Source organism: Paenibacillus mellifer, assembly GCF_023195895.1.
GTDB lineage: Bacteria > Bacillota > Bacilli > Paenibacillales > Paenibacillaceae > Fontibacillus > Fontibacillus mellifer.
The window spans coordinates 1-50,269 of the sequence record NZ_JALPRK010000031.1 but is presented as its reverse complement, the minus strand read 5'-3'; the positions used below and the strand labels follow the sequence as shown (position 1 = coordinate 50,269).

Sequence of the window (50,269 nt, the reverse complement as noted above, 5' to 3'; positions counted from 1 at the left end):
CGCCCCTTTAGGGGCGTTTTTCTTTTTGCGATCCACCGCTTGTGATGATGGGGTGATGAAACCAACGGATTGGATTTGAGGTATTATTAAGTAAATGATGGATCTGAAGGAGGGACGAGAAGTGGGAATCTTAGCGAGGTTTCGGGACGTGATGCGGTCCAACCTCTCGGCATTATTGAAGAGTTCACCAGATCCGGCGGCGGCGGTGGATGCTTACATGCGCCAATTGAGACTGGATGCAGGGCAAGTGAAGGCGGAGGCGACGGCGGTGCAGGCGGAGGAAGACCGGGCGAAGCGCGCGCTGGATGAATGCGCCGAGGAGGTTCGGAAGCTGCAGCGGTATGCGGAGAAAGCGGTGGAATCGGGCGACGAGTCTTCCGCGCTGAAGTTTCTGGAGCGGAAGGCGAAGCAGGCGGAGCGGCTGAATGGACTGCAGACGGCCTACGAGCAGGCGGCGTATAATTCGTCCAAAGTGAAGCGGATGCAGGATAAGCTTGTCTCCGATCTGCAGGCGCTGGAGGCACGGCAAGCCGAACTGAAGAGCAAGCTCGTTGAGGCCGAAGCGCTGAGCCGGGCACAGGCATCCGGCGGATCGGAAGCGGCTCTTCGCGAGCTGGAAGCCAAGGCCGATCAAGCGCTGAACGAAGCGCTGGCTTTGGCCGAGCTGCGAGCCGGTTCGCAGGAAGACGATCTGGACGCCATTTTCGCAGAGCTGGAGAAGGGCTACAACGCCACCGTTGAGGAGAAGCTGGGTACACCTCCGGTTTCTAAACCTGAAGACGAACTCACGGCGCTGAAAGCGAAAATAAACAAGCAAAATTCCTGAACTCTGATTCGGATGGATGGAGGTGAACGATTTGCCGGTCATTGAATACAAATGTCCGAGCTGCGGCAGCGGCATGACGTTTGACAGTACGACGGGCATGCTGTCTTGCCCGAGCTGCGGCCGCAAAGACAATATCGAGCAAATTCCCGACCCGCTCAAGCAGCAGGTATTCGCGGAGGACGAGGTCCGGGAGTACCATTGCGAAAGCTGCGGCGCGGTCATCGTGACGGAGCCGGAGACCAGTGCGACGACCTGCAGCTTCTGCGGGTCCGCCGTGGTGCTGAGCGATCGTCTGACCGGGAAGCTGGCTCCGCAGCAGGTGATCCCTTTTGCGATCAGCAAGGAAGAGGCGGTGGCGGCCTTCAAGAAGTGGTGTCGGAAAGGGCTGCTCACGCCCCGCGGCTTCATGACCGCGGACCGCATCCAGAACATCACCGGGATGTACGTGCCGTTCTGGCTGTACGATTTGCTGAGTAATGTGGATGTCCGCGGACAAGGGACTCAGGTGAGAAGCTATCGGAGAGGCGATTACCAATACACAGAAACGGATTATTATGAGTTCTACCGGAAAATTCGGCTCCATTATGTACGGTTGCCGATCGATGCTTCGGCGAAGATGGACGATCAGCTGATGGATAAGCTGGAGCCTTTTCCTTACGAACAATTGAAGACGTTTAAGACGCCTTATCTCGCAGGATATATCGCCGAAAAGTACAACTATAACAGCGAGAAACTCACCCCGAGAGCCCGGGAGAAAACCATGCCTTATATCGAATCCTATATCTCTTCGACTGTTAATGAATATGCTACGGTAAGTTATGCCGAGAAACAGATCGATACGACCGTCAAGCAGGCCCATTATACGCTGCTGCCGGTGTGGATGGTTTATTACAACTACAAGGGGAAACAATACACGTTTGCTATGAACGGCCAGACGGGGAAAGTTGTTGGGAAACCACCGTTAAGCAAGGGGAAAATAACGGCCTGGTTCGCCGGCGTGTCGGCCCTATCTTTCCTGGGGCTCAAAATCGTGGCCTGGATGTTGGGAGGCGGCTTCATATGAACAAGCGCGGGGTAACCACGTATTTGTTGCTAACGCTGATCGCACTATGGATGCTGACTCCGTTGACGGCTTGGGCGGAACAAACACCTTCCGAGAAGAAGCTGATTTACGACGAAGCCGATATCCTGAATCCGGAATATATCGAGGACTTGAACGCATTAGCTAATGAATATGGGCCGAAGCGGGAGACGGACTTTATCGTTTTTACGACGGATAATCCCGAAGATGAGGACGTCGTCAAGTTGACGGAGGATTTCTACGACGAGCGGGCTCCGGGGTACGATAAAGCCCATGGCAATGCCGTGATTTTGACGTTGGAAATGCGTAATCGGGATTTATATTTGGCGGGTTTCTATAAAGGTGAGAAATACCTGGATGACAGCCGTTTGGACAAAATACGCAACAAGATCGCCCCGATGTTAACCGCAGGTGATTATCATGGCGCCTTCGCAGAGTACATACGGACTTCCTACCGGTATATGGGGTTCCGACCTGGGGTCAATCCGGATAATCTCCTGTTTGATACTACCATCCAGCTTGTGATCGCGCTGGTCATCGGGGCGCTGGTCGTCGTGGTGATGGCGTTCCGCAGCGGCGGCAGGGTCACGGTGAACAGCCGCACCTATGAGGACTCGGGGGACTCCGGCGTCATTAGTCGGCAAGACAAATATCTTCGAACGACCGTCACGAAAACGAAGATCGAGAGCAACAACAGCAGTGGAGGCGGTGGCAGCGGTGGAGGTGGCGGCGGCACGACCAGCGGCGGACACTCGCATAGCGGGAGCCGGGGATCATTTTAACGGAAGGGGCAGGGTAACCTATGAGTTTTTTTAAGAGCCAATTTGCCAATGTCGTGGAATGGGAAGAGTTCCGGGATGATATGATTTTCTGGAAATGGAGTAACCGGGAGATCAAAAAAGGGAGTAAGCTGATCATTCGCTCGGGGCAGGATGCCATCTTCATCAATAATGGGAAAATCGAGGGGATTTTCAAGGAGGAAGGCGAATATAACGTTGCTTCGGAGATCGTGCCGTTCCTGTCCACGCTGAAGAGGTTTAAGTTCGGCTTCAACAGCGGCATGCGGGTTGAGGTGTTGTTCGTAAACACGAAGGAGTTTACCGTCCGATGGGGCACGCAAAATCCCGTGTTGATTCCGACGCCCCAGCTCCCTGGCGGGATGCCGATTCGCGCGAACGGCACGTTTAATTTCAAGGTCAATGACTACGTGACGTTAATTGATAAGGTTGCGGGGGTCAAGCAAAGTTATTTGGTGGAGGACGTTAGACTTCGTATTACCTCCGTACTCGACCAATTGCTGATGAAGTGGATTAGCCGAGAAGGCAAAGACATGTTTAATCTGCAGGCCAACGCTGTGGATATCGCACGCGGCATTAAAGAAGATCTCGATATGCAGGTGATGGACGACGGTTTGGGGATTACGGGCTTCCAAGTGATGAGCTTCAGTTATCCGAAGGAAATCCAGGACATGATCACCAAGACCGCGTCGCATGAAATGATCGGCAATCTGTCGAAATACCAGCAAGTCAGCATGACCGACGGCCTCGCCTCGGGCAAGGTGCAAGGCGGCGGGGCCGCTTCAGACATGGCGGGCATGATGATGGGGATGAACCTGGCCAAGGAAATGATGAAGAATCTGAACCCGGAACCGGGCCAGGGGAAGGATCATTCGCATTCGCAACCGCAGTCACCGAGCTCGGGGACGAGTCAGCCGCCGCATCCTTCGGGGCCTTCGGCCGGCGAAACGGGCGCCAAGCGCCCTAACTTCTGCCCGAACTGCGGGGCGAAGAACGAAGGCGCGAACTTCTGCCCGAATTGCGGGCAGAAGTTGGCGTAAGAGCATTCTGTTCCATTCATTAAGTCATAAGGAAAACACCGTTCCCTACCACATCGGTAGAACGGTGTTTTTTGTTTAGAGTCAGGTGAACAGGGTTGATTAATTTGTTAATTAACATAACATAAATCCGAATTTGAAAGTGATTAATAGTTGAATAATGATAATAATGTCATTATATCTAACATTAAGACGAGAAAATTGACCATTATTTTAAAGAAATATCAAAAATAATTATTTCTCTGTAATATAAGTTGACACAAAGGTTGGACGGTGCTACTATTTTGAATAACAAATTAAATAGATAGTTAATTATTTTTAATCAACCAATTAAATGCATAGTGTGGTGATGAGGATTGACTTACATCAAGGTGAGCGAGGTCAGTAAATGGTTTAAGCGTCGAGGGCACATGACCGAAGCGCTTAGGGACATTCATCTGGAGTTGGCACAGGGCACGTTCGTCAGCCTGATCGGCCCAAGCGGATGCGGCAAGTCAACCCTGCTCCGCATCGTAGGCGGACTTGCCGACGTAGACCGGGGCGAGGTTACGATCGGGGGATTGAGCCCGCTCGAAGCGCAGAGCCGGAAGCAGTTCGGTTTCGTTCCTCAATCCCCGGCCTTGTTTCCTTGGCGGACCGTCCTAGAGAACATGAATCTTCCGTTTGAGGTGAACGTAAGGGGAAACTCCGCCGCTAAGCTGGTAGAAAGAGAGGACCCCGTGGAGCTGCTGAAATCCGTCGGGCTAGGGGATTTCGTGAACGCCTACGCGAAGGAATTGTCCGGGGGCATGCAACAAAGGGTAGGGATCGCCAGGGCGTTCGGCTCGGGAGCGCCTATTCTCCTCATGGATGAGCCTTTTTCCGCGTTGGATGAGATCACGCGGGAGAAAATTAGCTATCAATTGCTGGATATCTGGGAGTCGCATCAGAAAACGGTGTTGTTTGTGACGCACAGTTTGAGGGAAGCTGTTTTATTGTCCGACAAGGTGGTGGTGATGTCGGCCAGGCCGGGGCGCGTAGCGGCGGTCATTGATATTGGTTTGCCAAGGCCAAGGCGTGCCCAGATCGAGGACACCGATGAATTTCATCAGTATGTTGCCGAGATACGGGGTTACTTGCGGGATGAATGGAAATCGAGTTAATAGTTCAAGAAAGGAAGTGGTTCTGTCATGAGAAGTGCTGCTAGAGAAGGCGTAATCATGGTCGCTTCGAAGCCGGGGAAACGGAAAGAAGCATCCGTCCTAAACAGAGTAAAGTCCCGGGTGGTTTCCTCGCCGTATTTGCCGCCCCTTGCCGCGTTCCTTGCTTTGTTTCTGACTTGGGAACTGGCGGTTCGCCTGTTCAAGATCCAGCCGGTCACCTTGCCGGCCCCGTCATCGGTCTTCTATGAATTCGCAACTTCCATTGGATTTTATTTGCCTCACACTGGGGTGACGTTATTCGAAGCTTTGGCAGGATTCTTCCTGGGTACGGCGGTCGCGATTGTTGCCGGGATATTTATGGCCCATTCCCCATTGCTGGAGCGAACCCTGCTGCCGATCGCGGTTCTTGCCAACGTCACGCCAATTATAGCCATTGCTCCTTTGTTTATCCTCTGGTTCGGTTTCGATGCGCTGCCGAAAATACTCATCGCTGCGATTATCACGTTCTTCCCGATGTTGATTAATTCGATCACGGGTTTTCGCTCGATTGACGGAAATCACTTGGAATATATGCAATCTTTACATGCCAGCAAATGGGAAATATTCTTCAAGTTGCGTTTGCCGAATAGCTTGCCGTATCTGTTCTCGGCAGCGAGAACCTGCGTCAGCCTTAGCGTAATGGGGGCTGTAGTGGGGGAATGGAGCGGATCGACGGAAGGTCTCGGCAACGTCATCATGATGTCCAGCAACTATTTGCAGACCGAGCGGATGTTTTCGGCGATCTTTATGCTGGCGATCATGGGAATCCTGTTGACGAACATCGTGCGGTTTATCGAACGGAAGGTGTTGTTCTGGCACGCGATGGGCGGCGACCGAGACTAATTGAATGGGCCGGAACAGACACAGGCTGCCCGCATAGATGATGGATATTGGATAGGGAGATGGAGGAGCATGGAGATGGAGAAAAGCAAAAAAATGCCGTTGTTATTGGTGCTAATGATGTTGACTGTCATGATGTTGTCGGCCTGCGGTAGTTCAGGCAAGGCTCCAACTCCTGCGGCGAATGCCGCTGCGGAGCATGGAGCTGGGGAAGCGTCCAACTCGGATGAATCGGCAAACGGCTCTGCGGAGGACGGACCTGTCGATTGGGAAGCGAGAAAGAAGCTCAATGAAGCGGCCGGAGAAATTACGTACATCACAGGTTATTATTACGCGGCATCTCCGCCGGATATCGAGGTTGTGATGGCCCAGGAGCTGGGATATTTCAAGGAGCTAGGGCTAAACGTAAAGATCATGCCCGGGCTCGATTCGGAGGGCATGAAGTTCCTGGCGGCGGGTCAGGCGCAAATTGCCAGCGCGGGCACGCCGAGCCTCGTGATCCAATCCGTCTCGAACGGCGCGGACATCAAGGGGATCGCTACGTTCGGCTCCACGGGCACTAGCGCCATTATGGTCATGAGTGATTCCGGCCTGAAGGAGCCCAAGGACCTGGTTGGCAAAATGCTTGGCTACCACGGAGCCATGCCGGCGAACGTCGTCGCGATGTTCAAGAATTCGGGGGTGGACCCGACGGAAGTCAAAGGCGTTTCCGTAGGTTACGATCCAACGGTGTTGAGTTCGGGCCAAGTGGACGCATTAACGGTATACAAGTCCAACGAGCCTTATCTGATGCAGCAAATGGGTGTTGAGGTTTCGATTATCGACCCCGGCCAGTTCGGAGCGGAAACCTCCTTTGGCGTCTTGACTGTGAACAACAAGTTCGCCGAGGCGCATCCGACAGCGGTAGAGGATTTCCTGAGAGCCGTATCCCGGGCGCATAACTATGCGGTGTCTCATGGCGACGAAGCCTTGAAGGTGATGGCTTCCAAGTCCGATTCCGTATATGACCTGCCGACGGAGACGAACCGTTGGTCAGTCGAGAGCAACCTGGTAGGGCAATCCCGTATCCCGGGCCACGGCGTAGCTTGGATGGCGGAAGAGCAATGGTCGCGCGAAATCGAGATGCTTTCCACGGCCGGCGTCATCAAGAAGCGGCTTCCCGTTGAGCAGGTGATGAACAATGCCTATATCGATTCGATTTATGACGGCGAAATGTTGATTTGGCCGGAATAAGCCTACAGATTTCATAAGAAGAACAAGGAGTGAAGAACCAATGACGACGATCGATTATAACAAAGTGGATTTCGGGGTGTTTCTGCCGGTAACCAACGGAGGCTGGATCATCTCCGAAACCTCCCCGCGTTTGGACGGGGGTTATGCCATCAATAAGAAAGCGGCGGTCATCGCCGAGGATTTGGGTTTGGATTTCATCATGTCGATGGCGAAATGGAAAGGATACGGCGGTACGACGAACCATTGGGGTACATCCCTGGAGTCGATGACGATGATGGCCGGGCTGTCGGAAGCGACGACCCGGGTGAAAATCTATGCGACGGTGCATACGCTCCTGTTCAATCCGGCGGTAGCTGCCAAAATGTTTGCCACTTTGGATCAAATCAGCGGTGGACGGGTTGGCATGAACGTCGTTTCCGGTTCTTTCGCCGGGGAATTCCAGCAAATGGGCATGTGGCCGGAGGAGCTGAACCACGATCAGCGCTACGATTTGGCGAAGGAATGGATGCAGGTCGTGAAGCGGCTGTGGAGTGAGGAGAAGGTCACCCACCACGGACAATACTTCCACCTGGAAGAATGTGAGTCTTTGCCAAAGCCGCTGCAAAAGCCGAGACCGGAAATCATTTGTGCCGGCCAATCGGAGAAAGGCATGGGCTTTACGATTGACGAGGGGGATGCTTGCTTTATCGGCGGCCGGGATCTGGAAGAACTCGCCGCAGTAAGCAAACGCGCTAAGGAAATGGCAGCCGAACGCAACAAGACGATCAAAACCTACGCGATGTTTACCATTGTGCCCGGGGAAACGGATGAGCACGCGGAGGAGCGTATCAAATTGTACCAGGAGGGGGCGGATTTCGGCGCAATCAAAGGCATGCTCCGCAGCTATGGACTTGAGCCTGACGGCCGTGAGAATTCGATGGTGCACCGAGCCAAGAGCGCCTTCATGACGGAGACGATCGCGGGCAGCGTGGACACGATTCAGGGCAGAATCCAGGAAATCATCGAGACAACGAACATCGACGGAATGATGTTGACCTTCCCCGACTACGTGGAAGACCTGACGATCTTCGGCAAAGAGGTGCTGCCGAGACTGAGAGGAACCTTCGCTATCAAATAGGCAAGGCTTTAGGAAGGATGGATGCTCAATGGGGATGGGGCTGACTGATCATGCGGCTTTGTTGATTGTGGACGTACAGCGGGATTTCTGCGGGACGGACGGCAAGATGGCGGAATTCGGCGCTGATTTGTCATCGGTCGATCCCGCCGTCGATCGCATCGAGGAACTCATTCGGGGGGCGCATGACCATCGGGTTCCGGTCATCTTCATCCGTCTGATCACGGATGCGGAGACCGATTCCCGGGCCATGAAAGCTTGGTATGCGCTGCAGGAGTTCGATCCGGAGGAAGCGGTTGCGGTTTGCCGTCGGGGGACCCCTGGCAGCGGGGATTACCGGATCGCTCCCGGCCCCGGGGATTACGCGGTCGAGAAACAGCGTTACAGTGCGTTTGTGGGCACTCGCCTAGAGTTGTTGCTGCAGCAGCTGGGCATTCACAAGTTGATCGTTACGGGCGTCACGACCGAATGCTGCGTGGACTCCACGATTCGGGACGGATTCATGAAAGACTACGGGATCTTCGTCGTTGAGGACGCCTGCGCGGCGTATGATCAGGACATGCATGACATGTCCATCCGAATTCTGGGGATGAATTTCGCGACCGTGCTGTCCGCCGAGCAGGTTCTCTCCGATTGGAAGGGGGCGCAGCAGGAATGAGTCTATTGAAAGGGCAACCATTGACTGACCGTGATCGTGAGGTCATGCAGCTCATCCGAAGCCACATCGACGGAGAAGAACTAACTCGGCTCCTGCTGGAGCTTGGCAATATCCGCAGCCTTGCGGGTTATGAGAAAGAAGCGGGGGATTATGTATACGACTGGTTGAAGAAAGAAGGTTTCGATCCGCGTAAAGCGGGGATGGTCGAGAATCGCTTTAACGTGATTGGAACCTTCGGTGGGACGGTGCCGGGAGAAGGCAGAAACCTGCTGCTCACCAGCCATTTGGACACCGAGGCCCCGCAATATAACGAACGCGATCAGTGGCGTTACCGGCCGGAAACGGTAGAACGCTCGGAATGGCTGGAGGCGAAATTCGAAGACGGCGTGTTCTCGGGCAGGCCGATCGAGAACGATCGCGGGCCGATGACCTGCACGCTAATGGCTGCCAAAGCGTTGAAAAAAGCAGGGATCTCGCTCAAGGGACGCTTATACATTACGGCTTGTCCGGGGGAGATCGGGCCCGAGCAGGTGGAGGAATTCCGCGGCAGCGAGTTTCTGGGGAAAGAGGTCGGGGCTCAGTATTTGTTGTCTCATGGCGGCGTTGCCCCGGATTACACGATTGCGGCGGAAGGCACCGACTTCGGCATGACTTGGATGTCTTGCGGTCATGCGCTCTACCGGATCGATCTGTACGGCGAAGAAGTATTTACGCCGCTATTGGAGCATCCAGAAGAGCTAGCACAGCATCCGAATCCGCTGGTGAAGGCGGCGGTTCTTATCGATAGAATCCAGGAGTGGGCGATGGCTTACGAGAAGGAGAACACTTACAGCGCGAACGGAGGGACCTCGGTCCCGAAAGCGCAAATCTCCGCGATCCGCGGCGGCGACCCTCATATTATGGGGGCTGGCAGTGAGGTATGTTCAATCTATATCGAAGTAAACCTCACGGCAAAGCAATCGATCGCGCCGATTCAGCGAGGGCTGGAACGACTCCTTCATGAGGCAAACCTGCAGGGCCAAGTTCTACCGCTTGTGTATCGGCAGGGGTACGAGGCGAATGACGAGGCGATCACCCCATTGGCCGATGCCATCGAGGCGGGAACCCAAGCCGTCGGCCGGGGCCAGTTACCGATCGCGCATCCGGCTTACTCTAGTATGTGGCGGGATCACAATGTGTTCAACATGTACGGCATCCCGTCGGCCACCTTCGGTCCTGCTCGATTTAGACCGACGCTTGACGATATGGTGGACGCGGCGGCGATTTATGCCTTTACCGCATGGAAAATATGTAACGGGCAGAGTTAAAGCGGCCCGGCGAACGGAGGAAGCACGAATGGATCCGATAGTTTGGAGAAATACAATGGGGCAGTTTGCCACAGGGGTCACGATCATTACGACGTTGGATCAAGAGGGGAATCCGCTGGGCATGACGGCAAACGCGTTTACTTCGTTGTCGCTTGATCCGCCCATGGTGTTGATCTGCGTAGATCGCCAGAGCGCCACGCTAACGGAGTTGGCGGCGACGGGAAAGTACTGCGTGAATATCCTGGAGAAATCCCAGGAATCGGTTTCCCGGCAATTCGCCAAGAAAGGCGGTAACGAGAAGTTTTTGGGGATTGCTTATCATGCCGGAGAGACCGGCTTGCCGGTGCTGGAAGGCTGCTTGACGAGCGTGGAATGCGAGATTGAGGAGATACGGGAAGGCGGGGATCATTTGATCCTGCTGGGCCGGGGACTCCATATCCATTCCCCGGGAGAGGCGGCGGAACCGCTGCTATTTTATCGCGGGAAATATGCGGCATTGGATAAGGCAGGTGCGTAAACCATGCAAATTACGACGATTGTAGGCAATCCGAAGCCCCGCTCGAAGACCTTTGCCTTCGCCGAACAAACGGCCGATCAGCTTCATGATATACTTAAGCGGCATACTTCCGCAGAGGTAACGCATGAGGTGATCGATTTGGCGGATTATGCGTCTGACCTAGTACAATGGAAACAAGAGACGATCCAATCGCTGCAGGCCCAAGTGGAAGCGTCCACTTATTTTGTGGTCGCAAGCCCGACGTACAAAGCGACCTACACCGGGCTGCTTAAACTGTTCATGGATTTGCTTCCGATGAACGCCCTGGTGGGGAAACTGGCTTTCCCGCTGATGGTCGGGGCGGGTTATCAGCATCAATTGGCGGTCGAGATTCACTTGAAGCCTTTGCTCGCGGAATTGGGAGCGATTTGTCCGGGGCGAGGGCTGTATGTCCTGGATACCGAGGAGGATCGCGGCCGCGATGCGATCAAGGAATGGATAAGGAGTGCTGAGCCTGTCATGAAATCCCTGCTGTAAGCTTTCTTCGGAGGAGCATTCTTGACGGAAGCGCCCGGCAGCTCCGGTTCGAATATTCTCCAAGTTAGAAAGGTGGACATGATATGCCTCAAATGACGAAATCGGATGAGCAGAAGACCAACGTGCAGGAACGGATCCTAACCTGCGCGGAGGAGCTGTTTGCGAACAGCAGTTACTCCGCAACACGCATCAGCGATATCGCCGCGAAGGCCGGAGTTAACCAGGCGCTCGTACACTACTATTTCGACACCAAGGAGAAGCTGTACCAGGCCGTGCTGATGCGCCTATTTCGCCAATGGGAAAGTTATGTTGAAGGACAGTCGTGGGAGAACATTCATCCGGAGCTTGTCCTGAAACAATACATCAAGACGCATTTTGACATTAAGTGCAAAATTCCGAACTTGTACAAAATCTTTCATAAAGAAACCCTGGAGGGCGGAAAACTGTTCGACCGGTATGCTTCCTCCAAATGGTTCCAGGACTTTTTCGATAAGAACGAAATGTTCAAGGAGTGGAAGCGGGCCGGTATCCTGAATCCGCACGTTAACGTTCAGGTCGTTCTGTTCTGCCTCTGGGGGATGATGAATCAATTCTATTATCGAGATACGGACTCCCTTGCGATGATTACGGGGCATACGGGCACGAAGGAAGAACTGCAGGAAGTCATTGCCGATCAAATGATCGGAATCGCGCAGCACGGTCTGCTGATGCGCAATCCAGTCAAGGAGGAAAATGACGCCTCCGACGGGAAGGGCCGCAATATTCGCGTATTCTTCGATCCGGCCGCCGGCGAGGCGGAACGGGATGAAGAACTTTCCGCCATCCTTGAGGCGATGCAGGGATGGAACGGTTGTGCCGTAGACGTTTTCCGCAACCTGGAGGATTGGCGGGACCGGGATGGGGGCGAGGATTTCCTCTTTGTGGCGGTTTCCAGCAAGTACGGCGAACTGTCGGAGGATATCGTAGATTTGCTGCGCTATTGGGAGACCAACTCCGGGGCCATTGCCGACCGGTTCGTGGGCATCTGGACGAAGAGGGAAGGGGCGGCATCCGATGCCGTGCAGCGAGTGCTGGAGGAACAGATCAATCGTTATGGAGGTTTTGCGGTATCGCGAATTTCGGAGCATACCGTGCACGGTTATCTGAACCGTTGCGCGAAAATGGCCGGCATTTGACGAACCTAGCGTGATGAAGCGGGTGATAGCGGAATGGAAAGCAGATTTGGGGGGCTGACGGCCAGGCGGTTTCATTGGCTGTTCGCCGGTCTCCTGTTAAGCATACTTTTAACGCAATTGGATCAAACGATCGTTTCTACCGCATTGCCGACGATTGCGACTCAATTGGAAGGTTTTACTCAGATGTCCTGGGTATTCACGATATACATGCTGACTTCGACAGCGATGACCCCCATCGCTGGCAAACTTTCCGACCTTTACGGACGAAAGGCGTTCCTGGTGTTGGGGTTGACGATATTCGTGATCGGGTCCGTGCTTTGCGGGTCAGCCCAATCGATGCTGCAGCTCATCATTTACCGCGGCATTAAAGGAATCGGGGCCGGTCTCCTGATGCCGATCACCTTCACGGTGGTCTTCAGCCTGATGCCGCGAAACGGAAACAGCGTATACCAGACCCTATATATGAGCGTGTTCGCCCTCTCCTCGGTCATCGGACCGACGGTCGGCGCGCTGATTACGTCGCTGTTGAGCTGGAGATATATTTTCTACATCAATCTGCCGCTGGGACTGGTCATCTTCGCGATTATTTGGAAGTTGTTGCCCCGAAGCGCGGTACTGCCGAAGCCGGACGCATCGATCGGTTATGTCGGTCCCGGCTTACTGGTTCTGGGTACCCTATCGTTGCTGCTTGCCTTGAAGATGGGCGGCGTGCAATATGCTTGGAGTTCCCTGCCGATCCTATGCTTGCTGAGCGTCGGGGGGATCGCCGCGGCGTGGTTCGTCCTCAGCCAATTGCGAGAGAAGGAGCCGGTTATTCCTTTTCGCTTGTTCCGTAATCGTGTGATGGCAAGTACCTATGTCGCGACCCTTATGCAGGGAATCATGATGTACGGGGCGCTGGTGTATATTCCGTTATTCGTGCAGGGCAGTCTAGGCGGTGGCGTGACCGGGACGGGAGGCGCGTTAACGCCGCTCATGTTGTGCGTTATGTTTGGCGCAACTTTGTGCGGAGCACTCATTCAACGATTCACTTGGCGCTTTAATATCGCTTTGTCGATGTTGTTGTCAGGCACGGGAATCCTGATGATGATTTTCCTCCCGGTCAACGTGAGCTATATCGTCCTATGCCTAGTGATGATGCTCATTGGCCTCGGCATCGGCATGATGATGATGGTGGGGCAAACCGCGGTCAGCATGGGGGTAGACGATTCGGTCAGAGGAGCCGCGACTTCGTCCGTTAGTTTCTTTCGTTCCATCGGCGGCGTCTTCGGCACCGCGGTACTAACCTCTTTGATCAACGCCAGGTTGGCTGTCCTGCTGGAACGCCACTCGGGAGATTTGTCGGGAGCGGTCGGGGAGCTGGGGGTCGTCACCGACCCGTTGGCCGTATTGAACTCCCATGCCGGTTTGCCGGCGGGGCAGTTGGAGCTGATGCGTCAAATGCTGGGGGATGCCGTGCAATATGGCTTCTGGTTCATGGCAGGCGCGGCGGCGATCGGTTTCATCGCGGCGTTTTGGGCGGGGCCGTCAAAGCAAGAGGTTTCCCCTCCGCCGCTGGAAGCAACGCCGGCCAAAGCCGACGCGGTAACCCTCCGTTAGCGAAGTGGTAAAGATCCGTCATTCGAAAAGAAAACCCGAGCCGCAACGTTTCAGTTGCGGCTCGGGCTTTGATGCTTCGGTTGGAGTTACTTCTCCTCCAATGCCCTTTGCTTCAGCAAATCGCGGATTTCGGCCAGCAACTCTTCCTCTTTGGAAGGGGCAGAGGGGGCTTCAGGCTTCGGCTCCTCTTTCTCTTTGCGTTTCAGTTTGTTAATTCCCTTGACGAACAGGAAGATGGAGAAGGAGACGATAAAGAAGTCGATGACGGTTTGCAGGAAAGCACCGTATTTCAGCACCGTGTCCCCATATTGAAACTGCATCTCTTTCAGGTTAATGCCGCCCACCAGCAAGCCGACGACCGGCATCAGAATGTCGTTGACCAGGGAGGTCACGATACTTCCGAAGGCGGCGCCGATAATGACCCCGATCGCCAGATCAAGCACGTTCCCTTTCAGCGCAAAGGCTCTGAATTCTTTCCACATGATAGAGTACCTCGCTTTCGGCCTATTATTTGCAGTATATCATGAGCGAGCCAAGGGTAGTCCATGGCGAGAAAATGTGCGGAGTTCGAATTCGAGTCCACGAGTTTAACGGATACCAGAGACGTTAAAGGGGGTCGATCGGGTTTGAATGGATCGTAACGGACTGAGATGACGTTATTTCCAGGTAATTACCGTGAAATGCAGCTTCTCAAGCCGAATAAGGGCAGTGGAGTTCGTTACGCTGGGAAATAGCCAGGAAATGGGCGAATAACGTCATTACGGTCCGTTACAGCTCGTCCGCCAGGCCGAGCAGCGCGATCCCCGCCAGTACGAGCAACACGACGGCGTATTGCACTCGGCTGAGCCGTTCCTTGAGAAACAGGCGGGACAGAATCACCGAGAATACGCTGTACGAAGCGATCAACGGCGCGGCCACGATGGCATTGCTGGCCATGGCGAACACGTAGAAGAATTGGCCCGCCGTCTCGAAGATCGCGGCAACCCCTTTGACGCGTTCTCCCCAGAAGTTGAACCGCTGTTTTTTGACCGCAACCAAGTAGAGGTAAACAACCGCAGCGCATAGAAAGAAGGTGAACTCATAAGCCAGAAGCGCGGCATCCTCCCCGATCAACTTCAGCTCGTCCAGATAAATTCCGTCGGCAAACGTGCCTAGTCCGTCAAGCAGACAGTAGAGCAGCGGAAAGGTAATCGCCATCACGCCGATTTGATATTTGGCGTTGACGTTCTCCGTCCCCGACTTCAGGACGAGCCGCTCCCCCTGCTTCTCCAGGACCGCCAGCCCCACCACGCCGAAGGTGATGATCGCCACCCCCGCAATTTCAACCCAGCCGAGGTCGTGGGGGAAAAACAAATACAGCAGGATCGCCGTCACGGCCCCGGACGAGTTCTGCACCGGTGAAGCGATCGAAAGCTCGATATACCGGAGCCCGAAATAACCGATCGCCATCGACAGGATATACAGCGCCGATACCGGCAAATAACGAATCATGTCCATCGGATCGAAGGAAAGCCCCCGAATCAGCAGATAAGCCGTACCGTGAATCCCCATCACGAGACCTACCATGACGACGATTTTCAGATGGCTGTGGGAGTCGTGGCTGTCACTGCCTTTTTTGTAGAACAGATCGGCGCCTCCCCAAGCCAAGGACGTCAATAAAGCAAATAGAAACCACATAGATGTAAATCCTCCCGTTTATGTAGAACCTTTATGATTATAAAAAACGGACCGCCGGGAGTGTCTATGACAAAATTTACCTAGATGCGTTTGTTGAAAATAGCAAGGGAAAAGCCCTCCAAGCTTATGAGGCCGGTCTTCACTCGAAGAACCGTAAGCTAGAGAGGGCTTTAGCGGCGTAAAATTAGAACTTTCCGTAAAACGCGTTCCGGTAAATATCGGCGAGTTCCTCGACCAATGGCATGCGGGGGTTGGCCGTCGTGCACTGGTCCTCGAAAGCCCGGTCGGCCAGGTAGTCCACCTTCGATTCGAAATCGGCCGGGTCGAAACCGAGATCCTGGAATTTCTCCGGAATGCCCAGCGACTGGTTCAACTTGCGGATAGCATCGATCAAGCTGTTGACCCCTTCCTCGGTCGTTCCCGCCTTGAGCCCCAGCATTCGGGAGATTTCCGCGTACCGCTCGTCGGCGACGAAGTAACGGTATTTCGGGAACGAGGCGAATTTGGAAGGCTTTTGGGCATTATACCGAATGACGTGCGGCATCAGGATGGCATTTGTCCGGCCGTGCGCCGTATGGTATTCGCCGCCCCATTTGTGCGCCAGGCTGTGGTTGATGCCGAGAAAAGCGTTCGCGAACGCCATGCCGGCAATCGTCGAGGCGTTGTGCATTTTCTCGCGTGCCAACGGGTCTCCCGTGTGGAAGGACTGTTCCAGGTACTGGAACACGAGCTTGATGGCATGCAGCGCCAAGCCGTCGGTATAATCGCTGGCCATGACGGAGACGTAAGCCTCGATCGCGTGCGTGAGCACGTCCATCCCGGTGTCCGCCACCGCCGTTTTTGGCAGCGAGAAGACGAACTCCGGATCGATGATCGCCACGTCCGGCGTCAGTTCATAGTCGGCCAGCGGGTATTTGGTATGACCTTCTTTCTTATCCGTGATGACGGCAAACGAGGTGACTTCCGAGCCGGTACCCGAAGTCGTAGGGATGGCAACGAACGTCGCTTTTTCCCCTAATCGCGGATACTTATAGATCCGTTTTCGGATATCCAGGAACTTCTGCTTGAGCGAATGGAAGCTGGTGTCCGGATATTCGTAAAACAGCCACATCGCCTTGGCCGCGTCCATCGGCGATCCGCCGCCAAGCGCAATGATGCAGTCCGGCTTGAAGCTCTCCATCATGCGCGTGCCGCGTTCCACCGTTTCGACCGAGGGATCCGGTTCGACGTCGGCGAAGATTTCGATCATCACCGGCTTGGATCTTTTCCTTAAATAGTATTCGACCTTCTCGACGTAACCGAGCTTCAACATCATTTCGTCGGTGACGATCAGCACCTTGGAGATGCCCGGCATTTTCTCAAGATATTGCGTGGCCCCTTTTTCAAAATAAATCTTCGGCGGGATTTTGAACCATTGCATGTTCACCGTCCGGTAGGCGACGCGTTTGACGTTGATCAAGTTGACCGCCGTCACGTTGGATGTGGTCGAGTTATGCCCGTACGAACCGCAACCCAGGGTCAGCGAAGGCAGGTTCGTGTTGTAGATGTCCCCGATCGCCCCGTGCGTCGAAGGGGAGTTGACAATGACCCGTCCGGTTTTCAGCCGGTCGGCAAACGCTTCGATCACGTTCTCGTCCTTGGAATGGATGACCGACGAGTGGCCGAGTCCGCCGAAAGCAACGATCTCCGCCGCCCGATCGATGCCCTGCTCCGCCGTTTTTACTTTATAGCAGGCCAGCACAGGGCTTAGTTTTTCGGCGGACAGAGGGTGGTCCGTCCCTACGCCTTTTAGCTCGGCAACGAGAATCTTCGTATGTTTCGGCACTTGCAAGCCGGCCATCTCGGCGATCTTATGGGCTGGTTGTCCGACGATGACGCCGTTGACGGCGCAACGCTCCCCAGTGATCACCAAGCTCGAGACGGCTTCGGTTTCCGCCTTGTTCAAGAAGTAGCAGCCGTTGTCGATCATCATTTTGCGGACCGTGTCGTACACCGGTTCTTCGATGATGACGGACTGCTCGGAAGCGCAGATCATGCCGTTATCGAACGTCTTGGACAGGATCAAGTCGGTAACGGCTTGGCGGAGATCCGCCGTTTTCTCGATAAAACACGGCACATTCCCCGGTCCGACGCCTAACGCGGGTTTGCCGGTGCTGTAAGCGGCCTTGACCATGGCCGAACCGCCCGTCGCAAGCACGAGCGCCACGTCGGGATGGTTCATCAACAGCTGCGTCGCATCCAGCGACGGGTGTTCGATCCACTGCACGCAATGCTCCGGCGCACCTGCGGCCACGGCGGCTTCGTGCAGAATTCTCGCCGATTCGCTGCTACACTTTTGCGCGGAAGGATGGAAAGCAAAGATGATCGGGTTCCGCGTTTTCGCTGCGATCAACGTTTTGAACATCGTGGTAGAAGTCGGGTTGGTTACGGGCGTTACGCCGGCGATGATGCCGATCGGTTCGGCCACGCGCTGATAATTTTCATAAGGATTTTCCTCGATGATGCCGACGGTTTTATCGTTTTTGATGCTGTGATAAATGTATTCGGTCGCAAAAATATTTTTCGTGATCTTATCTTCATAAACGCCGCGTCCGGTTTCCTCTATGGCCATTTTGGCCAACAGCATGTGCTTGTCCAATCCGGCGAGTGCCATCGCCTGTACCGCACGGTCGACCTGCTCCTGATTCATTTGCAGGAACTTCTCTTGGGCCGCCTTAGCGCGGGCAACCAGACGGTTGACTTCCTCCAATGCGGCGGTTTTCTTGTCGGTTACTATATCCTTCTCTTCGGCTTGGCTTGGTTTAGCCGCCATTCATTTCCCTCCTCGTCTTCCAATTATTGATCATTTCGGCCGAATATCGTTTACATGGCCCTAATTATGAAATAAACAAGTACAGTTTTACCGACCGACGCATTATTATCCCCTGCATCCATTGGCGGAATCCGCCAAAAAAACCATTGATGAACCTCCTTGAACTCGGTGCAGCCAGACCATACTATAGGCATCCCAATCATGAGGATAGTACGCAAAAGGAGGAAACGACGAATGCAGGCTTGGGAAGGCTTTACGCCGGGAACCTGGCAGGAAGAAGTCGACGTTCGCCAGTTCATTCAGCTCAATTATGAACCGTATGAGGGAGACAATTCTTTTCTGACGGAAGCCACGGAAGCGACAAAAGAGCTTTGGAAGCAATTTATGGAGTTGGCTAAACAAGAGCGGGAACGAGGCGGCGTCCTGGATATGGATACCCGGATCGTATCCGGCATCACTTCGCACGGCCCCGGTTACTTGAACAAAGAGAGAGAACGGATCGTGGGGTTGCAAACGGACAAGCCGTTCAAACGTGCGCTCCAGCCTTATGGCGGAATCCGGATGGCGGAAAGCGCCTGCGAATCTTACGGATTCAAGCTGGATCCGGAGATCGAGCGAATTTTCTCCACTTTCCGGAAAACCCATAACCAAGGCGTATTCGATGCCTATACCCCGGCAATGAAGCTGGCGCGGAAATCCGGCGTCATTACGGGGCTTCCGGATGCGTACGGGCGCGGGCGCATCATCGGCGATTACCGGAGGGTTGCGCTTTACGGCACGGATTTTCTGGTGAAAAACAAGCAGGATGAGCTTTCCTTCTTCGACGAGCGGCCGATGAGCGAAGACGTGATCCGCTCCCGCGAGGAGATCGCGGAACAAATCCGTGCTCTTGGGGAGCTGCGCGAAATGGCCGCGAGTTACGGCTACGATATTTCCAAGCCGGCCGCCACCGCTCAAGAAGCCTTTCAGTGGCTGTATTTCGGGTATTTGGCGGCGATCAAGGAGCAGAACGGGGCGGCGATGAGCTTGGGCCGGACCTCCACGTTTCTCGACATTTATGTCGCCCGGGACTTGAAAGCGGGAAAGCTAACGGAGCAAGAAGCGCAGGAGCTGGTCGATCATTTCGTCATGAAATTGCGTATGGTCAAATTTGCGAGAACGCCGGAGTATAACCAGTTGTTCAGCGGCGATCCAACCTGGGTAACCGAGTCATTAGGCGGAATCGGGCTGGACGGGCGACCGCTGGTCACCAAGAACACGTTCCGTTTCCTGCATACGCTGCAAACGTTGGGGCCGTCTCCGGAGCCGAACCTGACTGTGTTATGGTCCACCCGGCTGCCGCAGAAGTTCAAGGAATACTGCGCGCGCATGACCATTCAGACCAGCTCGATCCAATATGAAAACGACGATATCATGCGGCCGCATTTCGGCGATGATTACGGGATCGCTTGTTGCGTTTCCGCGATGCGGATCGGCAAGCAAATGCAGTTTTTCGGCGCGCGCGCGAACCTCGCCAAAGCACTGCTTTACGCGATCAACGGCGGCGTCGACGAGAAAATGAAAGTGCAGGTGACGCCGCCGATGCGTCCGATCCGCTCGGACAAACTGGATTACGACGAAGTGATGGCCGCCTTCGATCACGTGATGGAGTGGCTTGCCGAGCTGTACATCCATACGTTGAACGTCATTCATTACATGCATGATAAATACTGCTACGAACGGCTGGAAATGGCGCTTCACGACCAGGAGACGATGCGTACGATGGCGACCGGGATCGCCGGGTTGTCGGTGGCGGTCGACTCGCTGAGCGCCATCAAGTACGCCTCCGTTCGGCCGGTGCGCGACGAGGACGGGATCGCCGTCGATTACGTCGTGGAGGGGGAATATCCGGCTTACGGGAATAACGACGACCGGGCCGACAAGATCGCGGTGGATTTGGTTAAACGCTTTATGCGCAAGTTGAAAAAACACCAGACCTATCGCCAATCCCGGACGACGATGTCGGTGTTGACCATCACGTCGAACGTCGTATACGGGAAGCTGACCGGCAATACGCCGGACGGGCGGAAGCAAGGCGAGCCTTTCGCGCCGGGAGCGAACCCGATGCACGGCCGGGACAAGAAAGGCGCCATCGCCTCCTTGGCTTCGGTGGCCAAGCTGCCGTACGAATACGCGCTCGACGGGATCTCCAACACGTTTTCGATCGTACCGGGGGCCCTGGGCAAAAGCGAGCAGGAACGCGTCCGCAACCTGACGGCGATCCTGGACGGATATACGGCGAAGGACGGTCATCATCTGAACATCAACGTGTTTGACAAAAACACCTTGCTGGATGCGATGGAGCATCCGGAGCAGTATCCGCAATTGACGATCCGCGTCTCGGGTTACGCCGTGAACTTCATTAAGCTCACGCGGGAACAGCAGCTCGACGTCATCAACCGGACGTTCCACGAAAAAATCTGACGGAGGAGACGCCCATGGAGCAGCAGCAAGGCCGCATTCATTCCATCGAAACGTCCGGTATGGTCGACGGGCCGGGCATCCGCTACGTCATCTTCCTGCAGGGCTGCTTATTGCGATGCCAATACTGCCATAATCCGGACACCTGGGCGATCGGTAAGGGGCGGATCGTGACCGTTCGGGAGCTGGTCGACGAAATCCGCGGTTACCTTCCGTTCATGCGTTTCTCTGGGGGCGGGGTCACGGTAAGCGGAGGGGAGCCCTTGCTTCAGGTCGATTTTCTGCTGGCCTTATTTCGGACGCTTAAGGAGGAATTGGGCGTTCACACCGCCATCGATTCCTCCGGCGGTTGCTTTACGAAACAAGCGCACTTCTTTGAATCGCTGCAGCAGTTGATGCGATACACCGACCTCGTGTTATTGGATTTGAAACAGATCGATCCGCAGAAGCATCTGGAGCTGACGGGAAAACCTAACGCGCATATCCTCGAGTTTGCCCGGTTCCTCTCCGACGCCAAGGTGCCGGTCTGGATCCGCCACGTGCTGGTTCCGGGACTATCCGACGATGAAGCGGACCTGCGCAAGTTGTCCGAATTCATCAAGACCTTAACTAACGTGGAACGCGTGGAGATCCTGCCGTATCACGAAATGGGAACTTATAAATATGAACAGATGGGCATCGAATACCCGCTCCTTCACACCAAACCGCCGGATGAAGAAACGATTCGGAGGGCAAAGGAAATTTTAGGCGCGGAGTGAGAGTGAGGGAACCATAAGAAATCCCCCTTAACGACACATGTTAAGGGGGATTTCTGCAGTTATCGCTCGATCTTGATCACCGGTGTGCACAAGAACGTTAATTGCAGCTCTGGCAGGACGCATTGGTTCTGATACCACTCGTAGTTCGGCCGCGCCGGGTCGGCTCTCCAGCCGCTGTCCGGCAGCCATTCCTGGGTCCAGCGATCCCAAGTCGGGCCGATTTCCTCGGATGATCCGAAATGGACCGTCACCGCGTACAGCCCTGCCGGAATTTCGTATTCGATCAGCCCGTAGCTTGCCTCGCTGCGAAAGTCTGCGCCCACCGCGATGGCGGCATAGGAACGCTTCTCCGGCATCGGGATAGAGTCCGCATGGTCAGGGAACACCGACATCCACTCTTGGGCTTGCGGGTACAACTGATGCTCCTTCAAGACGGCATGGAGCTTCTCCCAAGCTTGGGGCAAGCCCCAGTAATCTCCCACGTTTTCCACGCCCACCATACGTTTGGCGTCAAAAGCAACGATTTTCGTTTCCATTCGATCCACTCCTTCGGGATTGAGGTAGAACCAATGGGACGGCTGGCTTTCGTTGTAGTGCAGGCCGGCGGAAGAGAAGACGGCGCCTTCCCAGCTCGGCAGCTTCCGGGCATCGGTCGGAGTCAGCCCGTAGATGCGCTTGAACGCCTTGGTGAACGCTTCCGGCGTTTCATATCCCGAGTCTAGCGCGATATCCAGAATCCCCCTGCCGGTGTTCCGAAGGAGAAACATCGCCCTTTCCATGCGCAGCCGCTTCAGGCATTCGTGCACGTTCTCCCCGGTCAGCTCGCGAAACTTCCGGTGGAAATGATACGGCGACGTATGCAGCTCCCTGGAAATTTGACGGAAATTAAGCGGCTCATCCAGCGCGCCCAGAATGCGCATGATCGCATCTTCTACTTTTCGGTGCCAGTCGATCTTGGTATTGGTTCTCATAACAACCTCATCTTAATCCCGGAAGGATTCGTTGACCTGTTCGCGGTTGCGCTTTTGAAGCTACCCGCCATCCGTGTTTCATTATCAATTCGATGGGAATCGGTGCAATTCCTTTGAGGCCGCCTCACCCGGAAAAATGCAAACGCTCTCTATTTATGTTAAAATGCTTCTAACCTGAAATCATAGGATCGATAACATAGAGGGGCGGGAGTGTCGCTGAATGAGAGGATATAACTTGTGGCGTCCGATCTTTTTGATCTTGATCGCGCTGCTGACGAATGGGTTGGTGACGAATCTTTGCGTGTTGTTCGGGATGACGCAGGAGGCCGCCGGGAACATCGGGTTCGTGGCGATGATGCTCGCAGCCTTGATCGTGTATACCCGATTTACGAAGAACCGCCGCAAGTAGGTAAGGAAGAGACGCGTCCCGCGTCTCTTTTTTGTTTCTCCCCGGTTCACAGCAGCGGCTCCCGAATCAACGGTAGGGTGCAGCAGTGGATGCCGCCGCCCATTTTGGCGATCTCGGAGACCTCGACGGGGATGACCTGAACGCCTTGATTGGAGAGCAGATCGATCGTGTGGTTCCCGTCCGCGGAGAACAGGACTTTCCCCGGCGCCAGGGCTAAGCCGTTGATGGTTAACGTCGGATCGCGGGGATCGACGTGCAGCAGCTCGAAACCGCGTTGATGCAGCTCGTCCAGGAACCAGTACGGCAGCAGCGCGATATTCACTAGCGCCTTGCGGCGGTCGACCATCAGGAACGCTTCGTCCAGGTGAATGATCGAGGCGGGCAGGTCGATGACGATCAGGTCGATCTGCTGTAACGATAAAAGATGGCGCACCTGCTCGATTCCCTCAGGGTTTACCCGCTCCGAACGGCCAAGGACCGCCGTTTGCCGATCCAGCATGATAAAGCTTCCGCCTTCGGCAAAGCCGCTGCCTTGGATCATTCCGAGGATCGGTACGCCGGCGGCGCCGAGCGTGCGGGCGGCCATAGCGGTTTCCCCATACCGGACGTACAGCGCGAGGCGGGACAAAATAACGCCGCCGGGGATGATCATCCCCAAATCGCGGGTATACATCGTTTCCGGCCAGGGCTGGTCCGGCTTGTTTAGCCACAGGATACGAACGCCTTCCTTCTCCAATGCCGTTGCCAGAGCTTGGTGCTGCGCTTGCAGTCGCTTGAGCTTGGGCGCGGCGGTGCCGTTGTTCTTGCTAAGCCTCCCGCGGATATGCTGAAGCAGAACGGGGCCGGACTCGATTACGCTGGCGGAATCATGCAGTTGAAGCACCTCCTCCCCCGGCGCGTGCATCAGCACCAGACGAATCGGACCGATGGGATTGTCCGTTCCCCAACGGTACTTCCAGATGGCCTCCAGCAGGTCCGGATCATGAAACGGCTCACGAACTAGATTTCGCGACAAATAGGGATAAGAGGAAGACATGCGGGCACTCCTTTCGAAGCTTGAGGATTAGGGATATTCCCTTTATCCCATCCTTCCCATATGGACCCGCGAACAAAACAGGCAGCCGTCCAAGGAGACGGCTGCCTCGCGTTAGACCATCAAAGCCTTGATACCGTTAAACAGGGGGATGATCGATTTGATGGCGTTGTAGCCCATCTTCATCAAAGGCATGTATTTCTGCACTTTTTGCACCATCCCGAAGAGGCCGGCCCGTCGGGGCCTTACCGGGGATTCGCCCTCCGGGCTCTGCTCCTGCGGCCCCCCGGAACCGGCAGATCCCCCGCTTCCACCGCCAAAGCCGATGTACCCCGGTCTCCCCGGCCCCGGGCCACCCGTGAAGCCATACGCTCCGGGTCCGGGTCTTCCGGGATATCCGCCAAAGGAGCCGTAACCTCCCCCTAGCCCGCCGCCATAGCCCCAGCCGCCTCCCGGACGGATGCCGGTGCCTGAGCCAGGTGAGCCAGGATTTCCCGGGTAGCCGCCGCCGAATAACGGCTGGAAGGCCGATACCCGAGCTTTTTTGCTGCGGGCTGCCGTCTTTTTCTTCGATTTCTTCTTGCCGCGCGGGGGCACGGAGAGGAACAGGCCGTTCGGATCCAGCCCGGCGATCCATCCGATATAAGAAGACCCGTCGTGCAAAACAACGCGAACCGGCTGGCCTTTCAGCTGTTTCGCGCGATTGCGAATGTTTGCCGAACTTGCCATGCAAGGATCACCTCAGTGTTTGTTTTTTCGATAGACGTTTTCCTCGATATATCTTACTCGGATTTGAGCGTGCTGCCTGTGCTTGTTCCTTAGTTTTTGGCCGATTCGTGATATTTGCCGGCACCTGCATAAAATTTGGGCAACTTGGAAATTTAACTAATGAATACAAATTTTCGACCTAGGAGTTGGCCCGGAATGAAAACATTGAACGTTGTAGCGCTCACCTTACTGATTGTGGGCGGGTTAAACTGGCTGTTGATAGGGCTCTTTCAATACGACTTGGTGGCGAGCATTTTCGGCGGGCAAGACGCAACCTTGTCACGGGTGATCTATACCATCGTCGGCATTTGCGCCATTTACGCGTTTAAGTTCTTCAACGACGTCACGGAAGACGAAGTCGCCAGATAACCGGAGAAGAAGTCCGTGAAGGGAACTGAAAGTCGGGATGCGGAAGGCGTCCCGGCTATTTTTTTTTCGAAGAGACTTTCGATTTGGGAAAAAGATAAGGGGCAAGCCCGTTCGCGATCACCCGGTGACCCCGGTCGTTCGGATGGATCGGCAGCGTGCCGCCGAGGATGTCCTCCAGCTGACCTTCCCGGTAACCGTCGATCAACTCCGCTTGTTTGCCCTCGAACCACTTGTGAGCCGGGGCGACTTTGGCGTCGTAGGCGGCGGCGATGCCTTGGGTCGTGTGGTTCAGGCGGCCGATCCATTCGACCGCAATCGAGCTGCTCGGAAACGGATTATATTGCGTGCAGCATACAATCCGGGCTGAACTGGTCTTCCGGATTTGCCTCAGGATGGCGCTGAGATTCCGGCGAAACTGCAGAAGCAGCTCCATATTCGGAAACGGCCCGCCGTTCACAAGCGGAGTAATGGCCGCATTCGCCAAGTCTACGCCGCCGATCCAGACCGAGACGACGGAAGAGCGCTTGATCATCTCCGAGCCCTGCCACAGAACGGCATCCAATAAATTGCTGCTGGTCCAGCCGGACCGAGCTAATACATAACCCTTAATGGTACGGGGGTTTGAACGTTGATAAGCCGTTACGGCTAAATGAGGATATGCCAACCTTGGCGAGGAAGCATTGTCGCCAAATGTAATGGAATCCCCCAGCGCGGTGTATATCATCTGCAGGTCACCCACCCAAGATAGACTTTACAACCATAATATTGCGAATAAGGTAGGGAGGTGCGGTTTATCCAAAAGAGGGCTGGCCCGATTGAACGGGCCAGCCCTCCAGTTCTTATTATCGCCGTTGCGCCAGCTTCTGCAGCTCCGCGTGGCCTTGCCGCGAGTGGCGCACCAGCTCCGCATAGTAGCCGCCGCGGGCGAGCAGCGCGTCGTGTTTGCCCTGCTCGGCGATGCGCCCGTCCTGGATGACGAGGATGCGGTCGGCGTGCTGGACGGTGGACAGCCGGTGGGCGATGACGAGCGTCGTCCGGCCGGCGGACACCACGTTCAGCGCGTTCTGGATCAGCTGCTCCGTCTGCGAATCGAGGTTGGCCGTCGCCTCGTCGAGAATGAGGATCTTCGGCCGGAAGGCCAAGATGCGCGCGAAGGAGATCAGCTGCCGCTCCCCGGCGGACAGCCCGCTGCCCCGGTTGGACAGCCAGGTGTCGTAGCCGTCCTTCAGCCGCGCGATCATGGGGTCGGCGCCGATGCGCCGGCAGGCCCGGATCACTTCCTCGCGGGGGATGTCTTCGCGGTAGAGGCGGACGTTGTCGATGATGGACCCGGCGAACAGGAACGGGTCCTGCTGCACCAGTCCGACGAGGCGATGCAGCGAGGCCTGCGGAAGACGGCGGATGTCCGTGCCGTCGATTTCGACGCTGCCGTCGTCCACGTCATAGAACCGCGTCAGCAGGTTCACCAGGGAGCTCTTGCCTGCGCCGGTCGTGCCGACGATGCCGATGAATTCGCCTTCCCGCACGTGGAGGTCGAGGCCGTGGAGCACCTCCTGCCCGTCCGTGTACGAGAAGCGGATGCGGTTGAAATCGATCCGGCCGCGCACCCCACGGGCTGGCAACGCCTGAGCTTTCTCCGGCGCAGGATCCTTCACCTCCGGCTCGGAGGCGAAGATCCGCCACAGCCGATCCACCGACACGATCGTCGATTGCAGCGTGTTCCACTGCTGGGTGATCTGGTTGATCGGCTGGAAGAATTGGCGGATATAGCTGATAAAGGCATACAGTACGCCGAACTCGATACGCTCGCCCAGTACCGCGAAGCCGCCGATCCAAACCACGAAGGCCACTGACAAATTGCCGAGGATATCGAAGGACCGGTTGAACAAGACGGTCGCCCGCACTTCCCGCAGGTTGGCCCGCAAATACGCGGTATTCCGCTCCCCGAAGCGGGAGGACTGCTCTCCCTCCTGATGGAACGACTGGATCAGGCTCATTCCGCTCAGATTCTCGGCGGTAAACGCGATGAGCCGGGACAGCAGGGAGCGGGCCCGCTGGTAGCTGGTACGCAAATACTTGCGGAAGGCGACGGCGATCACGGTAATGATGGGAAAGAGAACCAAGCAGTATGTGGCCAGCCTGACGTCCAGCGCAAACATGAATACGACGACCAGGATGAGGGATAATCCGTCGCGCACCAAGCTGAGCAGCACCTGGGTAAAAAACTGGTTGATCGTCTCTGTGTCGCTCGACACGTTCGTGACGAGGCCGCCGGCCGAGTTGCGGTCGAAGAAGGACATCGACTGCCTCGTGATCTGCTTAAACAGGTCCTTGCGCAGCAAGGCGACGATGCTCTGCCCGGCCCTCTGCAGCAGGTTCGCTTGCCAATAGGAGAAGACGCCGCTGACCGCCTCGAGCGCGAGGTAAGCCAAAGCCAGGCCAAGCAGGATGCTCGGACCGTGTGCGCCGAACAGCACCTTCTCGTCGATAGCGTATTTGATCAGGAACGGCTGCAGCAAGTCGGCGGAAATGGCCAGGAACGCAAAGCCGAATACGGCGAGAAAAGCCTTCCGGTGCGGTTTGGCATAGGAGAGCAAGGCCGCGAACGCCTTCCTCCGCTGCTCCGGGGTCACCTCGTATTTCTTACGGCTGTCGGAGGTTTCCGGGTTAGACGGCATCGCTGTCGCCTCCTTCCTGGAGGTGATGCAGGCTCGCGTACAAGCCTCCCGCTTGCAGCAGCTGCTCGTGCGTTCCCTGCTCGGCGATCCGCCCGTCGTCCAGCACGAGAATGCGGTCGGCGTGTTTCACCGCGCTGATGCGGTGGGCGATAATCAGGGTCGTCTTTCCCTTGCGGGCTTCGCGCAGATGGGAGAGGATTCGCGTCTCCGTCACGGCGTCGACCGCACTGACGCTGTCGTCCAGCAGCAGGATGGGGGCGTCCTTGATCAGTCCCCGGGCCAGGCTGGTCCGCTGGCGTTGTCCGCCGGACAACGTCAGGCCGCGTTCGCCAAGCTCGGTGTCGAACCGTTTCGGGAAGCCGGCGACGTTATCGTAGAGATCGGCCAACCTGGCGGCCTTCTCGATCGCGCTCAGCTCCGACGTCCGGTCGAAGAAGGCGATGTTGTCGCCGATCGTCGTGCTGAACAGGAAGCCGTCCTGCGGCACATAAGCGATGCGGGTGCGCAGGCTCTCCAGCGTCAGGCTTCGGACGTCGCGTCCGCCGATGAAGACCGTGCCGCGGGGCGGATCGTACACCCGCAGCAGCAGCTTGACGAGCGTCGTTTTGCCGCTGCCGGTCCGGCCCACTACGCCCAGCGTTTCTCCAGGGTTCAACCGGAGATGGATGTCCTGCAGCGACTCGTGCGCGGCGTCCGGATAGGTGAACGTCAATCCGCGGATGTCGATGCTGAGGTTTTGCGGATCCTCCGGCATCGGCAGGGCCCCGTCCTCGTCGCGGATGTCCGGCTTCACGGACAGCAAGCGGTTCAGCCGGTCCAGCGAAGCCCTGGAACGCTGCATGAAGTTGATGACGTTGCCGATCAGCCGAAGCGGGTTCATGATCATCCGCAAGTACAACGTCAAGGCAACGAAATTCCCCAGCGTGAGTTCGCCGCGTGCGACAAGAAGACCGCCGTAGGCGATGGCCACAGCCATCGAGATTGCGCCGGTAAATGGCAACAGCACCTGGAACAGCGAGCTCATCCGCACCAACGACAGCTGGCTGTCCAAGATCCGGTCGACGGTTTGCCCGAAACGCTCGCTCGCGATCTCCTCGGTCGCAAAGCTCTTCGTGACCTTAATTCCTTCGAACTGTTCCTCCGCCGCTTCAGTCATTGCCGCCAGCGACTCCTGCACCTTCCGCGAGTTATCTCGGATTTTGGGGCCAAACGCGATCACGATAAACGGAATGGCGAGCAGCGGCAAGACGCAAACCACGATCAAAAGCGCCGGAATATCGCTGACCGTCATCATCGTAATGACGGAGATCAACAACACCGACGCATTGGTCATTTGGTTCAACCCGTTCGCAATCGACTCTCTCACGCCGGTGACGTCATTCATCACGTAGCTGAGCAGCTTGCCGATCCCGTGTTTCGAGAAGAACGCTTCGCTTAATTGAGTAAAATGCCGGAACAGCTGGCTCCGGGCACGAAATTCAAACATCCGGCCCAGGCGATGGTTGATGTACTGCCCGATTCCGAAGCACAGGCCATAGACGACGGCGATGGCAGCCAGAGTCAGCGCGTATCGGCCTACGCCGCCTCTCGTCAGCCCGCTTTGCTGGAGGTGATCCGTGAACTCCCCCAGTACCTTCGGAAAATACGAATACGTCACATTGGCGGCCGTCAGGCACAACACCGCTGTCAGATACAGCGGCAGATGCGACTTGATGTGGCCAAGCAGCAAGGTTTTTCCCCGCATCGGGCATCCCGTCCTCTCCCAGAAAAGTGAGTCGTTTCTTTCCACCCTCCTTGTATCCGTTCTCAACATGGTTTATCATACTGCGAATCGCTTCATCCTTCAAACCGTTGGACATGTTATTTTGCATATTTATGCAGGGAATCAGCGCCCGATGTGCATAAAACCCGATATGCCGCGGCACATTAAAGGAAAATCATTGAAATCGAGGAAGATGTTTGTGGACCATCCCGGCGAAAAGAGGCGGCCGGACGGGGGGCGCTTGACCCTGGATCTGGCCCGGAAATCCAGTGATTTTCATGAGTTCTCTCCCTATGAGGAGGATGCCGGCTTCCTCCGGATCGCGTACTACCGTTCCTTGGTAGCGGCGGAGAAAGTGACGCATTTCCTGCTGCCTGCCCTTCAGAAGCATCGGCCCCGGCTTCAACACCCCGATGATCTCAGAGGCATTCTGCCTTTTGCCGAAATAACGCTAACGAACGCGGAGAAAGAAGCCGTCGCCAAAATCATGGAGGGGTTCGTCCTGCTTCGAATGGGTTTGGCGGAAGGCGTGTACGTGCTGGCGAATTTGGATAACAGCCAGATGGGGCAGCGGCAGAGCAACGATACGGAGAACGAATTCAGCGTGGTTGGGCCCAAAGCCGGGTTCGTGGAGAACCTGGATACGAACCTTCATTTGTTGCGGGCAAAGCTCCCGACACCCGAGTTGATCATTGAAACCCTGACGATCGGATCGCATTCCAAGACGAAAGTGGCCGTCGTTTACCTGGAGAACGTTACCAATCCGGAGTACGTTCAGACCATGAAACGACGTCTCCAAAACTTTGATTTCGAGGTGCTGTACGATACCTCCCAACTGGAGGAGATCCTAGCAGACAACTCGAACACCTTGTTTCCGCTGTTCCTGTCTTCGGAACGCATTGACCGGATCACCTATGCGATCACTTCCGGCCAGGTCGCTGTTTTTTCCAATGGATCTCCTTACGCGATGGCGGCCCCAGCCAACTTTCTGGGGTTTTTCGTGTCGCCGGAGGATTATTACTTGCCCTGGGTATTGGGGTCCTTCTTTCGCTTTATCCGCCTGCTGAGCGTCATGTTCTCCATCTTTGCCACGCCGATTTACGTGGCGGTCATGACGTTTCATTACGAAATCATTCCCGAAAGCATGCTGGGGCCGCTGATTGAATCACGCATTCACGTGCCGTTTCCGCCGGTGGTGGAGGTCATCTTTTTGGAGATTACCATCGATTTGCTTAGGGAAGCCGGGGCGCGTTTGCCGTCCAAAATCGGCCAGACCCTCGGGATCGTCGGCGGCATCGTGATCGGAGAAGCCTCGGTTCAAGCGGCGCTGACCAGCAACATTTTGTTGATAATCGTGGCTCTTTCGGCATTGGCTTCCTTTACGACCCCGATTTTTAAAATGGCGAATACGATTCGGCTGCTGCGCTTTCCGTTCGTCTTGTTGGCGGCCTTTTGGGGCGGGCTTGGGATCACGGCAGGCTTCCTCGTGCTCATGGGTCATCTGATCCGCCTAAAATCGCTGGGGATGCCTTATTTTGTGCCGCTATTTCCGTTCCGGAAGGGGAACCTGGACGACAGCATCATTCGGGCTTCCTACCAGTATTCATTCCATCGCAGCCTGTTCCTTCGGCCCCTGTCGGCATTTCGTTACCATCCGCGTTCCCGGAAGGAGGATGGCGATGTGGAATAAACGTCATCCGTACCGGTTACCAATCGTTGCCGGTATCCTCGTTCTGGCGTTGATGGTGGCGGGCTGCAGCCAAACCCGAATCGTCGACAACACCAAGATTCTAGCTGTACTTGGCGTGAATCGGGAACAAGGGGAATACCGGGCGGTCGGATTGTATTTGGACCCGATGAAGAACGAGCGGATTATGCCCCTTCAGGGGAAGGGCGAGAACATGGAACTTTTACTAAGCCAAATGAACATGCAGTCGCCCCATCCGATCGACTTAGGGAAACTGCGCTTGCTCGTCTTTGACCGGCGAATGGCCGAACAGGGGGTTGCCCATTTCCTGCATACCTTCTGCCGGAATCCGCTGATCAGCACCAGCATGATCGTGGCGGTATCGGAGCAATCGCCCGAACGGTTATTCCGGAGCCTGGAGGGCCAAAATCGGGAACTGTTGCCCTATCATTTGATCGAACAAAACGTCATTTCCGATAACGTGCCGCTTAACAACTTGCACATCTTCCTGTTCAATTACTACGGGGAGGGAAGGGATCCGTTTGCCCCTTATTTGAGCCAAAACGGCGATGACAAAATCGAACTTACGGGCCTCGCCGTGTTTCACGAGGATCGGCTCAAATTGGTGCTTGGCGCCAAAGAAACGCTGCTTTTCAAGATGTTGAAAGGCCGGGGAACGGGCGGGATTCTTCCCGTCACCGTCTCCGCGGAGACGGGGAATCGGATGGCCGCCTTTAACGTATTCAAGGGGATGCCGGTATCGCGGTTGTCCCGGGAAGGCGGCGTATTGAAATTATCCGTCGATCTCCGGCTGGAAGGCATGTTGAAGGAGCCGCCGGCCGGAATGAATCTCCGCGACCGGAAGCCTTACCAAGATACCGTGAGCCGGCTGGAGCGGCAAATCGATGCCGGTTCGGTGAAGCTGCTGAACAAGCTGCGAAGCAAGGGGGTGGATCCGCTTGGCGTGGGCGATTTCGTCCGGGCGCATGGCCGGTCATGGGACGAAGAAGCTTTTTACAAGAGGGATTATCCGAAGATGCGCTTCGAGGTTCATACCCATATCACCCTGAAAGAATCGGGAATCGGAAACTAGCAGAAGGCGGGGAAGGCGATGGGCGGTACCGTCAAGGAAAGCAACCAAGTCTCGGGTTATATCACCTGGTTCCTGGTTCATGGGGTCCAGACGGGGATAGGCATGCTTAATTTTCAGCAAAAGATTGCGGAAGGCGCGGAGCAGGATGCCTGGGTATCCGTCCTGTTTGTCGGCGCTTGCATGCATTTGGTGATTCTGATGCTGTTCCGCTTGCTGCGAATGGCCGAAGGCGGAGATATCCTTTCCCTCCATCGCGAGCTGTTTGGACCGGTCGTCGGGTCCGGATTATCGGTGATCCTGTTCTTCTATTGCGTCCTGATGTGCACGGGGCAGATCCGCCCGTATGCGGAAATCATTCACGTCTGGGTATTTCCCGACGCGCCGCTTTGGCAAGTTTCGTTCATTATTTTGGCGGTGGCCGGGTATATCGTATCCGGAGGGTTTCGCGTTGTTGCCGGTATCTGCCTCCTGTGCGTCGTCATCCCGAGTTTGGTCCTGCCGTCCTTGTATTTCCCCTTGAAATTTGCCCATTGGCTGAATTTTCTTCCCCTATGGAGCCACGGTCTGAGTGATTACGTCAAGTCGGCTGCCAAATCCGTCTACGTCTTTTTGGGGCCCGAGTTTCTCTTGTTCTATTATCCGTTCATCAAAAATAACGCAAAGGCACAAAAATGGGCCCATATCGCGGTTGCTCATACAACCTTGCTCTACCTGATTATTCTGGTGACCACTCTCGGTTATTTCAATATGCGGCAATTACGGCATACCCTCTGGCCGACATTGATTCTCTCCAAAATCATCCGTTTTGCTTTCCTGGAGCGTTTTGACTACATTTACATCTTCAATTGGATGCTCGTTATCTTCCCGATATGCTGTGTATCGATCTGGGCGGCGGTCCGCATCTTGACCCAAACGCTGAAGTTCTCGAGGAAATGGGCGCTCGGGACGACCCTGCTCGTGATCATCGGGATGGTGCTCTCGCTGCGGACTCCCGTGAGTATCGAGCGGTTAGAGAATGTCATCTCGCGGGTTGGCAGCGTCTTAATTTTCGGCTACATTCCGCTGCTGTTCCTTATTGCCATAGGCAGACAAGCGGTCAAACGAAGCCGCTCGGCCCGGAGCAATTGACGACGGTGCCGGGCGGATATTTTTTTGTTGCAATATACAGTCTAACTATATATAGTTAAACTATACAGTTGAACGATATATTCGAAAACACTTTGGGAGGAGGAACGAAACCGATGAGCAGAGATAAACATTTGCCTTTAACGGAAACGGTGTATTATATTTTGCTCGCGTTGGCGGAACCGGCGCACGGCTACCTGATCCTGCAGAAGGTGGAGGAACTCAGCCGCGGGCAGGTAAGGATGGCGGCCGGCACTTTGTACGGGGCGATCGACAATCTGGTAAAGCTGAAGTGGATTGAACCGGTGGCTACGGCGGACAGCCGTCGCAAGGTATACGCGATGACGGCCCAGGGTAGGGAGATTCTAAGGCTGGATTACGAGCGGATGAACCAGATGAGGAACGTTACGCGGGACATTATGTCTTGGGATTAAGGAGGAGGAAACGGCATGCGACAAATAAAATTTTTCATCGATTTTGAAAAAGAGGAGCAATGGCTGAACGAGATGGCCAAGCGAGGCTTCGCGCTGGTGGGGAAGTCGATCGCCTATGCCTTTGAACGGGCCGAACCGGAAGATGCGGTGATCAAAGTCGACTTCCGTCAATTTCATAGCCGGGCCGATTTCGAAGACTACTTGGCCTTATTCGAGGACAGCGGCTGGAAGCACGTGGCCGGCAGCAAATCGTCCGGGTCGCAGTATTTCCGCAAGGTTGGCGAGACGGTCAGCGATGATATTTTCTCGGACGCCGATTCTCGGGCGGGGCGTTACCAGCGCTTGTCCCGGATGTGGTTCTCGTTGGCCTGCTGCTACATTCCGATTTTTGTGGCCATGGTCTCGACGGGACTGGTGGATGCCGCGGCGTTCACCCATCCGAAGGCTTTATATTTCACCCCGGGTCTCTGGGAGAAAACGGGCGTTTCGTTTTGGCAGGCGTTTCTGTTCGAAACCCCGTTTGCGTTGGGGCGCGGATTCGCTTGGTTGCTGTTCCCGCTGCTGATCGGGCTCTATTTCATCTTCTCGGCCCTGGCCAAAAGCCGGTACCGGCAGGTGAAATCGTAGGAGTAGGCTAAATAAAAGAAATACCTGCAAAAGTGCAGGTATTTCTCTGGAATAGCCTGATATGGCCAACTCTGGACTAAATAACTGTCGCAGCATCCGTCCCTTCTAGGCTTTGAACCCGCCGGTTAAGTGCTTCTCCGTCAGGATGGTCAGCATTTGGATGCCGACTTCGTTATGCCCGCCTTCGGGGATAATGAGGTCGGCGTATTTTTTGGACGGCTCAATAAACGCTTCATGCATCGGCTTGACCGTTGCAAGGTACTGCTGATGGATGGAATGGATCGAACGGCCGCGTTCCTCCATGTCGCGCAGCACGCGCCGGAGGATCCGCACGTCGGAGTCCGTGTCCACGAACACCTTGATGTCCAGCATCTCCCGCAGCTTTTCGTCATACAGGACGAACAGTCCCTCAACGATAATGATGTTGTTCGGCAGCAGCTTCACCGTCTTCTCGGAACGGGTGTGGATCGTAAAATCGTACACCGGCGCATAGGCGGCTTGTCCGTTCTTGAGTTGGGTAAGATGCTCCACCATCAGCTCGTTGTCGAAGGCGAAGGGATGGTCGTAGTTCGTTTTCTCCCGTTCGGACATGTTGAGATGCGACTGGTCCTTGTAGTAGTTGTCCTGCGAAATGAACGTCACTTTATCCGTGTCCAGCTGGCCGATAACCGAACGGGCGACCGTCGTTTTCCCGGACCCGGTGCCGCCGGCGATACCTATGATTAACATGAAATTGAATACCCTCCTAAATACATCCCTCTAAACGTTCCCGTTTAACATTCCAGTATTGTAGCATAGCCCGGGCATTTTTTCATCTTGTTGCGGCCGAATCGGGTGCCTTCATATTATGGCATTTTTATGGCAGGATATCGAACCGATCAGATTTTGAAGTGGGACAATTTGTCCAACAGTTCCTGCACCATGTTGCTCAGCGCTTCGCTGGAAGCGGAGATCTCCTCCATGGAGGCGAGCTGCTCCTCGGAAGCCGCGGCAACGCTTTGCGCCTCCGCGGACGATTCCGAAGCGATGTCGGCCAACCGCACCACGCTATCGGAGACTTGCTCCGTGCTTGCGGTCATCTGCTCGGCAGCGGCGGAGACTTCTTGCAATTGGTCGTTGACGTTGCTGATCTCTGCCAGAACGAGCGTCAGCATCGCGTTGCTGTCGGACACGCTTTTCACGCCCCGTTCGACCTGCTTGCTGCCTTTGGCCATGGAATCCGCCGCCACGTTGGTATCGGTGCGCACTTGTTCCACCAGCTCCGTAACCTGCTCGGCGGCTTGCTTGGTCTGATCGGCCAGCTTGCGGATCTCTCCGGCAACGACGGCGAAGCCGCGTCCGTGCTCGCCGACGCGGGAGGCCTCGATCGCCGCATTCAGCGCGAGCAGGTTCGTTTGCGTGCTGATATTGGCGATGAGTTCGATCATGCCGCCGATCGCCGTGGACCGCTCTTCCAAGCGCACGATGGAGGAGGCGGTGGCTTCGGTCGCCGCCTGAAGCTCTTTCATATCGGACACCGCCCGTTCCAGTTGAACGCTGCTCTCCTTCGTTCGTGACGTGACTTCGCTCGCGGACACCGAGATTGCGGAGGAGGAGTCGGCGATGCGCCGTACGCCCATGGACATTTCGGACACGGCTTGCGATGACTCGGCAGCATAACCGTTTTGGTCCTGGGCACCCTGGGCGACGCGGCTGATCGAGCCGGCGATCGTCTCGGCAGCCTTGCCGGTCTGTTCGGCGCTGGCGGACAATTGCTGGGACGTCGCCCCGACGGACATGGATAGATCGGCGACAAGCCGGAACATGTCGCGCAGCTTCTCGGTCATTTCATTGAAATGACCGGCCATTTTTCCAAACTCGTCGCCGCTGCGAACCTGCAGTTTCTGCGTGAGGTCGCCGCCCGCCATGAGCTGCAGCTTCCCCGTCAACAGACGTAAAGGAAGAATGACCATGCGCCAAACCAGCAGGGCGAGAATCGCCGCAAGCACGACCAACGCACCCACGGACATGGCGATCGAAGTCGTTCTTGCCTGAGTGAATTCTTTCAGAATGATATCTTTATCTACGGCCGTCTGCGTATACCAGACCTGATCGCTCCCCGGCATGGTTACCGGTTCGAATAACCGAAGGACCTCTCGGCCTGCAGAGTTCAGAGTGTAGCCTTTCAGCATTGCCCCGCTTTTCACTTGCTGCCACAGCGCTTCTTTTTCCGGATTATCGCCGTACGGCTGAAGGACCGACTCGGGATCATGCGGGTTGGCCGCATAAAGTCCGTTCTCCGTCACCAAGGCGACGTAACCGCCAAGCGGGGTGTATTGTGCCGCCGCCGTTTGCAAATAATCCATCAGCACGTCCGCTTTGATGACGCCGAGAAACGCTCCCGACGCATCGAGAATCGGATAGGCCGCCGTCATCATTTGAACGGGATGTCCGCCGATCTCATTAGTATAAGGCTCGAGGTAGACCGCCTTACCCGTGGATTTCGTGACTTGGTACTCCTCATGTTCGTCGGGAGATCCGTAATCCGCCAATGGCGCCAGCTTCGCTTGATCCCCTTCTTTATAGAGGTAAGGGAGAAACCGTCCGCTCGCGTCGTTGTACGCAGCTTGGTCCACGTTCTGTGCATCGGCGCCGTCAAAGGCGTTTGGCTCCCACAACATGCCGATTCCGTAGACCTCGGGGTGACTCAGGAGCTCTTTCTCCAATAGAGATACGGCTTCTTCCCGGGACAGATCGCCTTCCTTGCCGGTCTCGATCATCATCTTGGCCAGGCTATCCGAGGAAGTCTTGAGGCGGATAAACATTTTTTCAAAATCGGATCCGTATTGTTTCCCGGCCAGCTCGGCTTCCAATTCGCCTTTGGCCATACTGGTTTTCATGGACTGGTTCAGGTTGACGAGCAACAGAAGGGTCAAGGAAATCATCACGACCAAGCCGGCAGTCGTCATGAATTTGACAGCTAAAGAGAGTTTGCGAAGCATTTCAATCGATCTCCCCAATCTATGTTGTAAGATGTTTCTACAAATATCGACAAAATTCATCATGAACTTAATAGGCCAAAGTGAAGTTCTCAACTCTACCCAAGAATCCATCATAATTTCTCGTGGATTAGGTTTACAATAATGGTAAGTCAATACCTACCAAATTTGAGTAAAGAGGTGCTGCCGCATGTGGCATACCAAAACCCGGGAGGCCGTTCTGCAAGAGCTACAGGTAGATCCCGCAGCCGGGCTTTCCTCGGGAGAAGCCGGAAAACGGCTGTCCCAGTATGGGCCGAACCAAATCAAGGGCAAGCCAAAGCCTAGCGTGTGGTCGCTTTTTTTTGCCCAACTTAAGGATATGCTGATCTACGTCCTGTTCGGTGCCGCCGTTGTCACGCTTATTGTCGGAGAATACATGGATGCCGTCATCATTCTGGCCGTTGTGCTGTTGAATGCGATCATCGGGGTCATCCAGGAACAGAAAGCGGAGAAAGCCATCGAGGCGTTGCAGCAAATGACGACGCCCAAATCGCTGGTGCGGCGCGGCGGCGATGTGAAGGAGATCGATTCCGGAGAGATCGTTCCGGGCGATATCGTAATTTTGGATGCCGGACGTTTTATCCCGGCCGACCTGCGGCTGCTTGAAAGCGCCAATCTGCAAATTGAGGAATCCGCGCTGACCGGGGAGTCCGTACCGTCGGACAAAAGCGCGGAAGACGTGCACGAAGAGGCCAAGACCCCAATCGGGGACCAGAGCAACATGGCGTTCATGTCCACGCTCGTGACCTACGGGCGCGGCGAAGGGGTCGTCGTCGGCACGGCCATGAACACCGAGATGGGCAAGATCGCCAAAATTTTGGACGAAGATCCCCATGAGCTGACCCCGCTGCAAAAGAAGCTCGAAGAGCTCGGCAAAATGCTCGGTTATATCGCCATCGGGATTTGCGTCGTGATCTTCGTGATCGGCTTGATCCAGGGACGGGATCTGTTCGAACTGTTCCTGACCGCGATCAGCCTTGCGGTTGCTGCCATCCCGGAGGGGCTGCCGGCGATCGTGGCGATCGTCCTGGCACTTGGCGTAACCCGGATGTCCCGCGTCAACGCCATCGTAAAGAAGCTGCCGGCCGTCGAAACGCTGGGTTCGGTCAACATCATCTGCTCCGACAAGACCGGAACCCTGACCCAGAACAAAATGACGGTCGTCCAGCATTTTACCGCGCAGCCGTTGGGAGACGAGGCGCCGATGGAAATGATCAAGACGTTCGTGCTCTGCTCCGACGCCACTTACGAGAACGGCCAGGGCACCGGCGACCCGACGGAAATTGCCCTTGTCGCTTACGGCGAGCAGCATGACATCCTCAAAAAATCGCTGGAGGCCGAATACAAACGGATTTCCGAGAAGCCCTTCGATTCGGACCGCAAGCTGATGTCCACGCTCAACCAGACACGGGAAGGATACCGCGTCCATACCAAAGGGGCGATCGATCAGTTGCTTCGGATTTCAAACTCCGCCGTAGTGAACGGGGAGGTCGTGCCGCTGACCGAGGAACTGAAACAGCGCTACCTTGAGGCAGCCGAAGCGATGTCGGACGATGCGCTCCGGGTGCTCGGGGCCGCTTACAAGGATACGGACCGCATCCTGCCGCCGGAAGAAATGGAGCAGGATTTGACGATCCTTGGCTTCGTCGGCATGATCGATCCGCCGCGGATCGAGGTGAAGGATTCGATCCGTGAGGCGAAGCGGGCCGGGATCACGCCGGTGATGATTACAGGCGACCATCGGAACACCGCCGTCGCGATCGCCAAGGAACTGGAAATCGCCAGCTCCCTGGAGCAGAGCATGACCGGGGCGGAAATCGATGAGCTTTCGGACGAGGCTTTTGCCGGGAAAATCAACAACATCCGCGTATTCGCCCGCGTCTCGCCGGAGCATAAGGTGAAGATCGTCAAAGCCTTCAAGGCGAAGGGCAACATCGTTTCGATGACCGGGGACGGTGTCAATGACGCGCCCTCGCTTAAGACGGCGGACATCGGCGTGGCGATGGGCATAACCGGCACGGATGTGTCGAAGGGTGCCAGCGACATGATCCTGACGGACGACAACTTTACGACGATCGTCCAGGCGATCCGGGAAGGGCGGAATATTTACTCCAATATTCGCAAGACGGTGACGTTCCTGCTGGCGTGCAATTTCGGGGAGATCGTGGCGATTCTCGCTTCGATTTTATTCTTCTGGCCTTTGCCGCTCCTGGCGACCCAGATCCTCTGGATCAACCTGGTCACCGACACGCTGCCGGCCATTGCGCTTGGGGTTGATCCCGGCGAGAAGGACGTGATGAAGCGCAAACCGCGCGATCCGAAGGAGAGCTTTTTTGCCGGGGGGGCGGCGATGCAGGCGGTGCTGGGCGGGTTGTTGATCGGAGCGCTGACGCTGGTTGCCTTTTACGTGGGGCTTCGCGAACATGGTTATGGCTTGCGTTCTGCCGACATTTCCGAGGATGCGATGACCTACGCACGCACGATGGCCTTCGTGGTGCTGGCGGCGTCGCAGCTGTTTTACTCGTTCTCGAAGCGCAGTTCGACCAAGTCGATCTTTACGGTCGGTTTGTTCACCAACCTGCTACTTGTCGGGGCGGTCATTGCCGGATTGCTGCTGCAGTATCTTTCCATTTCCATTCCGTTCCTGGCTGCAGCGTTTAAAGTGCAAAATCTGAGCTTGGCCGACTGGGGCCTCGTGATCCTATTGGCGCTGATTCCGCTGCTGCTGAACGAGATCGTCAAAATCATGATGCGGGCCGGGAGGGCGAAAGAGGCTGCGTAGGCTATAAAGTATGAGAATTTTGCTATAAATCAGGAGAATATTGGATTCCCCCCAGACGCGGTTTAGTAGATGATACAAATGAATAAACAGAAGAAGCATTGGCCGCGGATGATAAGTCTCGCGGCCCTTGTTCGTTGGAACAAACCAAGGGGGGGCTAATAGATGAAGAATCAGGGGAATTCTCGGATGCGGCGAAACGGGCGGCACGCATTTTCGCTGGGGCGGAAGCTGACGGCGGCTTTTATTACGGTATCGCTGCTGGTCGGAGTCATTGCAGGAGTGGCTTACGTGTTCTTGAACCGGCTGGATCATAACTATACCGGGTTGCTTCAGCAAAATACGGCGGCCTTGGATCAAGTGGCCAAGCTGGAGATGGAGACGCAACGCCAAAACAGCCTTCTGTTCGGGTATATCGTGGAGCCGGCGTCCGGGAAGGAGCAGCAGTTGACGGAAGCCAATGCGCAGCTGAGCGCGTTGATCGGCGAAATCGAAAGCGCTTCCGAAGGAGAAGAGCAAGAGGCGGTCGCCTCCTCGCTGTCGGAGTCCAACGCCACGTTTGCCCGCCTGTTGGTGAAGGTCCGGGATTACGTCCATTCGGGCAAGCCGGATCTGGCGAAAGCGGAAGCTTTGATGTGGGCGATCCCGACGTCGGATACGATGATTCAGGGCGCCGGCGAACTGCGGACACTGCAGGAGACCGAGCTTCAGGCCAAATTGGACGAGTTCCAGAAGGAATCGGCGTTGACGATGTGGATTTTGGTAATATGCGGCGCCGTCGCGATCGGGTTCGCCGTCTTGACCGGCGTCATGTTGTCCCGGCAGATCGTCAAACCGATGCGAGTGATGGTGAAGGGGGCTCGCGAACTGGCGGAAGGCGATTTGACCCTTGCGGAGACGGTCGTGAGAAACCGCGACGAGATTGGCGAACTGGCGGACGCGTTTAACCACATGAGACGCAGCTGGCAGGACATGATCGGAAATTTGGGGCGGCATGCCGGCCGAGTCGCCGATTCGGCCGATCAGTTGCGCCGCCAGTCCGAGCAGTTCCGTGCCTCCTCCGGGGAGATTTCGGAAATCGTGGGCCAGATCTCGGCCGGGAGCGAGGAGCAGGTGCAAAGCGTGGAGCTGGGCGTGGCCCAAGTGAAGGAAATGGCGGACGGAGCCCGTGAAATGGCCGTCCTGGCGGACGATGCCCGTCAGCAATCGGCGGCAGCCGTGCATGAAACGAGAGCCGGCGAGGAGATCGTGGCGTCGGCGGCGGCGCAGATGGCGTCGATTCAGCGGCAAATGGACGAGCTGCGTGCGTTCATTGAGCGGCTGGGTGTCCGCTCCGGGCAGATCGCGGAAGCCGCCGAGCTGATTGCCGGCATCGCCAAGCAGACCCAGATGCTGTCGCTGAACGCCTCGATCGAAGCGGCGCGGGCCGGGGAAGCCGGCAAAGGGTTTGCCGTGGTTGCCGGCGAGGTGCGGAAGCTGTCGGCGGAGACCGGGATAGCGGCCGCGGGCGTGGCCGAGATGGTTGAAGGCGTGCGCAGCGAGATGGAGCTGGTGATCGAAGCGGCGCAGGCCGGTTCGCAGGAGGTGGCGGCCGGTATTGCCACGGTTCATCAGGCCGGCGAGGTGTTCACCAGCATCCGGCAAGCGGTCGAGCAGGTGGCCGGCCGGATCGGCCGGGTAGCCGGACAGGTTGACCGATTGTCCTCGCAATCGGAGGCCGTGGTTCAGGCGATTGCCACGATCGACCGAGTCGCACAGCAAACGGCCGACGGCTCCCGCGAGGTATATGCGCATACCGAAGAGCAATATGCCGGCGTTCAGGAAATGATGGCTTCCATGGAAGGGCTCAGTCAGTTGTCCGAGGAATTGCAGGCATTGATCGGAAAATTCAAAGTGTAAGCGAGAGCCAGGTCCCGGCTGACAACAGTACTGACGTGATCAGCATCGCCAGCAGCGGCCGGAGCGCTTTGGAACGGAGCTCCCGCAGGTTGACGTTCAGCCCTAGGCCGACCATGGCCATCGCCAGCAGAAAGCCGGTCACCGTGGAGATTCCGTTAAGAGCCGCATCCTTCACAGGGATCCATGTCCCCAACGCATAGGTCCCTATCACGCTGGCTGAGATAAAACCGAGCAGGAACCAGGGGAATGGGACGGCGGCCCGCGGTTGGGGTCCGTGTCCGGCGGCCGGTTTGGCGGCGTTTGGGTATAGCGACGATTTCCTGCTGGCCCGCTTCATGCCATACATCAGAAGGAAACTAAGCGGGACGAGCAGAAACACGCGGCCCAATTTGGCTAATAAAGCGACGGCCAGAGCGTCCGGGCCGGCCGGCTCGGCGGCAAGCACCACATGGGCGATCTCGTGCAGGCTGACGCCGCTCCAAACCCCATATTGAAGCTCGGACATCGGAAGCAACGGACGAAGAAGCGTATAACCCACGGAGAACAGCGTGCCGACGAGAGCCACCAATCCTGCGCCGATAGCGGTATCGTCTTCCTTGGTTTTGAGGATCGGCGAAACGGCTGCGATCGCCGCCGCTCCGCATACCCCGGTGCCGATGCCCAGCAGCAAGGAGAGGGAGAAGTCCGCCTTCAACCATTTGCCTATCAGCAGAGTGGCGGCGATGCTGAAGGCGATCGTTGCGGCGTCCCGCGCCAGCAGGGGCAGGCCCTGCTGGAATACGACATCCAGGTTCAGCTTCAGCCCAAACAGGACGATGGCAAGACGCAGCAGCTGTTGGGAAGCGAACCGGATGCCCGGACGCAAAGCTTCCGGGTATCCGACGAATTGCCGGTAAAGGACGGCCAGCAAGATCGAACAACCCAGCTGTCCGATCCGGTTTAAGCCGGGCAGTTGTGCGAGTCCGAAGCCGAGCATGGCGATCACGAGCGTAAAGCCGATGCCTCCGAACAGGAGATCGGCTTTTTTCGTTGTTTCGGGTGTTGCCAACACCGCTTTAGAGGGAAGTAGGGGAGTTGCCACGTGAAATCACCTCCGTTGATTTGCCTTTTTAGCTTAGTTCGGTTTTAATGATAAGTAAAATAATTCATATGTATAATTATGCTAAGTATTTAATTATGCAAGAAGCTGTTGGAAATGAGGAGGATACCGAAATGGATCCGGCGCTTGAGGTATTCATTGCCGTAGCGGAGAAGCAAAGCTTCACCCGGGCAGCCGAAATGTTGCATATGACACAGCCGGCAGTGAGCCAATATATCCGTTCTCTGGAGCAGGCTCTTGGAACGAAGCTGCTTGATCGCAGCAATAAATATGTGCGTTTGAACCCGGCTGGACAAATCGTCTATCATCATGCCCGGGAAATCTCCGGATTGTACGCGCGAATGCAGTATCTCATCGACGACATGAAACACGCGGCGCGGGGGGATTTGTCGATCGGCGCCAGTTATACCTACGGGGAATACGTGCTGCCGCATGTATTGGCGGAGATGATGGCGGGGTACCCCGACATCAAACCGACAATCACCATCGGCAATTCCAAGGAGATCGTGGAGTTGGTGGGAAGCCGCCGGCTAGACGTAGGAATCATCGAAGGAGAGGTTCGGGATGAACGCTACCGGATCGTGCCGATCGCCGATGACGCGATGTACGTAGTCGTCCCGGCGGGACACCGTTATGCCGAGCGCAGGGGACTTCGACTTGCCGATTTGAGCGAGGAGACCTGGATCATCCGGGAAGCCGGCTCGGGGACACGCGAAGCGGCGGATCATCTGTTTGCCCAGCATCATTTTCACCCGGAGCGGTTGATGGAATTCGGCAGTACGCAAATCATTAAGGAGTCGGTGGAGGCGGGGCTGGGAATCAGCCTGTTGTCCAAAGCGGCGGTGCGAAAGGAAATGGCGCTCGGAACGCTGCAACTGCTGGAATTGGAAGGCTTGCCGTACTACCGTCAATTTTCGCTCGTTACACAGGCATCGCCCTTTTACACCAAGGCAATGGAGGTGTTCATGGAACTGGTGCGGGGATATCGTCCGATTTGACAATGGCAACCGCCAGTTGCTCCCGGCGGCAACGTGCAAATGAATAATAATGATCGGCCTCTCAATACAAACATCCCGCGGCTGCCCGCGGGATGTTTCCGGTTATATCGTATAAGGTACCGCTTCGAACGTCTCCGCTTTCGCAATGGCTTCCTCCAGGGATAACCCGGTGAAGCTTTGCGCTGGGAAGTAACGCCCGCTCTTCTTGTCGTCGACGAAAGCGCCGACCACGATGCCCGGCAGCACGCTTTCCACCGAGTTCGGGGCCTGAGGGCCGCCGAGATCGGTCCGGCACCAGCCCGGATCGTTCAAATTGATCATGACGTCCGTGCCTTCGATGCGGGAGGCCAAATCTTTGGTGAATTTGTCGAGCGCCGCTTTGCTGGCTGCGTAGCCGGCTTGCTCCGGCTCGTTTTTAATCCCGCTGGTGGTGTTGATGACCCGGCCGAAGCCGCGTTCGATCATCTTGGGAATCAGGCGGTTACAGATCGTCGCGATGGAAATGAAATTAATTTGAAAGCTCTGCTCGAAATCCGAAACCGGGGTTTGCCAGTAATCGGTCCGATAGGCGATTTGCACGGCAGCGTTATTAAAGACGATATCGACCGGCGTGCCTTTCACTTCGATTTCATCCAGCATGGCCACGACTTCCTCGTGCTTGGCCAACTCGGCTTGGACGGAGTATACTTGAACGCCCATTCCCCGGAACTCCTGCTCCAACTGCCGGGTATGCTCCAGCTTGCGGCTGTGCAGAATCAAGTTGCATCCCTGCTCGGCCATGAACTTTGCGGTCCGATTTCCCACCCCGCGACTGGCTCCGGTGATGAGCGCCCATTTGCCTTTCACATTAACCATTCGATATCCTCCCTGTTTGCGATGATTCTAAGCTGATGTGCTAACGAATCTCATTTTACTAGACTTGTAAGCGGTTTACCATCATCTCGCGTTGATTTGACTGTAGTGAAATGGAACTATATAATGTACATCACATGTAATATTTGGAACTTATGACCCATTTCGGAACTAGGAGGAGATACCTGAATCTATTCAAATTTTGCTAGAGCAACTTTGATGAATACTATACTACGATCAAGCCAGGTGATGCTAAGATGAATCGAATTCGTAATATTTCTATCCGTACCCGGATCATGGTCCTCGTCTTTTTGGCCATGTTCGTCTCGAACACCGCATTAATCGTAACGTTATCCTATAGCCAACATCATGATTTTTTTAAGCTGATTACGCCCTCTTTGGGGTTAAAGGCATTGATCATTTTTATCATTTTTGAAGTGGGAGCCGCACTCATCTCCGAAGCCTTGCTGGTTCGGCCGCTCAAGCAAGGCGTAAAGCTGGCCAATTCCATGGCCGAGAACGATTTATCCGCCGAGATTCGGACGACGCGGCAAGGGGAAGCGGGGCAGATGATCCAGTCGCTTCAGAAGGCCAGAGATAACCTGAAACACCTGATTGCAACGATCCAGTCCTCCTCCGAACGGGTGACGTTGTCTTCGGAAGAACTGAATCAAATTATTGAGCAGGCTAATGGGCAGGTGCATGATATCAACGAGGGCGTCAAGCATTTGCTGAACGTGTTTACTCAAAACGCGGAAAGCATGAAGCAAACGGCCGTTGCTATTTCGGAGATTACGAACCACTCTCAGACGACGGCAGAACTTGCCAACCAAATTGCCGAGCGGGCTCAATTGGTGATGAATTCCGCGGAAGGCGGGAAGCAATCGGTAGACTCCATCGTCGAGGCGATTAACGAGTTGGCGGCGAACACCAAGCACGTCAGCGGCGAAGTGCTCAGTCTGGAGGAGCAGAGCCAGAAGATCACCGAGGTTGTAAGCATCATTAAACAGATTTCCGAACAAACCCACCTGTTAGCCCTCAACGCGGCGATTGAAGCCGCCCGGGCCGGGGAAGAGGGAAGAGGGTTTGCGGTCGTCGCCGGACAAATCCGGAAACTGGCGGAGGATACGAATCATTCCTTGCAGGAAATCGGCAGCCTGGTTCAGGATATGACCGTTCGAACCGGCAGCGTCGTGGCCGCCGTGACCCAGACCGAGGAGAAGGTTCGGGAGGGCGTAACGCAATCGGAGAACGTGAAGACCAATATCGAACATATCATAGACAACATGGAGAACACCTTTGCCATGCTGACCGAAATTTCCGGCGGCGTGACCACTCAAGCGGCCTCGCTGGAGGAAATGACCGCAACGCTGGAGGACGTCAACGGCACCATCGAGTCGGGGCTGCAGGTTTCCGGCGAGATCCAAGGGCAACTCGGCACGCAGGAGAAAATCTTCGGCGAAATCGAGAAAACGTCCGGCAAGCTGGTCGAACTGTCCGAGAATATGAATGGGCTGACGAATGTATTTAAGCTGTAAACCTTCAACAACAATAAGGAAAGAACGCTTGTGGAATGCAGGCGTTCTTTCTTTTTTTGATGATAGCGAATATTGTCGATTAATATTTGTCTTAAAATCGTATATTTTGTCGAATTAGGACGTTTTGTGTCTATATTGTTTCAATATTCTAGCCGATATATTAATCAACCTACTTGATACTACTTACAATAAGAAAAGGGAGGGGTTATTTTGGGAGCCTGGATCAATCGAGTAAAAAACATCAAGATCGTGCATAGCGTAGTGATGTTGTGGGTACTCTCCTTGCTTGCCACAACGGCCATCGGCGTAGTTGGAATGAACTCGATTCTAAAGTTGCACCAGACAACGGAGGAAATTACTTCCGAAATTATCCCTAGGCTGAAGGATTGGGAAGATGTGAACGGCCATATGGGGAACCTGCGGAATACGGTGACGAAGATCATTGACCGCGATTACGATGAAGCGATGGTTCAAACGCTGGAGGATCTGAAGGGGAAAATCTCCGCGATCCTGGAGCGGAACGTGGCGATATCCCAAGATAACCCGGAAGAAGGAGAGCTGGCGCAGAAAGCCGCTCAAAGCTATGAGAAATACGTCTCTTACCTTCCCTCTTTGATCGATCAGCGAAAGCAAGGGCTTGTCGCCGATCGGAACTTGACGAACGTGGTCATGGCTGAGGCCGGGAACCAATTAACCCAGGATATATTGAACATCGTCGATTTCCAAAAAAATGTGGCGGAAGATCGAAGCCAGGCTTCCAAACAACTCTACGAACAGAGCCTGAAATTCTTTATCTATATTTTCGGTGCGGCGCTCATCCTGGTCAGCGCTATCTCCGTGCTCGTCGTCATTATGATTCGCTCTTCCATGAAGGAGTTTATCTCCAGGGTCGAGCTGGTTGCAGAAGGTGACGTGACGGTTCAATTTAACGGAAACCTCGGCAACGAATTCGGGATGATGAACCGTGCTTTGAACAAGACGATCGGCTCGATCAAAACGATTCTGCAAACGATTGGGCAGGATTCACAGAAACTAACCGAACAAACCATAGCGCTGACGGCCTCCTCCGAGGCGATGAACACGAGCGTTGGCGAAGTCTCGACGGCGATCCATGAGGTTTCCCTGGGCTCCGTCAATCAGGCGGAAGAGCTGGCTTCGATGACCGAATCCTTCCAAGCGTTCGGAGACCGCCTGGACGAAATTACCCGCTCGCTGGAGACGGTGGATGAGGCGGCAAAGCAAGCGAACGACAAGGCCCAAAGCAGCAGCGGAAAATTGGCCGAGTTGGTCACGTCCGTGAAAGGGATCGCCGATTCGTTCGAGGAAACGCAAAGCAAAGTCCATAACCTGACGGGCAGCCTAACCCGCGTGACGGAGATTACCCGTCTGATTAGCGATATTTCCACGCAAACCAATCTGTTGTCGCTGAACGCGTCCATCGAAGCAGCGCGCGCCGGTGAAGCGGGCCGGGGCTTCGCCGTCGTGGCGGGGGAAATCCGCAAGCTGGCGGAACAAACGCAGCATTCCTCGCAAGGAATCGACGAGCTGCTGCAGGAGATCGGACAGGAAATGGACGGGGTATCGGCAACGTCAGCCAGAACGGGCGAAGTGCTCGCCCGGCAATCGGAGGTCGTGCTTACGACGATGGAGGCCCTCCAGGAGATCATCCGATCCATTCGGGAAATGATGCCGCAAATCGAGGAAATTACGACGTCCGTAGTCGCCGTCAATGCGGACAAGAACCGCGTACTGCTTACGGTAAGCTCCGCCTCGGCCGTAGCCGAACAAAACTCGGCTTCCGCGGAGGAAATCTCCGCATCGGCCATCGAGCTGAACGGTGCCACCCAGGATATCGCCCAGGCGATCAAAGAGCTTGAATCGCTGTCGCTCGAAATGATTCGGGAAGTGGAGAAATTCAAGTTGGCGTAATAAGCACAAATGCGACCATGAGAACATCGATTCCTGCTCCGAATCGAGCTATAATAAGCATGAATTCACAGTTTATCAGACAGCATGGGAGAGGAGCGGCGAGGATCGATGTATGGAAACGAAGGAATATCGGACAAGAAAACGCTGAAGTCGGCATTCGATCGGGCGGTTTATCAGGTGGGGGGCCACGGCAAACGGAATGTGGAGGTGCTGAAGCGGGCATTTGCCGCCATCGACGGGCAACTGGACAGCGATATGTATGGCAACGGACATGCCATGGAAGCTTTCGAGGCGAAAATGGCCGGGGTGCTTGGCAAGGCCTCGGCCGTGTTTTTCCCCAGCGGCACGATGGCGCAGCAAATCGCCCTGCGGATCTGGTGCGACCGGAAAGGGACGAAACGCGTGGCGTATCACCCCCTATGCCATCTGGAGATTCATGAGGAAGACGGCTTAAAGGAGCTGCACGGGATCGAGCCGATTCTCCTGGCGGACAAGGACCGCCTGATCGGGCTGAAGGACGTTCAGCGCCTGCCCGAGGACGTCTCGTGCCTGCTATTGGAGCTGCCGCAGCGCGAGATTGGCGGCCAGCTGCCGCCGTTTGAGGAACTTGCGGCCATTTCCGCCTACTGCCGGGAGAAAGGCATTCAGCTGCATCTGGACGGGGCCCGGCTGTTTGAAATCCTTCCCTTCTACCAGAAAACCGCGGCGGAAGTCTGCGCCTTATTCGACAGCGTCTATATCTCCTTTTATAAAGGCATCGGCGGGATCGCCGGGGCGATATTGGCCGGAGAACCGGAGTTTACGAAGGAATCCAAGGTATGGAAAAGGCGGCACGGCGGTGATTTGATCAGTTTGTATCCTTATTTTTTGAGTGCGGACTACTATTATGAGCAACGCATTGGGAAGATGGATTTGTATTACCGGCAAGCGCAGGAGCTCTCCGGTCTGTATAACCGGTGCCATCATCTGAAGACCGTACCGGATGTGCCGGTTTCCAACATGTTCCACGTCCATGCGGATATCCCTAAGGATCGGTTGGAGCACATTCTGATCGAGGTCTACCGCGAAACCGGAGTTGGCTTAACGCCCGCACTCAAGGAGAAGACGGATCAGGCTTGCACCTTCGAGGTAAGCATCGGGGACCGTTATGGCGAGGTGCCGATAGACCGGCTGCAACTGACGTTTGAACTGCTTGATCATAAGCTGAGAGGTGAATCGTTTTGAACCGTAAAGTCGTCTTTCTGACCACCGACAGCTTGGGCAACGGCGACCCGGAGCTCGGGACGCAGCTGCTGGAAACGTTCCTGACGCTGTTGAAGCAACGGGAGCAGGGGCAACTTCCGGCGGCGGTGTTTTGCGTAAATCGGGGGGTATTCGCCTTGACGGAGCAGTCGTTTGCTTCGCTGCACCTGAAAGAGTTGGCAAACCGCGGCGTTCCTGTATTGGCGTGCGGCACCTGCGTGAATTATTACGGCATTCAAGATCAACTTGCGGCCGGCGAGGTATCCAGCATGGGGCATTTCATGGAACTGGCGGCACAATACGAGGTTTTGACGCTAGCTTGATCGATCGGCTTGGAATCTCTATCAAAAAAACACCGTAAGAATACGG

43 protein-coding genes are annotated in these 50,269 nt (G+C 55.6%); 30 read left to right on the top strand and 13 right to left on the bottom strand.

The genetic code is table 11. From position 1 onward, the window contains the following. Nucleotides 1–121 precede the first annotated feature (121 nt). From M0651_RS22255 to M0651_RS22190, 14 genes are all read left to right on the top strand, one after another. Entirely contained in the window at nucleotides 122–826 is a 705-nt protein-coding gene (locus tag M0651_RS22255) for a PspA/IM30 family protein (RefSeq protein ID WP_248553879.1), read from the top strand. Between the two features lie 31 nt (nucleotides 827–857). Further along, nucleotides 858–1,889, top strand: a complete 1,032-nt coding sequence (locus tag M0651_RS22250) for a TFIIB-type zinc ribbon-containing protein (RefSeq protein ID WP_248553878.1) — start codon at nucleotides 858–860, stop codon at nucleotides 1,887–1,889. Beyond that, entirely contained in the window at nucleotides 1,886–2,689 is an 804-nt protein-coding gene (locus M0651_RS22245; RefSeq protein WP_372491032.1) for a TPM domain-containing protein, read from the top strand. The genes M0651_RS22250 and M0651_RS22245 overlap by 4 nt, the downstream gene beginning before the upstream one ends. Nucleotides 2,690–2,709: 20 nt before the next feature. After that, nucleotides 2,710–3,744, top strand: a complete 1,035-nt coding sequence (locus tag M0651_RS22240) for an SPFH domain-containing protein (RefSeq protein ID WP_248553877.1) — start codon at nucleotides 2,710–2,712, stop codon at nucleotides 3,742–3,744. Nucleotides 3,745–4,097: 353 nt separating this feature from the next. Continuing rightward, nucleotides 4,098–4,883, top strand: coding sequence for an ABC transporter ATP-binding protein (locus tag M0651_RS22235; protein WP_248553876.1), 786 nt, complete (start codon nucleotides 4,098–4,100; stop codon nucleotides 4,881–4,883). Between the two features lie 27 nt (nucleotides 4,884–4,910). Continuing rightward, nucleotides 4,911–5,765, top strand: coding sequence for an ABC transporter permease (locus M0651_RS22230; RefSeq protein ID WP_248553875.1), 855 nt, complete (start codon nucleotides 4,911–4,913; stop codon nucleotides 5,763–5,765). A 75-nt stretch (nucleotides 5,766–5,840) separates the two neighbouring features. Beyond that, complete coding sequence (locus tag M0651_RS22225; protein WP_248553874.1) at nucleotides 5,841–6,995, top strand: ABC transporter substrate-binding protein; 1,155 nt, start codon at nucleotides 5,841–5,843, stop codon at nucleotides 6,993–6,995. 40 nt (nucleotides 6,996–7,035) lie between these two features. Continuing rightward, nucleotides 7,036–8,112 carry an LLM class flavin-dependent oxidoreductase gene (locus tag M0651_RS22220; protein ID WP_248553873.1) on the top strand — a complete coding sequence of 359 codons (1,077 nt, stop codon included), beginning with the start codon at nucleotides 7,036–7,038 and terminating at the stop codon, nucleotides 8,110–8,112. Nucleotides 8,113–8,140: 28 nt separating this feature from the next. Beyond that, nucleotides 8,141–8,767, top strand: coding sequence for a cysteine hydrolase family protein (locus M0651_RS22215; RefSeq protein WP_248553872.1), 627 nt, complete (start codon nucleotides 8,141–8,143; stop codon nucleotides 8,765–8,767). Beyond that, a complete protein-coding gene (locus tag M0651_RS22210; RefSeq protein ID WP_248553871.1) occupies nucleotides 8,764–10,074 on the top strand; it encodes a zinc-binding metallopeptidase family protein in 1,311 nt (436 codons plus the stop codon). The genes M0651_RS22215 and M0651_RS22210 overlap by 4 nt, the downstream gene beginning before the upstream one ends. Nucleotides 10,075–10,102: 28 nt before the next feature. Then, nucleotides 10,103–10,591 carry a flavin reductase family protein gene (locus M0651_RS22205; RefSeq protein ID WP_248553870.1) on the top strand — a complete coding sequence of 163 codons (489 nt, stop codon included), beginning with the start codon at nucleotides 10,103–10,105 and terminating at the stop codon, nucleotides 10,589–10,591. 3 nt (nucleotides 10,592–10,594) lie between these two features. Further along, nucleotides 10,595–11,107, top strand: a complete 513-nt coding sequence (locus M0651_RS22200; protein WP_248553869.1) for an NAD(P)H-dependent oxidoreductase — start codon at nucleotides 10,595–10,597, stop codon at nucleotides 11,105–11,107. An 83-nt stretch (nucleotides 11,108–11,190) separates the two neighbouring features. Next, on the top strand, nucleotides 11,191–12,282 hold the full coding sequence (locus M0651_RS22195) for a TetR/AcrR family transcriptional regulator (RefSeq protein WP_248553868.1): 1,092 nt from the start codon (nucleotides 11,191–11,193) through the stop codon (nucleotides 12,280–12,282). A gap of 33 nt (nucleotides 12,283–12,315) precedes the next feature. After that, nucleotides 12,316–13,881 (top strand): MFS transporter, encoded by a 1,566-nt coding sequence (locus tag M0651_RS22190; RefSeq protein WP_248553867.1) that lies wholly within the window; start codon nucleotides 12,316–12,318, stop codon nucleotides 13,879–13,881. 86 nt (nucleotides 13,882–13,967) lie between these two features. Here the strand turns inward: M0651_RS22190 and mscL are convergent, their stop codons facing one another. From mscL to adhE, 3 genes are all read right to left on the bottom strand, one after another. Beyond that, nucleotides 13,968–14,363, bottom strand: coding sequence for a large conductance mechanosensitive channel protein MscL (mscL, locus tag M0651_RS22185; RefSeq protein ID WP_248553866.1), 396 nt, complete (start codon nucleotides 14,361–14,363; stop codon nucleotides 13,968–13,970). Nucleotides 14,364–14,649: 286 nt separating this feature from the next. Further along, the gene (locus M0651_RS22180; RefSeq protein ID WP_248553865.1) at nucleotides 14,650–15,558 is read right to left on the bottom strand and encodes an EamA family transporter; all 909 of its coding nucleotides are present in this window, start codon (nucleotides 15,556–15,558) and stop codon (nucleotides 14,650–14,652) included. A gap of 184 nt (nucleotides 15,559–15,742) precedes the next feature. Continuing rightward, entirely contained in the window at nucleotides 15,743–18,370 is a 2,628-nt protein-coding gene (adhE, locus tag M0651_RS22175; protein ID WP_248553864.1) for a bifunctional acetaldehyde-CoA/alcohol dehydrogenase, read from the bottom strand. 234 nt (nucleotides 18,371–18,604) lie between these two features. Between adhE and pflB the strand changes: the two genes are divergently transcribed. Together pflB and pflA are read left to right on the top strand one after the other, a co-directional pair. Continuing rightward, nucleotides 18,605–20,833 carry a formate C-acetyltransferase gene (gene pflB, locus M0651_RS22170; RefSeq protein WP_248553863.1) on the top strand — a complete coding sequence of 743 codons (2,229 nt, stop codon included), beginning with the start codon at nucleotides 18,605–18,607 and terminating at the stop codon, nucleotides 20,831–20,833. Nucleotides 20,834–20,847: 14 nt separating this feature from the next. Further along, entirely contained in the window at nucleotides 20,848–21,588 is a 741-nt protein-coding gene (pflA, locus tag M0651_RS22165; RefSeq protein ID WP_248553862.1) for a pyruvate formate-lyase-activating protein, read from the top strand. A gap of 59 nt (nucleotides 21,589–21,647) precedes the next feature. On the opposite strand, the gene M0651_RS22160 is transcribed toward pflA, so the two are convergent. After that, nucleotides 21,648–22,559 (bottom strand): AraC family transcriptional regulator, encoded by a 912-nt coding sequence (locus M0651_RS22160; RefSeq protein ID WP_248553861.1) that lies wholly within the window; start codon nucleotides 22,557–22,559, stop codon nucleotides 21,648–21,650. Nucleotides 22,560–22,779: 220 nt separating this feature from the next. On the opposite strand from M0651_RS22160, the gene M0651_RS22155 reads away from it, so the two are divergent. Beyond that, nucleotides 22,780–22,968: a hypothetical protein gene (locus M0651_RS22155; RefSeq protein WP_248553860.1), complete on the top strand. Its 189-nt coding sequence runs from the start codon at nucleotides 22,780–22,782 to the stop codon at nucleotides 22,966–22,968. Between the two features lie 46 nt (nucleotides 22,969–23,014). On the opposite strand, the gene M0651_RS22150 is transcribed toward M0651_RS22155, so the two are convergent. Then, nucleotides 23,015–24,004, bottom strand: a complete 990-nt coding sequence (locus tag M0651_RS22150) for a dimethylarginine dimethylaminohydrolase family protein (protein ID WP_248553859.1) — start codon at nucleotides 24,002–24,004, stop codon at nucleotides 23,015–23,017. A gap of 111 nt (nucleotides 24,005–24,115) precedes the next feature. After that, nucleotides 24,116–24,730: a hypothetical protein gene (locus M0651_RS22145; RefSeq protein WP_240267993.1), complete on the bottom strand. Its 615-nt coding sequence runs from the start codon at nucleotides 24,728–24,730 to the stop codon at nucleotides 24,116–24,118. Between the two features lie 195 nt (nucleotides 24,731–24,925). On the opposite strand from M0651_RS22145, the gene M0651_RS22140 reads away from it, so the two are divergent. Continuing rightward, the gene (locus M0651_RS22140) at nucleotides 24,926–25,138 is read left to right on the top strand and encodes a DUF378 domain-containing protein (RefSeq protein ID WP_178023627.1); all 213 of its coding nucleotides are present in this window, start codon (nucleotides 24,926–24,928) and stop codon (nucleotides 25,136–25,138) included. 55 nt (nucleotides 25,139–25,193) lie between these two features. Here M0651_RS22140 and M0651_RS22135 read toward each other — a convergent pair whose 3' ends face one another. From M0651_RS22135 to M0651_RS22125, 3 genes are all read right to left on the bottom strand, one after another. Then, on the bottom strand, nucleotides 25,194–25,862 hold the full coding sequence (locus tag M0651_RS22135; RefSeq protein WP_248553858.1) for an SGNH/GDSL hydrolase family protein: 669 nt from the start codon (nucleotides 25,860–25,862) through the stop codon (nucleotides 25,194–25,196). Between the two features lie 118 nt (nucleotides 25,863–25,980). Then, nucleotides 25,981–27,816 carry an ABC transporter ATP-binding protein gene (locus M0651_RS22130; RefSeq protein ID WP_248553857.1) on the bottom strand — a complete coding sequence of 612 codons (1,836 nt, stop codon included), beginning with the start codon at nucleotides 27,814–27,816 and terminating at the stop codon, nucleotides 25,981–25,983. Continuing rightward, nucleotides 27,806–29,560: an ABC transporter ATP-binding protein gene (locus tag M0651_RS22125; protein ID WP_248553856.1), complete on the bottom strand. Its 1,755-nt coding sequence runs from the start codon at nucleotides 29,558–29,560 to the stop codon at nucleotides 27,806–27,808. Before M0651_RS22125 ends, M0651_RS22130 begins: the two co-directional genes overlap by 11 nt. Before the next feature lie 211 nt (nucleotides 29,561–29,771). Here M0651_RS22125 and M0651_RS22120 point away from each other — a divergent pair, with 211 nt between their 5' ends. The 5 genes from M0651_RS22120 to M0651_RS22100 all read left to right on the top strand — a co-directional run bounded on the left by M0651_RS22120 (nucleotide 29,772) and on the right by M0651_RS22100 (nucleotide 34,544). Beyond that, nucleotides 29,772–31,268, top strand: a complete 1,497-nt coding sequence (locus tag M0651_RS22120; protein ID WP_248553855.1) for a spore germination protein — start codon at nucleotides 29,772–29,774, stop codon at nucleotides 31,266–31,268. Next, complete coding sequence (locus M0651_RS22115; RefSeq protein WP_248553854.1) at nucleotides 31,258–32,358, top strand: Ger(x)C family spore germination protein; 1,101 nt, start codon at nucleotides 31,258–31,260, stop codon at nucleotides 32,356–32,358. Before M0651_RS22120 ends, M0651_RS22115 begins: the two co-directional genes overlap by 11 nt. Before the next feature lie 18 nt (nucleotides 32,359–32,376). After that, nucleotides 32,377–33,486 carry a GerAB/ArcD/ProY family transporter gene (locus tag M0651_RS22110; RefSeq protein WP_248553853.1) on the top strand — a complete coding sequence of 370 codons (1,110 nt, stop codon included), beginning with the start codon at nucleotides 32,377–32,379 and terminating at the stop codon, nucleotides 33,484–33,486. 113 nt (nucleotides 33,487–33,599) lie between these two features. Continuing rightward, nucleotides 33,600–33,917, top strand: a complete 318-nt coding sequence (locus M0651_RS22105) for a PadR family transcriptional regulator (protein ID WP_248553852.1) — start codon at nucleotides 33,600–33,602, stop codon at nucleotides 33,915–33,917. 15 nt (nucleotides 33,918–33,932) lie between these two features. After that, nucleotides 33,933–34,544: a DUF2812 domain-containing protein gene (locus M0651_RS22100; RefSeq protein ID WP_248553851.1), complete on the top strand. Its 612-nt coding sequence runs from the start codon at nucleotides 33,933–33,935 to the stop codon at nucleotides 34,542–34,544. A 105-nt stretch (nucleotides 34,545–34,649) separates the two neighbouring features. Here M0651_RS22100 and udk read toward each other — a convergent pair whose 3' ends face one another. Together udk and M0651_RS22090 are read right to left on the bottom strand one after the other, a co-directional pair. Further along, on the bottom strand, nucleotides 34,650–35,273 hold the full coding sequence (gene udk / locus M0651_RS22095; RefSeq protein WP_248553850.1) for a uridine kinase: 624 nt from the start codon (nucleotides 35,271–35,273) through the stop codon (nucleotides 34,650–34,652). Nucleotides 35,274–35,422: 149 nt separating this feature from the next. After that, nucleotides 35,423–37,525, bottom strand: a complete 2,103-nt coding sequence (locus M0651_RS22090) for a methyl-accepting chemotaxis protein (protein WP_248553849.1) — start codon at nucleotides 37,523–37,525, stop codon at nucleotides 35,423–35,425. Between the two features lie 187 nt (nucleotides 37,526–37,712). Between M0651_RS22090 and M0651_RS22085 the strand changes: the two genes are divergently transcribed. After that, nucleotides 37,713–40,346, top strand: a complete 2,634-nt coding sequence (locus M0651_RS22085; protein WP_248553848.1) for a cation-translocating P-type ATPase — start codon at nucleotides 37,713–37,715, stop codon at nucleotides 40,344–40,346. Between the two features lie 162 nt (nucleotides 40,347–40,508). After that, on the top strand, nucleotides 40,509–42,242 hold the full coding sequence (locus M0651_RS22080) for a methyl-accepting chemotaxis protein (RefSeq protein WP_248553847.1): 1,734 nt from the start codon (nucleotides 40,509–40,511) through the stop codon (nucleotides 42,240–42,242). Here the strand turns inward: M0651_RS22080 and M0651_RS22075 are convergent. Next, nucleotides 42,232–43,323, bottom strand: coding sequence for a YeiH family protein (locus M0651_RS22075; protein WP_248553846.1), 1,092 nt, complete (start codon nucleotides 43,321–43,323; stop codon nucleotides 42,232–42,234). The two genes, M0651_RS22080 and M0651_RS22075, sit on opposite strands and share 11 nt — an antisense overlap. 131 nt (nucleotides 43,324–43,454) lie before the next feature. Here M0651_RS22075 and M0651_RS22070 point away from each other — a divergent pair, with 131 nt between their 5' ends. Next, complete coding sequence (locus tag M0651_RS22070; RefSeq protein WP_248553845.1) at nucleotides 43,455–44,339, top strand: LysR family transcriptional regulator; 885 nt, start codon at nucleotides 43,455–43,457, stop codon at nucleotides 44,337–44,339. A 102-nt stretch (nucleotides 44,340–44,441) separates the two neighbouring features. Here M0651_RS22070 and M0651_RS22065 read toward each other — a convergent pair whose 3' ends face one another. After that, the gene (locus tag M0651_RS22065; protein ID WP_248553844.1) at nucleotides 44,442–45,194 is read right to left on the bottom strand and encodes an SDR family NAD(P)-dependent oxidoreductase; all 753 of its coding nucleotides are present in this window, start codon (nucleotides 45,192–45,194) and stop codon (nucleotides 44,442–44,444) included. Nucleotides 45,195–45,448: 254 nt separating this feature from the next. Between M0651_RS22065 and M0651_RS22060 the strand changes: the two genes are divergently transcribed. From M0651_RS22060 to M0651_RS22045, 4 genes are all read left to right on the top strand, one after another. After that, nucleotides 45,449–46,729 (top strand): methyl-accepting chemotaxis protein, encoded by a 1,281-nt coding sequence (locus M0651_RS22060; protein ID WP_248553843.1) that lies wholly within the window; start codon nucleotides 45,449–45,451, stop codon nucleotides 46,727–46,729. Nucleotides 46,730–46,939: 210 nt separating this feature from the next. Next, on the top strand, nucleotides 46,940–48,658 hold the full coding sequence (locus M0651_RS22055) for a methyl-accepting chemotaxis protein (protein WP_248553842.1): 1,719 nt from the start codon (nucleotides 46,940–46,942) through the stop codon (nucleotides 48,656–48,658). A gap of 108 nt (nucleotides 48,659–48,766) precedes the next feature. Beyond that, nucleotides 48,767–49,882 carry a threonine aldolase family protein gene (locus M0651_RS22050; protein WP_248553841.1) on the top strand — a complete coding sequence of 372 codons (1,116 nt, stop codon included), beginning with the start codon at nucleotides 48,767–48,769 and terminating at the stop codon, nucleotides 49,880–49,882. After that, on the top strand, nucleotides 49,879–50,223 hold the full coding sequence (locus M0651_RS22045; protein ID WP_248553840.1) for a DsrE family protein: 345 nt from the start codon (nucleotides 49,879–49,881) through the stop codon (nucleotides 50,221–50,223). The genes M0651_RS22050 and M0651_RS22045 overlap by 4 nt, the downstream gene beginning before the upstream one ends. Nucleotides 50,224–50,269 lie beyond the last annotated feature (46 nt).

Coding starts and splice junctions, on each gene's coding strand:
- M0651_RS22225 (WP_248553874.1), top strand. CDS start 5,841: ATGGAGAAAAGCAAAAAAATGCCGTTGTTATTGGTGCTAATGATGTTG.
- M0651_RS22150 (WP_248553859.1), bottom strand. CDS start 24,004: ATGTCTTCCTCTTATCCCTATTTGTCGCGAAATCTAGTTCGTGAGCCG.
- M0651_RS22060 (WP_248553843.1), top strand. CDS start 45,449: ATGAATCGAATTCGTAATATTTCTATCCGTACCCGGATCATGGTCCTC.
- M0651_RS22240 (WP_248553877.1), top strand. CDS start 2,710: ATGAGTTTTTTTAAGAGCCAATTTGCCAATGTCGTGGAATGGGAAGAG.
- M0651_RS22070 (WP_248553845.1), top strand. CDS start 43,455: ATGGATCCGGCGCTTGAGGTATTCATTGCCGTAGCGGAGAAGCAAAGC.
- M0651_RS22190 (WP_248553867.1), top strand. CDS start 12,316: ATGGAAAGCAGATTTGGGGGGCTGACGGCCAGGCGGTTTCATTGGCTG.
- M0651_RS22205 (WP_248553870.1), top strand. CDS start 10,103: ATGGATCCGATAGTTTGGAGAAATACAATGGGGCAGTTTGCCACAGGG.
- mscL (WP_248553866.1), bottom strand. CDS start 14,363: ATGTGGAAAGAATTCAGAGCCTTTGCGCTGAAAGGGAACGTGCTTGAT.
- pflA (WP_248553862.1), top strand. CDS start 20,848: ATGGAGCAGCAGCAAGGCCGCATTCATTCCATCGAAACGTCCGGTATG.
- M0651_RS22180 (WP_248553865.1), bottom strand. CDS start 15,558: ATGTGGTTTCTATTTGCTTTATTGACGTCCTTGGCTTGGGGAGGCGCC.
- M0651_RS22130 (WP_248553857.1), bottom strand. CDS start 27,816: ATGCCGTCTAACCCGGAAACCTCCGACAGCCGTAAGAAATACGAGGTG.
- pflB (WP_248553863.1), top strand. CDS start 18,605: ATGCAGGCTTGGGAAGGCTTTACGCCGGGAACCTGGCAGGAAGAAGTC.
- M0651_RS22050 (WP_248553841.1), top strand. CDS start 48,767: ATGTATGGAAACGAAGGAATATCGGACAAGAAAACGCTGAAGTCGGCA.
- M0651_RS22100 (WP_248553851.1), top strand. CDS start 33,933: ATGCGACAAATAAAATTTTTCATCGATTTTGAAAAAGAGGAGCAATGG.
- M0651_RS22160 (WP_248553861.1), bottom strand. CDS start 22,559: ATGAGAACCAATACCAAGATCGACTGGCACCGAAAAGTAGAAGATGCG.
- M0651_RS22085 (WP_248553848.1), top strand. CDS start 37,713: ATGTGGCATACCAAAACCCGGGAGGCCGTTCTGCAAGAGCTACAGGTA.
- M0651_RS22155 (WP_248553860.1), top strand. CDS start 22,780: ATGAGAGGATATAACTTGTGGCGTCCGATCTTTTTGATCTTGATCGCG.
- M0651_RS22220 (WP_248553873.1), top strand. CDS start 7,036: ATGACGACGATCGATTATAACAAAGTGGATTTCGGGGTGTTTCTGCCG.
- M0651_RS22200 (WP_248553869.1), top strand. CDS start 10,595: ATGCAAATTACGACGATTGTAGGCAATCCGAAGCCCCGCTCGAAGACC.
- M0651_RS22195 (WP_248553868.1), top strand. CDS start 11,191: ATGCCTCAAATGACGAAATCGGATGAGCAGAAGACCAACGTGCAGGAA.
- M0651_RS22230 (WP_248553875.1), top strand. CDS start 4,911: ATGAGAAGTGCTGCTAGAGAAGGCGTAATCATGGTCGCTTCGAAGCCG.
- M0651_RS22245 (WP_372491032.1), top strand. CDS start 1,886: ATGAACAAGCGCGGGGTAACCACGTATTTGTTGCTAACGCTGATCGCA.
- M0651_RS22135 (WP_248553858.1), bottom strand. CDS start 25,862: ATGATATACACCGCGCTGGGGGATTCCATTACATTTGGCGACAATGCT.
- udk (WP_248553850.1), bottom strand. CDS start 35,273: ATGTTAATCATAGGTATCGCCGGCGGCACCGGGTCCGGGAAAACGACG.
- M0651_RS22140 (WP_178023627.1), top strand. CDS start 24,926: ATGAAAACATTGAACGTTGTAGCGCTCACCTTACTGATTGTGGGCGGG.
- M0651_RS22215 (WP_248553872.1), top strand. CDS start 8,141: ATGGGGATGGGGCTGACTGATCATGCGGCTTTGTTGATTGTGGACGTA.
- M0651_RS22065 (WP_248553844.1), bottom strand. CDS start 45,194: ATGGTTAATGTGAAAGGCAAATGGGCGCTCATCACCGGAGCCAGTCGC.
- M0651_RS22110 (WP_248553853.1), top strand. CDS start 32,377: ATGGGCGGTACCGTCAAGGAAAGCAACCAAGTCTCGGGTTATATCACC.
- adhE (WP_248553864.1), bottom strand. CDS start 18,370: ATGGCGGCTAAACCAAGCCAAGCCGAAGAGAAGGATATAGTAACCGAC.
- M0651_RS22125 (WP_248553856.1), bottom strand. CDS start 29,560: ATGCGGGGAAAAACCTTGCTGCTTGGCCACATCAAGTCGCATCTGCCG.
- M0651_RS22120 (WP_248553855.1), top strand. CDS start 29,772: ATGTTTGTGGACCATCCCGGCGAAAAGAGGCGGCCGGACGGGGGGCGC.
- M0651_RS22145 (WP_240267993.1), bottom strand. CDS start 24,730: ATGGCAAGTTCGGCAAACATTCGCAATCGCGCGAAACAGCTGAAAGGC.
- M0651_RS22080 (WP_248553847.1), top strand. CDS start 40,509: ATGAAGAATCAGGGGAATTCTCGGATGCGGCGAAACGGGCGGCACGCA.
- M0651_RS22115 (WP_248553854.1), top strand. CDS start 31,258: ATGTGGAATAAACGTCATCCGTACCGGTTACCAATCGTTGCCGGTATC.
- M0651_RS22090 (WP_248553849.1), bottom strand. CDS start 37,525: ATGCTTCGCAAACTCTCTTTAGCTGTCAAATTCATGACGACTGCCGGC.
- M0651_RS22105 (WP_248553852.1), top strand. CDS start 33,600: ATGAGCAGAGATAAACATTTGCCTTTAACGGAAACGGTGTATTATATT.
- M0651_RS22210 (WP_248553871.1), top strand. CDS start 8,764: ATGAGTCTATTGAAAGGGCAACCATTGACTGACCGTGATCGTGAGGTC.